Annotated in this window: 49 protein-coding genes and 2 pseudogenes (2 of these 51 only partly in view); 19 read left to right on the forward strand and 32 right to left on the reverse strand. The window is 71.1% G+C overall.

Annotation, left to right across the window (positions count from 1 at the left end; translation table 11 throughout):
- On the reverse strand, positions 1-63 hold the 5' portion of the coding sequence (locus tag JYJ93_RS37140; RefSeq protein WP_206799401.1) for an ATP-binding protein. It extends 1,365 nt beyond the left edge of the window; only the first 63 of its 1,428 coding nucleotides appear in the window; the start codon lies at positions 61-63; its stop codon lies off the left edge, out of view.
- Positions 64-136: 73 nt separating this feature from the next.
- Positions 137-598, reverse strand: coding sequence for a hypothetical protein (locus tag JYJ93_RS37145; RefSeq protein WP_206799402.1), 462 nt, complete (start codon positions 596-598; stop codon positions 137-139).
- Positions 599-934: 336 nt separating this feature from the next.
- Here JYJ93_RS37145 and JYJ93_RS37150 point away from each other — a divergent pair, with 336 nt between their 5' ends.
- The 5 genes from JYJ93_RS37150 to JYJ93_RS37170 all read left to right on the forward strand — a co-directional run bounded on the left by JYJ93_RS37150 (position 935) and on the right by JYJ93_RS37170 (position 8,445).
- Positions 935-1,195 carry a hypothetical protein gene (locus JYJ93_RS37150; RefSeq protein WP_206799403.1) on the forward strand — a complete coding sequence of 87 codons (261 nt, stop codon included), beginning with the start codon at positions 935-937 and terminating at the stop codon, positions 1,193-1,195.
- A gap of 262 nt (positions 1,196-1,457) precedes the next feature.
- On the forward strand, positions 1,458-1,751 hold the full coding sequence (locus JYJ93_RS37155; protein WP_206799404.1) for a hypothetical protein: 294 nt from the start codon (positions 1,458-1,460) through the stop codon (positions 1,749-1,751).
- A 243-nt stretch (positions 1,752-1,994) separates the two neighbouring features.
- On the forward strand, positions 1,995-2,579 hold the full coding sequence (locus tag JYJ93_RS37160; RefSeq protein ID WP_206799405.1) for a GAF domain-containing protein: 585 nt from the start codon (positions 1,995-1,997) through the stop codon (positions 2,577-2,579).
- Positions 2,580-2,708: 129 nt separating this feature from the next.
- Positions 2,709-4,583: a serine/threonine-protein kinase gene (locus JYJ93_RS37165; RefSeq protein WP_206799406.1), complete on the forward strand. Its 1,875-nt coding sequence runs from the start codon at positions 2,709-2,711 to the stop codon at positions 4,581-4,583.
- Between the two features lie 85 nt (positions 4,584-4,668).
- Positions 4,669-8,445, forward strand: a complete 3,777-nt coding sequence (locus JYJ93_RS37170; RefSeq protein WP_206799407.1) for a tetratricopeptide repeat protein — start codon at positions 4,669-4,671, stop codon at positions 8,443-8,445.
- 61 nt (positions 8,446-8,506) lie between these two features.
- On the opposite strand, the gene JYJ93_RS37175 is transcribed toward JYJ93_RS37170, so the two are convergent.
- Positions 8,507-9,634 (reverse strand): isoaspartyl peptidase/L-asparaginase, encoded by a 1,128-nt coding sequence (locus JYJ93_RS37175; RefSeq protein ID WP_206799409.1) that lies wholly within the window; start codon positions 9,632-9,634, stop codon positions 8,507-8,509.
- A 217-nt stretch (positions 9,635-9,851) separates the two neighbouring features.
- On the opposite strand from JYJ93_RS37175, the gene JYJ93_RS37180 reads away from it, so the two are divergent.
- Positions 9,852-10,517, forward strand: coding sequence for a type 1 glutamine amidotransferase domain-containing protein (locus JYJ93_RS37180; protein ID WP_206799411.1), 666 nt, complete (start codon positions 9,852-9,854; stop codon positions 10,515-10,517).
- Here JYJ93_RS37180 and JYJ93_RS37185 read toward each other — a convergent pair.
- From JYJ93_RS37185 to JYJ93_RS37220, 8 genes are read right to left on the reverse strand one after another with little or no spacing between them, the layout of a single operon-like run.
- Entirely contained in the window at positions 10,514-11,434 is a 921-nt protein-coding gene (locus JYJ93_RS37185) for a hypothetical protein (protein WP_206799413.1), read from the reverse strand. The genes JYJ93_RS37180 and JYJ93_RS37185 overlap by 4 nt on opposite strands.
- Positions 11,435-11,467: 33 nt before the next feature.
- Positions 11,468-12,019, reverse strand: a complete 552-nt coding sequence (gene sufT / locus JYJ93_RS37190; RefSeq protein ID WP_206799415.1) for a putative Fe-S cluster assembly protein SufT — start codon at positions 12,017-12,019, stop codon at positions 11,468-11,470.
- A gap of 9 nt (positions 12,020-12,028) precedes the next feature.
- Positions 12,029-12,481 carry a Fe-S cluster assembly sulfur transfer protein SufU gene (gene sufU / locus JYJ93_RS37195; protein ID WP_206799417.1) on the reverse strand — a complete coding sequence of 151 codons (453 nt, stop codon included), beginning with the start codon at positions 12,479-12,481 and terminating at the stop codon, positions 12,029-12,031.
- Positions 12,478-13,707, reverse strand: a complete 1,230-nt coding sequence (locus JYJ93_RS37200) for a cysteine desulfurase (protein ID WP_206799419.1) — start codon at positions 13,705-13,707, stop codon at positions 12,478-12,480. Before JYJ93_RS37200 ends, sufU begins: the two co-directional genes overlap by 4 nt.
- Positions 13,704-15,014: a Fe-S cluster assembly protein SufD gene (gene sufD / locus JYJ93_RS37205; RefSeq protein ID WP_206799421.1), complete on the reverse strand. Its 1,311-nt coding sequence runs from the start codon at positions 15,012-15,014 to the stop codon at positions 13,704-13,706. Before sufD ends, JYJ93_RS37200 begins: the two co-directional genes overlap by 4 nt.
- Positions 15,011-15,793, reverse strand: coding sequence for a Fe-S cluster assembly ATPase SufC (gene sufC / locus JYJ93_RS37210; protein ID WP_206799422.1), 783 nt, complete (start codon positions 15,791-15,793; stop codon positions 15,011-15,013). Before sufC ends, sufD begins: the two co-directional genes overlap by 4 nt.
- Positions 15,793-17,232: a Fe-S cluster assembly protein SufB gene (sufB, locus tag JYJ93_RS37215; protein ID WP_206799423.1), complete on the reverse strand. Its 1,440-nt coding sequence runs from the start codon at positions 17,230-17,232 to the stop codon at positions 15,793-15,795. The genes sufC and sufB overlap by 1 nt, the downstream gene beginning before the upstream one ends.
- Positions 17,229-17,726 carry an SUF system Fe-S cluster assembly regulator gene (locus JYJ93_RS37220; protein WP_206799424.1) on the reverse strand — a complete coding sequence of 166 codons (498 nt, stop codon included), beginning with the start codon at positions 17,724-17,726 and terminating at the stop codon, positions 17,229-17,231. The genes sufB and JYJ93_RS37220 overlap by 4 nt, the downstream gene beginning before the upstream one ends.
- A 157-nt stretch (positions 17,727-17,883) precedes the next feature.
- Here JYJ93_RS37220 and JYJ93_RS37225 point away from each other — a divergent pair, with 157 nt between their 5' ends.
- Entirely contained in the window at positions 17,884-19,083 is a 1,200-nt protein-coding gene (locus JYJ93_RS37225) for an ABC transporter substrate-binding protein (protein ID WP_206799425.1), read from the forward strand.
- A 32-nt stretch (positions 19,084-19,115) separates the two neighbouring features.
- Here JYJ93_RS37225 and JYJ93_RS37230 read toward each other — a convergent pair whose 3' ends face one another.
- The 6 genes from JYJ93_RS37230 to JYJ93_RS37255 are packed head-to-tail and all read right to left on the reverse strand — an operon-like array spanning position 19,116 to position 23,834.
- Positions 19,116-19,301, reverse strand: coding sequence for a hypothetical protein (locus JYJ93_RS37230; RefSeq protein ID WP_206799426.1), 186 nt, complete (start codon positions 19,299-19,301; stop codon positions 19,116-19,118).
- Complete coding sequence (locus tag JYJ93_RS37235; RefSeq protein WP_206799427.1) at positions 19,285-19,566, reverse strand: hypothetical protein; 282 nt, start codon at positions 19,564-19,566, stop codon at positions 19,285-19,287. Before JYJ93_RS37235 ends, JYJ93_RS37230 begins: the two co-directional genes overlap by 17 nt.
- Before the next feature lie 26 nt (positions 19,567-19,592).
- Positions 19,593-20,462, reverse strand: coding sequence for a hypothetical protein (locus JYJ93_RS37240; RefSeq protein WP_206799428.1), 870 nt, complete (start codon positions 20,460-20,462; stop codon positions 19,593-19,595).
- Positions 20,456-21,532 carry a hypothetical protein gene (locus JYJ93_RS37245; RefSeq protein ID WP_206799429.1) on the reverse strand — a complete coding sequence of 359 codons (1,077 nt, stop codon included), beginning with the start codon at positions 21,530-21,532 and terminating at the stop codon, positions 20,456-20,458. The genes JYJ93_RS37240 and JYJ93_RS37245 overlap by 7 nt, the downstream gene beginning before the upstream one ends.
- Positions 21,529-23,067, reverse strand: a complete 1,539-nt coding sequence (locus JYJ93_RS37250; RefSeq protein ID WP_330166772.1) for a hypothetical protein — start codon at positions 23,065-23,067, stop codon at positions 21,529-21,531. Before JYJ93_RS37250 ends, JYJ93_RS37245 begins: the two co-directional genes overlap by 4 nt.
- Positions 23,064-23,834, reverse strand: a complete 771-nt coding sequence (locus JYJ93_RS37255) for a TadE family protein (RefSeq protein ID WP_206799433.1) — start codon at positions 23,832-23,834, stop codon at positions 23,064-23,066. Before JYJ93_RS37255 ends, JYJ93_RS37250 begins: the two co-directional genes overlap by 4 nt.
- Before the next feature lie 228 nt (positions 23,835-24,062).
- Between JYJ93_RS37255 and JYJ93_RS37260 the strand changes: the two genes are divergently transcribed.
- Positions 24,063-24,749: a hypothetical protein gene (locus tag JYJ93_RS37260; protein WP_206799434.1), complete on the forward strand. Its 687-nt coding sequence runs from the start codon at positions 24,063-24,065 to the stop codon at positions 24,747-24,749.
- A 27-nt stretch (positions 24,750-24,776) separates the two neighbouring features.
- Here the strand turns inward: JYJ93_RS37260 and JYJ93_RS37265 are convergent, their stop codons facing one another.
- Genes JYJ93_RS37265 through JYJ93_RS37280 form a run of 4 tightly spaced genes read right to left on the reverse strand, consistent with a single transcriptional unit; the run spans position 24,777 to position 30,727 of the window.
- Entirely contained in the window at positions 24,777-26,324 is a 1,548-nt protein-coding gene (locus JYJ93_RS37265) for a DUF4388 domain-containing protein (protein ID WP_206799436.1), read from the reverse strand.
- A gap of 14 nt (positions 26,325-26,338) precedes the next feature.
- The gene (locus JYJ93_RS37270; RefSeq protein ID WP_206800644.1) at positions 26,339-27,157 is read right to left on the reverse strand and encodes a hypothetical protein; all 819 of its coding nucleotides are present in this window, start codon (positions 27,155-27,157) and stop codon (positions 26,339-26,341) included.
- 29 nt (positions 27,158-27,186) lie between these two features.
- A complete protein-coding gene (gene hemW / locus JYJ93_RS37275; RefSeq protein ID WP_206799439.1) occupies positions 27,187-28,392 on the reverse strand; it encodes a radical SAM family heme chaperone HemW in 1,206 nt (401 codons plus the stop codon).
- 13 nt (positions 28,393-28,405) lie between these two features.
- Positions 28,406-30,727, reverse strand: coding sequence for a plectin 1 isoform 8 (locus tag JYJ93_RS37280; RefSeq protein ID WP_206799440.1), 2,322 nt, complete (start codon positions 30,725-30,727; stop codon positions 28,406-28,408).
- 196 nt (positions 30,728-30,923) lie between these two features.
- On the opposite strand from JYJ93_RS37280, the gene JYJ93_RS37285 reads away from it, so the two are divergent.
- Complete coding sequence (locus tag JYJ93_RS37285) at positions 30,924-33,527, forward strand: pitrilysin family protein (protein WP_206799441.1); 2,604 nt, start codon at positions 30,924-30,926, stop codon at positions 33,525-33,527.
- Between the two features lie 76 nt (positions 33,528-33,603).
- Positions 33,604-34,470 carry a 50S ribosomal protein L11 methyltransferase gene (locus JYJ93_RS37290; protein ID WP_206799442.1) on the forward strand — a complete coding sequence of 289 codons (867 nt, stop codon included), beginning with the start codon at positions 33,604-33,606 and terminating at the stop codon, positions 34,468-34,470.
- Between the two features lie 236 nt (positions 34,471-34,706).
- Here JYJ93_RS37290 and JYJ93_RS37295 read toward each other — a convergent pair whose 3' ends face one another.
- A complete protein-coding gene (locus tag JYJ93_RS37295; protein WP_206799443.1) occupies positions 34,707-35,702 on the reverse strand; it encodes an asparaginase in 996 nt (331 codons plus the stop codon).
- Between the two features lie 65 nt (positions 35,703-35,767).
- Here JYJ93_RS37295 and JYJ93_RS37300 point away from each other — a divergent pair, with 65 nt between their 5' ends.
- The 7 genes from JYJ93_RS37300 to JYJ93_RS37330 all read left to right on the forward strand — a co-directional run bounded on the left by JYJ93_RS37300 (position 35,768) and on the right by JYJ93_RS37330 (position 46,551).
- The gene (locus JYJ93_RS37300; RefSeq protein ID WP_206799444.1) at positions 35,768-36,502 is read left to right on the forward strand and encodes a 16S rRNA (uracil(1498)-N(3))-methyltransferase; all 735 of its coding nucleotides are present in this window, start codon (positions 35,768-35,770) and stop codon (positions 36,500-36,502) included.
- Between the two features lie 109 nt (positions 36,503-36,611).
- A complete protein-coding gene (locus JYJ93_RS37305; protein ID WP_120561959.1) occupies positions 36,612-36,878 on the forward strand; it encodes a GlsB/YeaQ/YmgE family stress response membrane protein in 267 nt (88 codons plus the stop codon).
- A 322-nt stretch (positions 36,879-37,200) separates the two neighbouring features.
- Entirely contained in the window at positions 37,201-39,012 is a 1,812-nt protein-coding gene (locus tag JYJ93_RS40895; RefSeq protein WP_269012996.1) for an RDD family protein, read from the forward strand.
- 50 nt (positions 39,013-39,062) lie between these two features.
- Entirely contained in the window at positions 39,063-42,095 is a 3,033-nt protein-coding gene (locus JYJ93_RS37315; RefSeq protein WP_206799445.1) for a FrgA protein, read from the forward strand.
- Positions 42,096-42,111: 16 nt separating this feature from the next.
- Positions 42,112-43,644: an ATP-binding protein gene (locus JYJ93_RS37320; protein WP_206799446.1), complete on the forward strand. Its 1,533-nt coding sequence runs from the start codon at positions 42,112-42,114 to the stop codon at positions 43,642-43,644.
- Complete coding sequence (locus tag JYJ93_RS37325) at positions 43,641-45,032, forward strand: sigma-54 dependent transcriptional regulator (protein ID WP_206799447.1); 1,392 nt, start codon at positions 43,641-43,643, stop codon at positions 45,030-45,032. Before JYJ93_RS37320 ends, JYJ93_RS37325 begins: the two co-directional genes overlap by 4 nt.
- 181 nt (positions 45,033-45,213) lie before the next feature.
- On the forward strand, positions 45,214-46,551 hold the full coding sequence (locus JYJ93_RS37330) for an FAD-binding oxidoreductase (protein ID WP_206799448.1): 1,338 nt from the start codon (positions 45,214-45,216) through the stop codon (positions 46,549-46,551).
- Between the two features lie 4 nt (positions 46,552-46,555).
- Here JYJ93_RS37330 and JYJ93_RS37335 read toward each other — a convergent pair.
- The 3 genes and pseudogenes from JYJ93_RS37335 to JYJ93_RS37345 all read right to left on the reverse strand — a co-directional run bounded on the left by JYJ93_RS37335 (position 46,556) and on the right by JYJ93_RS37345 (position 49,880).
- Positions 46,556-47,942: pseudogene (locus JYJ93_RS37335) on the reverse strand (wax ester/triacylglycerol synthase family O-acyltransferase).
- Between the two features lie 44 nt (positions 47,943-47,986).
- A complete protein-coding gene (locus tag JYJ93_RS37340; protein WP_206799450.1) occupies positions 47,987-48,790 on the reverse strand; it encodes a hypothetical protein in 804 nt (267 codons plus the stop codon).
- A 94-nt stretch (positions 48,791-48,884) separates the two neighbouring features.
- A complete protein-coding gene (locus JYJ93_RS37345; protein ID WP_206799452.1) occupies positions 48,885-49,880 on the reverse strand; it encodes a class I SAM-dependent methyltransferase in 996 nt (331 codons plus the stop codon).
- A gap of 452 nt (positions 49,881-50,332) precedes the next feature.
- On the opposite strand from JYJ93_RS37345, the gene JYJ93_RS37350 reads away from it, so the two are divergent.
- Both JYJ93_RS37350 and JYJ93_RS37355 read left to right on the forward strand, forming a co-directional pair.
- On the forward strand, positions 50,333-50,725 hold the full coding sequence (locus JYJ93_RS37350) for a hypothetical protein (protein WP_206799453.1): 393 nt from the start codon (positions 50,333-50,335) through the stop codon (positions 50,723-50,725).
- Between the two features lie 89 nt (positions 50,726-50,814).
- The gene (locus tag JYJ93_RS37355; protein WP_206799455.1) at positions 50,815-52,194 is read left to right on the forward strand and encodes a hypothetical protein; all 1,380 of its coding nucleotides are present in this window, start codon (positions 50,815-50,817) and stop codon (positions 52,192-52,194) included.
- 6 nt (positions 52,195-52,200) lie between these two features.
- Here JYJ93_RS37355 and JYJ93_RS37360 read toward each other — a convergent pair whose 3' ends face one another.
- From JYJ93_RS37360 to JYJ93_RS37390, 7 genes and pseudogenes are all read right to left on the reverse strand, one after another.
- A complete protein-coding gene (locus tag JYJ93_RS37360) occupies positions 52,201-52,668 on the reverse strand; it encodes a hypothetical protein (RefSeq protein ID WP_206799457.1) in 468 nt (155 codons plus the stop codon).
- Between the two features lie 63 nt (positions 52,669-52,731).
- A complete protein-coding gene (locus tag JYJ93_RS37365) occupies positions 52,732-52,977 on the reverse strand; it encodes an excinuclease ABC subunit A (protein WP_206800729.1) in 246 nt (81 codons plus the stop codon).
- 225 nt (positions 52,978-53,202) lie between these two features.
- A complete protein-coding gene (locus JYJ93_RS37370; RefSeq protein WP_206800646.1) occupies positions 53,203-53,673 on the reverse strand; it encodes an NUDIX hydrolase in 471 nt (156 codons plus the stop codon).
- A pseudogene (locus JYJ93_RS37375) lies at positions 53,670-53,951 on the reverse strand (DUF2380 domain-containing protein); the annotation flags it as partial. The gene JYJ93_RS37370 and the pseudogene JYJ93_RS37375, both read right to left, overlap by 4 nt.
- Before the next feature lie 213 nt (positions 53,952-54,164).
- Positions 54,165-54,653, reverse strand: coding sequence for a serine/threonine protein kinase (locus tag JYJ93_RS37380; RefSeq protein ID WP_206799462.1), 489 nt, complete (start codon positions 54,651-54,653; stop codon positions 54,165-54,167).
- A 13-nt stretch (positions 54,654-54,666) separates the two neighbouring features.
- Positions 54,667-55,596: a DUF2381 family protein gene (locus tag JYJ93_RS37385; protein WP_206799464.1), complete on the reverse strand. Its 930-nt coding sequence runs from the start codon at positions 55,594-55,596 to the stop codon at positions 54,667-54,669.
- Positions 55,597-55,635: 39 nt separating this feature from the next.
- Positions 55,636-55,828 carry the final stretch of a site-2 protease family protein gene (locus JYJ93_RS37390; RefSeq protein WP_206799465.1) on the reverse strand. Its footprint extends 959 nt past the window's final position, so the window shows 193 of its 1,152 coding nt (coding positions 960-1,152); its start codon lies off the right edge, out of view — the gene reads right to left on this strand; it ends in the stop codon at positions 55,636-55,638.

Here is a 55,828-nt window from a genome sequence, read left to right on the forward strand (position 1 = left end):
CAGGAGCGTCACCACGAAGAAGAAACCCGCGCGGTATCCACGGATGGGGGTCCGCGAGTTCATCGCCACGGGGACGCTCCTTGAATCGACAGATGAAGAACCCGCGGGCGCCCCGTCACGGACGCCCACGCGAAACTCACGGCACCGGCCCGGCCGCCTCGGTGGAGGTGGCGCCCGGCAGCGGCGGCTGGGTGCGCCGCCGCGCGCGCTCCAGCGCGGACTCGTACCAGACGTCCGACAGCTCCTCGTGCAGCGCCGCCAGCTCGCGCTGCCGCGCCAACAGCTGCGCGTTGTGCTCCTCCAGCGTGTGGCGCTCCGCCTCCAGCCGCGCCAGCTCCTCCGTGGCGGTCGCGCGCGCCTGCTCCGCCTCCGCCCGCGCCTGCTCCGCCTCCGCGCGCTCCTGCGCCAGCTCCTCCAGCGCGGACTCCAGCGCCGCCAGCTTCGCCGCCAGCGCCTCGGTGCGCTCGCGCTCGGCCTGGTACTCGCGCTGCCAGCGCTCCGTCTCCGTCACCTGGGCCTGGAGGCGCTCGGGGGGAATGGTCGCGGCGCATCCCACTCCCAGCCACGCCACACTCCATGCCACCAGCAGGTGCCGCATACGCCATCTCTCCCGACACCTGGCCGCGCGACATGCACGACGAGGACGTCCGGGCTTCTTGCTCCACTTCATGTCCCGGCGCGTGGCGCTCGGAACGGAAGGTTGCCGTGCAGCTTGCAGAAGAGCGTCGTTGCCGTCAAAGCAACGTGCGCCTGCCTGGGGAGCTTGCACCCATTGTTGCAATCGCAACTGAGGAGATTCTCCCCATGGCGGATCCGCTCCCACCCGGAGAACCCCGCGAAGTTGCTTGAAACCGGTGCTGGCACGGCGAGTGCTCAAGGGTCATGGCATCAACCGATGCAATTCCGCGTCGGCGTGTCGTCCCCGGAGCCATCCATGAAGACCGTCATCGTCGCCGCCCTCTTCGCCGCCACCACCGCGTTCGCCAACACCCCGGCCCCGGCCGCCGCCCCCGCCGCGCAGCCCGCTCCCGCCGCCGAGGCGAAGACCGAGGCCGCCGCTCCCGCCGCCGAGATGCAGGGCGAGATGAAGACCGAGTCCAAGACCGAGACCAAGCACGAGGGCAAGGCCACCAAGAAGGGCACGAAGACCAAGACCGAGAAGAAGACCTCCACCGAGACGAAGACCGAGGGCTGATCCCTCGCTTCACTCGCGCCCTGTCCGCCTCCAAGGGACGGCGCAGGACGGGGTCCCCGGCAGGGGCGCTCTCCTCACGAGGGCGCCCCTGTTGTCGTTTGCGCGCATGAGCGGAATCGTTGCCACTCCAGCGGCCCGCCGCGAGCGCGCCGCCACGTGACGGAGCGTGAATAAACAATCCGCGGCCTCCATCTAGAGCCGCGATGACGACGCCCGGCGCACTCCAGCGAGGGCAGTCCGTCTCGCATCCGAGCCCATCACCATGAAGACCTTCCTCGTCGCCGCCCTGTTCGCAGCCTCCGCCGCCATCGCTTCCCCGCCGCCCACCAAGGCGCCCACGGATACGCGGGGCCCGGCCAATCCCCCCGCGACCGGCACCCTCGAGACCCCCACCGGCGACAACATCCAGGCCGACCCGCACGCCCCCGCGAAGACCGAGAGCAAGACCGAGGCGGCCACCGAGACCGCGCCCTCCGGCCGCACGGAGACGATGATGCAGGGCACCGGCGGCAAGAAGCCCCTGAAGGCCCCCGCCTCGGCGAAGTCCACGAAGTAGCCCCCTTCACTCCTCCAAGGGATGCGCCGCACGCGGTGCCCGGGCAGGGGCGCTCTCCTCACGAGGGCGCCCCTGTTCGCGTTTCCAGCCCCAGGTCACACCGCACCTCTCTTCTTCTTGGGTTTCCAGTAAAACCACCATTTGACAGGAACAGAGGAATCGCGCATAACAGGACATGTGTGGATGACAGCTCATCCACGACAGGAAGGGGTGTCCCCCTCCCCCCCTTCAAGCGAGACGGTCATGGTGGAAGCGTTCACGAAGGTGTCCGAAGCGTCGCGGTTGCTGCTGGACAAGGGCCTGTGCCCGGCCACCGGTTCGGATGCACTGGGCATGGTGGCCCGGCCGCTGAAGGTGGACCGCGCGTGCCTCTTCGAGAACCGCACCACGAACCTGGCGGGCCGGTTCATGACGGACCTGCGCTACGCCTGGGCGGAGCCGGGGGTGGTGTCCCCGCTGGCGCACCCGGTGCTGCGCGCGCTGCCCATGCGCGACTACGCCATGGCGTGGACGGACATGCTGGAGGCGCAGATGGTGGTCTCCTGCACCACCAAGGAAGCGCCGCCGATGATGCGCGAGCTGCTGGAGCGCCAGGGCGTGCAGTCCGTGCTGCTGTGCCCCATCGTCCCGGCCAAGCAGTGGTGGGGCTTCGTGGCGTTCGAGGACTGCCACCAGGCCCGCCTGTGGCGCCCGGAGGAGATTTCGCTGCTCAAGTCGCTGGCGCGGGCCATTGGCGCGTCGGTGCGGCACGCGAACATGCGCTCCTCGCTGTCCCAGGTGCGCACCAACCTCACCAGCGTGCTGCGCCCCGTCGCCGGGGACACCTGAGCCGACACCGGAGCCGGCCGGGTCATGGCCGCCCGCCCCCCCGGCGGGCGGGAGGGGGCCGGAAGGGCAGCTGGGGAGCGGTAACGCGGCGCCCCGTTTCTGCTACCCTCGCCGCCCTGTTCCCCGCCCATGTCCTCGTTCGAGCCCACCGCCATCAGTCGTTCCCGGCCTCCTGATCTCGTCAGCGGCTACCGCCTGGAGAAGCTCGTCGGCGCTGGCGGCATGGGAGAGGTCCACAAGGCCACCCAGCTGTCGCTCGGCCGCACGGTCGCGGTGAAGCTGCTGAATCCGGATCTGGCCAAGGACCCGTCGTTCATCGCGCGCTTCCAGAAGGAAGCCGCGGCGCTGGCGACGCTGAGCCACCCCCACGTCGTCGCCATCGTCGACAAGGGGAAGACGGACAACACCTATTACCTGGTGATGGAGTTCGTGGACGGGCCGTCCCTGCGCGAGCTCATGCGCAACCCGTCCATGGAGACGCCGGTGCTCCTGCGCCGGATGCTCGAGATCTGCCGGGCCATCGAGTACGCGCACGGCCGGGGCGTCATCCACCGCGACCTGAAGCCGGAGAACATCCTGCTGGATCAGCAGGCCGGCGGCATCGCGAAGGTGTCCGACTTCGGGCTGGCGTCCTTCCTGGATGACGCGTCCGCGGCGTCGCGCTTCGCGCTCACGTCCACGCACGTGTCCATGGGCACCATCTCGTACATGGCGCCCGAGCAGCGCGTGGACGCGAAGAGCGCGGACGCGAGAGCGGACATCTTCTCCCTGGGCGTCATCCTCTACGAGACCTTCACCGGCGAGGTGCCGCTGGGCACCTTCGATCCGCCGTCGCGCAAGCGCCCGGGCCTGGACGCGCGCGTGGACGCCATCGTGATGCGGTGCCTCAAGCCGGATCCGGACGAGCGCTATCCGTCCGTCACGGCGCTCATCGCGGACCTGGAGCCGCTGGTCCCCGGGAGCCTGCTGTCCATGCCGCCCCTGCGGCTGACGCGCTGGCAGCGGGCGAAGGCCTCCATGCGCCGCGCCGCGCGCGTGACGGCGCAGACGGCCGCCGGGGTGACTGTGCTGGCCGCGGTGGGCGTGCTGGGCGTGGCGTACAACCGCAGCGGGCAGGTGCGCGTCCAGCCGCCGCTCCCCGGCAAGGCCATCATGGACCAGGCGCTGCGGGACACGCCGCGCAACGGCCCGGGCCGGGTGGAGGACGTCACCCCGGACAAGCGCCGCGTCACCATGGGAGATGGCCCGGACCTGCCGCAGATGCTGGTGGCCGGCCGGACGCTGAACTTCGAGAACAAGGCCCTCGTCTTCCCGCCCGTGGATGACGACGCGGCGTCGCGCGTGGGCCGCGCGCGCGTGGATGTCCTGGGGATGGTGGGCGGTGTGGCCCGGCTGACCGCGCGCGTGCGCGCCGAAGCGCCGCCGGCCACGTGGAAGCGCCGCCTGAAGGAGCTCTGGGACGGTCCGCCGCCGGAGCCGGTGGCCTCGCTGGGGCTGATGGGCCGGGACGGCCGCTACGTCACGCTCGTGCACCACGGCGCGGGCGCGCCGCTGACCCTGGAGTGGTCCCTGGGCGAGCGCGGCGGCGCCATGCTGGGCCTCGTGTCCCCGGAGGGCGACGTGCGGCTGGAGCTGTTCGTCACCGAGGACGGCGTGATGCAGGCCTTCGTCGGCCAGGGCAAGGACCAGCGCCCCATCGCGGAGCCGCTGAACCTGGGCCCGGACTGGCAGGCCCACTTCGGCGAGCCCCCCGTGCCGGCCATCGGCTGCATCGAGGGCACCTGCACCGTCGAGGGGCTCACCTACACGGTGGACAAGCCGGCGCCCGCGACGGAAACCCCGGCCACGCCGGTGGTCATGGTCCCGCAGGCGCCGCCCCGCACGGTGGCCGCCAACACGGTGCCGGCGAAGGCGGTGGTGGCCAAGAAGCCCGCCCCGCCGCCGCCCGCGCCCAAGCGCCCGGCCGCCAAGGCCCCCGCCAAGCCCGCCCCGAAGCGCCGCTAGGGGACAAAGCCGGGCCGGTCCCGGACATGTGCCTCAAGGGGAATATGGCCTCTCCGGGGGGATTGCATTATCCCTCGGCTCCCCTATGCGCACCTTCCGCAGCGGCCTGACCGCGCTCGCCCTCGTCGCCGGCCTCACCGGCTGCCCCCGGCCCTCCTCCGTCGTCGCGCCCCACGTGCTCGAAACCGCCGCAGAGCGGGCCGGCCAGGGTGACGCGGAGGCGCGCACGCTCGCGTTCGCGGGCTTCCACGCGTACCTCGTCGCGGGCGACGTGAAGCTCGCGCAGGAGCGCTTCGACGCCGCCGTGAAGAAGGACCCGGGCGACCCGTACGCCCTGCAGGGGCAGGCGCTGCTGGCCCGGCGCAATGGCCAGTCCGACCGCGCGCTCGCCGCGTCGCTGGAGCTGGTGAAGCGCGCGCCCCGCCACCCGGTGGCCGTCATCGCCGCGCGCTACGTGCTGGACCGCGTGGGCACCTCGCGCGCGGAGGACGACACCATCCTCAAGGGCGTGGACGCGGGGCTCGCCGCGGGCGCCCGGGGTGAGACGGCCTACCTGCTGCGCGCCGCGCGCCTGTCCGTGGCGAGCCTGCGCGCGGACACGGCCACCCAGGCCCAGACGCTCAAGGACCTGGGCGGCGCGGGCGAGGCCACGCTGGTGGGCCCCTTCTCCCCCTTCCACGTGCTGGCCATCGACGAGCCCATCGCGCCGGAGAAGGACGGCTCCTTCGCGGGCCCCTTCACGGGCGCGTACGGCCCGCTGTCGGTGCGCACGCTGCGCTCGCCGGACGGCCGGCTGGACCTGGGCGGCGAGCCCGGCCACGGGGACATGTACGCGCTGGGCATCGACGCGGAGGTGGCGCAAGCCGGCGTGTACGTGCTGCGCACGGTGAGCCAGACGTCGCACCGCGTGCTGATGGACGGCGCCCCCGTGCTGGAGCGCCGCGACTGGGCGCGCACCGCGTCCACGGTGAGCGTGCGCGCGATGGAGCTGCCCGCCGGCAAGCACCGCTTCGTGGTGAAGATGTCCCGCGACAACACGCAGGGCGGCCTCTCCTTCGCGCTGGTGAAGGCGGACGGGAGTCCCTCCGGCGTGCGCCTCACCGCCGCCACCGGGCCCGCGCCGCGCTGGAACGCGAGCGCCCCGGGCGAGGTGGAGGTCCCGGACATGTACCCGGGCGCGGAGGACGTGGCCCAGGCGCTCCAGGGCGAGGCCGGCGAGACGCTGAGCACCTTCCTCGCGGTGCGCGACGGACTGGCGCGCGACCTGGACGGCACGCACCGGCTGATGGCGAAGCTGGAGGCGACGACGCCCGCGCTGCTCACCCTGCGCGCGGAGCAGGCCGCGCAGGACCGGGGCATCCCGTCCAAGGTGGCGCGAGGCCGGGCCACGCGTGACCTGGAGGCGGCGCTGGCGAAGGACCCGGGCAACGTGGCCGCGCTGCTGTTGCGCGCGGACCTCTTCCTGGATGACGGCCAGCCGGCCACCGCGCTGGACACGCTGAAGACGGCGCGCGACGCGGTGAAGCCCGCGGGCTTCCCGGTGCACATCCTCATGGCCCGCGCCGCGCTGGCGCTGGACGTGGACGCGCAGGCGGAGGTGGCCCTGGCCTCGGCGCTGGAGGCCCAGCCGGGCCTGTGCGAGGCGCTGGGGTTGCAGTACTCGCTGGCGCGCCGGCGCGACGCCGTGGCCCGCACCGACGAGTTGGTGAAGGCCCAGGAGGGCTGCCCCGGCGCGGACGCGCGGCGGGTGGACCACCTGCGCACGCGCGGCGACCTGGACGGCGCGGCGAAGGGCTACACGCAGCTGCTGTCGCAGGACCCGGACAACCTCACCACCGCGGCGGCGCTCTCTGGCGTCTACGTGAGCCAGCGCCGCTACGACGACGCGGCGAAGGTGCTCCAGACGCTGGCCACCGTGTGGCCGCGCAACGCTGAAATCCTCAAGCGGCTGGCGGACGTGCGCGAGTACGCGGGACAGGGACAGGAGGCGCTGAAGCTGCGCGAGCAGGCGCTGAAGCTGGACGGCACGGACCTGCCGCTGCGCCGCGCGGTGGAGCGAGCGAAGACGGGCAAGGAGCTGCTGGCCGCCTACGCCATCGACGGCAAGGAGGCGCTGAAGGCCTACGAGGCGGCGCCCGTGACGGGCGGCAGCGCGGCGGCGTTCGTGCTGGACGCGGCGGCGGTGCAGGTCTACCCGGACGGCTCGCTCGTCAACCGCATCCACACCATCCAGAAGGCGCTGGAGCAGTCCGGCGTGCAGGAGATCGCGGAGGTGAACATCCCCCGCGGCGCCCAGGTGCTGGCGCTGCGCACGCTCAAGGCCGACGGCCGCGTGCTGGAGCCGGAGAACATCGAGGGCAAGGACACCATGAGCCTGCCCGGCGTGCAGGTCGGTGACTCCGTGGAGGTGGAGTACCTCTTGCCCGAAAGCGACCGCGGCCCCGCGCAGCCGGGCTTCACCGCGTCCGCGTTCTATTTTCAAATCGCCAATCAGCCGAACGCGTGGAGCACGTACACCGTCGTCGCCCCCAAGGGCAGCGGCATGAAGGTGGACGCGCACGGCATGAAGGCGCCGCCGCCGGAGGTGAAGGGCGACGTGGAGGTGTTCCACTACGACGCGCGCCGCGTGCCGCCGTTCATCCCGGAGCCGGACGCGCCGCCCTCCGGTAACGAGTACCTGCCCTTCGTGATGGTGGGCGCGGGCGAGACGGGCAACGACGGGCTGGCGCGCGTGTACGGCGACGCGTTCCAGGACCGGTGGATCCGCACCTCGGAGGTGGAGGCGTTCGCGCGCCAGGCCACGGAGGGCAAGAAGGGCCTGGACGCGGTGAAGGCGCTGCACGCGGCGGTGATGAAGCGCTTCTCCGGCCGCGACGCGAGCCTGGCGCAGTCCGCGGCATCCACAGTGGCGCAGGACCGCGGCAGCCGGCTCACCGTGATGAAGGCGGGCCTGGAGACGCTGGGCATCCCGTCGCGCGTCGCGGCCATCCGCACCTTCAACACCGACCCCGCGCCGTACCTCTTCCCGGCGGACGCGCTCCTGCCCTACGCGGCGCTGCGCGTGGAGGTCCCGGGGGAAGAGCCGGTGTGGATTGACACGTCCGTGCGCTACGGCCCCTTCGGCGAGCTGCCGGAGACCGCCATGGGCGAGCGCGAGGCGTACCTGCTGCCGGAGCCCGGCAAGCCCCTGCAGAAGGTGAAGACGCCGCCGCTCAAGCCGCGCGCGGGCAAGGACGTGAAGCTCACGCTGGAGCTGGGCGCGGACGGCAGCCTCAAGGGCCAGGGCGAGGAGGTCTACTCCGGCTTCGAGGCCGCGCAAATCGCGGAGGCCTTCGAGCAGCTCTCCGCGGAGAGCCGCAACCAGGCGCTGCAGGGCGCGGTGGCGCGCTACTTCGGCGGCGCGGAGCTGTCGTCCGTGAAGCTGGAGCGCCAGGAGGTGGTGGGCGCGCCCTTCGTGCTGCGCTACGCGTTCACCGTGCCGCGCTTCGGGCGCATGGAGGGCGACGGCCGCATGGCGCTGGGCCCCGTCACCTTCCCCGCGCTGCTGGGCCGGCGCTACGTGCAGCTGTCCACGCGCACCACGCCGCTCTACATCGACGACACGGAGGCCAGCCGCACCAACGTCGCGCTCACCCTGCCCCAGGGCTGGAAGCTCAGCGACCCGCAGACGGGCCTGAAGGTGGACAGTCAGTTCGGCCACTTCACCCGGTCGGAGAAGCAGGACGGGCGGACGCTGAGCATCTCGGAGTCGTTCAACATGCCCCGCGCCCGCGTCACGCCGGCGGAGTACGAGAAGTTCTCGGGCTTCGCCGGTGACGTGGACCTGCTCCAGGTGCGCGAGCTGTTCCTCGTGAAGCAGTAGTCCTGGAGCCGGTTTCCGCGCACCCGCTCAGTGGTGCGCGGAAGTCGGCCCGGTTGCCCGCCTAGGGCTGCTGGAAGATGGCGACGGTGGGCGTGCCGTCCTCGCCGATGTAGCCGCGGTACATGCCGCTGGAGTTGAAGGGCATGGCCACGTGGCCCTGGCGGTCCATGGCGATGACGCCGCCCTCGCCGCCGGCCTTCACCAGCACGTCGTGGATGACGTGGTTGGCGGCCTCCGGGAGCGGCAGGTCCTGGTACTCGACGCGGGCGCAGATGTCGCGCGCCACCGTGTAGCGGATGAAGAACTCACCGTGGCCCGTGGCGGACACGGCGCAGTGTTCATCCGCGTAGGTGCCCGCGCCGATGATGGGCGCGTCCCCCACCCGGCCGAAGCGCTTGTTGGTCATGCCGCCCGTGGACGTGCCCGCCGCGAGGTTGCCGTCCATGTCCAACGCCACCGCGCCCACCGTGCCGAACTTGTGGTCCCCCGTGATGGGGTCCACGCCCGGCGTCAGCGATGAGCCGGGCTGCCCCTGTTCCGCGGGCGGAGCTTCCTTCGCCTTCTCCTGCTCCAGCGCGCGCTGGAGGCCCTGCCAGCGCTCCTCCGTGTAGAAGTACTTCGCGTCCACCAGGGGCATGCCCTGCGACTTCGCGAAGGCCTCCGCCCCGTCACCCACCATCATCACGTGCGGCGACTTCTCCATCACCCTCCGCGCCAGGTCGATGGGGTTCTGGATGTGATGGACACCGGCCACCGCGCCGGCCATGCGCGTCTTGCCGTCCATCACCGCCGCGTCCAGTTCGTTCACGCCGTCGTGGTTGAACACCGCGCCCTTGCCGGCGTTGAAGTACGGCGAGTCCTCCATCACGCGGATGGCCGCCGTCACCGCGTCCATGCTGCGGCCGCCCTTCGCCAGCACCGCGTGCCCTGCCTGGAGCGCCTCGGTGAGCACGGCGCGCATCGCGGCCTCGCGCTCCGGGGTCAGGTTCTCGCGTGAAATCACTCCCGCGCCGCCGTGGATGACCAGCCCCCACTTCGGCTTCACGCGCGGCGGCGCGTCCGTGCGCAGGGCCGCCTCGTCACGCGCGGCGCCCACCTGCGATGACGTGGCGCAGCCCAGCGGCGCCAGGAGCAGCGCCGTGCTGGCGAGCAGGCCGCGGTGCATCCGGGAAGGGAACGAGGGGGACATGCCGTGCGCCTCCAGAAGAGAACCCAGGTCGTAAAGCTGTTCCCCCAAGGCGTCCAGCGCCGCCGTGTGCCGCGCCGCGGCAGCCCGCGAGAAGGCATCACCCCGAGCCCCTGCCTGCCCGCCTGCCCTCCGCTTCCCCTCCCGAAAGGGCATGTGCACCGTGCAGGTTCGGGTTGTAGGGCAGGCCCGGACATCAGGACATCGGGAGGACGGGGCAATGAAGAAGCTGAAGGGGATGAAGGTGGCCGTGCTGGCGGCGGATGGCTTCGAGCAGGTGGAGCTGACGCGGCCGGTGAAGCGCCTGGAGCGAGAGGGCGCGCACGTCACCATTGTCTCCCTCCACAAGGGCCGCATCCGGGGCATGAACCTGCTGGTGCCCGGCCGCAAGGTGCGCGTGGACGCGACGCTGCGCGACGTGAAGGCCGCGGACTTCGACGCGCTGCTGCTGCCCGGCGGCTTCATGAACCCGGACTTCCTGCGGCAAAGCGCCCTGGCGCTGGACTTCGTGAAGGACGCGGACCTCCTGGACCAGCCCATCGCGGTCATCTGCCACGGGCCGTGGCTGCTCGCGTCGGCGGGGCTGCTGGAGGGCCGCCATCTGACGTCCTGGCCGGGCATCCGCAACGACATGGAGAACGCGGGCGCGCACTGGACGGACGAGCCCGTGGTGCGCGACGGCAACTGGGTGTCCAGCCGTGGGCCCCACGACCTGCTCGCCTTCGAGCACGCCATGGTGGAACTCTTCGCGGAGCGCATGTCGCCCGCCATCGCCCGCCGCTCCACGGCGGAAGCCGCGCCGCGCTGGCCCCGGTGGCTCGCGGGTGGGCTCGCCGCCGCGGCCACGCTGGGCCTGGTCGCTCGCGGGCGCAAGGCCCTGATCTAGGGGACCTGGAGCTCCCGGACGACTTCGTCCGAGCAGCGGTAGCCCACGCGGCCCTGGCATGGGTCCACGACGATGAGCGTGCAGGCGCGGCCCTGGCGGTGGCTCTCCGCGCAGGCGCGGATGTCCGACTCCAGCCACAGCGCCAACTCCGCGTCGAGCGCGTCGGTGCCCCGCGCGAGGGAATCATCGGACACCTTCTTCAGGCACGCCTGATAGCGGCTGCACCGAGGGCTGTCCGCCAGCGCGCACGGATCCTGCCCGGGGCCGACCTTGTCCTTCGTGGGAAGACACTGCTTCAGCCGCGCGGTGAGGGTGTTCGATGCCGAGGCACGGTGTTGCTCGCGGGCCTGATTCATTGCATCGAGGGTCTTCTCGGAGCAGTCCATGTCCTGCGTCCAGCCCTCACCGAGGCAGCCCTGCATCCCCGCGCAACACGCCTGGAGTGCCTTGCGCACGGCGGGGTGCCGTTCGAAGCCCTTGCTGTTCGGATCCGCGAAACCTCCGACGTCGCAGTGCCGCCTGGTCTCCCAGCCTGTCTCACTCAGGAGGACGGCGGGAACATGGGGAGGCAGGTCCAGCACCTCCTCCGCTGGAGGCAGCGAGTCCCTGGCCCGCGCGAACGCCACGACCGCCCGTTCGGTGCTCCCGCCGTTGCCTTCATCGACGCGCCGGGTGAGCCGGGCCCAGAGCGGGCTTGGACAGGCGAGAGCTCCGGGCCCCTGCAAAGCGAAAGGCTCCGAGGCGGCACGCGGAATCGACACGCGCACGCCTCGCTTCCACAGCGTGGCGTAGGCGTCCTTGCGCGCATTCTCGTCGCCCGTCTTCACGGCCTCCAGGGCCGCCTCCCTCTCCCCCTGCGGCTTCGCGACGGGAGTGGCCGCGAGCACCCACAGGAGGCCCCCCAGGACGGTCATCATGGGCGGGTACCCTAGAGCACCCGCCCGGGGATTTCACATCCAGCCCAGCTGGAGCCGCGCGACGTCCGTCATGCGGCTCTGGTCCCACTGCGGCTCCCAGACGAGCTCCACGTTCGCCTCCTTCACGCCGGGCAGCGCGGAAACCTTGGAGCGCACGTCCTCCACCAGCACCTGGCCCATGCCGCAGCCGGGCGCCGTGAGGGTCATCTCGATGTCCACGCGCTGGCCGCCCTCGTCCAGCGGCGTGGCCTTGCACGTGTACACCAGCCCCAGCTCCACGATGTTCACCGGGATCTCCGGGTCGTAGACCGTGCGGAGCTGCTCCCAGACCTGCTCCTCGTGAAACTCACCGGGCGTGACGCCCTCATCCGGCGTCTTCGCCTTGGCGGCGTACTCCTCGCCCAGCACGTCCGCGTTCTTCTCGTCGATGCGGAACAGCTGGCCGTACGGGTCCTGCACCGTGACGTTGCCGCCCAGCGTCTGCACCACCGTCAACTCCGAGCCCGCCGGCAGCAACACCTTGTCCCCGCTGGGGATGAGCATCGCGTCCACGTCGCGCTCGATGACCGTCATCGCGCCTCGCATGACCCCTCCCTACTCCGTCGACACCGACGTGGAGCGGCCGTCCAGCGCCGCGTTCAGCGTGTGCCACGCCAGGCTCGCGCACTTCACCCGGGCCGGGAACTCGCTCACGCCCGACAGCACCGCGAGCTTGCCCAGCGACTCCACGTCCACCTTGTCCGGCCCTTCGGTCACCAGCGTGTGCACGCGCTCGAAGAGCGCCTGCGCCTCTTCCCGGGTCTTGTCCTTCACCGCGCCCGTCATCAGCGACGCGGACGCCTTGGAGATGGCGCACCCCTGGCCCTGGAAGCCGATGTCGCGGATGACGCCGTCCTCCAGCTTGAGCGTCACGGAGAGCTGGTCGCCGCACAGCGGGTTGTGGCCCTCCGCCGCGCAGGTGGCGCCCTCCACCACCCGGAAGTTGCGCGGGCGCTTGGAGTGCTCCAGCACGACCTCCTGGTACAGGTCCTTGAGGTCCGAGCTCACGCGAACACCTCCTTCACCTTGTGCAGGCCCTTCACCAGCGCGTCCACGTCCTCACGCGTGTTGTAGAGCGCCAGCGACGCCCTGGCCGTGGCCGCCACCCCGAAGCGCTGCATCAGCGGCTGGGCGCAGTGGTGCCCGGTGCGGATGCAGACGCCCTCCTGGTCCAGGATGGTGCCCACGTCGTGCGGGTGGACGTCCTCCAGCGTGAAGGACAGCACACCCGTCTTCCGCGGCGCCGTGCCCACCAGCTTGAGCCCCGGCACGGACTGGAGCGCGTCCGTCGCGTACGCGAGCAGCCACTGGTCGTGCTGGGACACGTTCTGCATGCCCACCGCTTCCAGGTACCGGATGGCCGCGGCCAGCCCCACCGCGCCCGCCATGTCCGGCGTGCCCGCCTCGAAGCGGTGCGGCACGCGGTTGTAGACGGTCTTCTCCATCGTCACGGAGAGGATCATGTCCCCGCCGCCCTGGTACGGCGGCAGCGACTCCAGCATGGCCAGCTTGCCGTACAGCACGCCGATGCCCGTGGGCCCGAAGAGCTTGTGCCCGCTGAAGGCGTAGAAGTCACAGCCCAGGTCCTGCACGTCCACCGGGAAGTGCGTCACCGACTGCGCCCCGTCCACCAGCACCGGGATGTTCTTCGCGTGCGCCTTCGCCACCAGCTCCTTGATGGGGTTCACGGAGCCCAGCGCGTTGGACACGTGCGTAATCGCCAGCAGGCGCGTCTTCTCCGTGAGCAGCGCGTCCACGGTATCCATGCGCAGCTCGCCGCGCTCGTCCACGGGAATCACGCGCAGCTTCGCGCCCGCCGCGTCGCACACCATCTGCCAGGGCACGATGTTGGAGTGGTGCTCCATGGCGGAGATGAGCACCTCGTCGCCCGGGCCCACGTGCTTGCGGCCGTAGGTGGCGGCCACCAGGTTGATGGCCTCCGTGGTGCCGCGCACGAAGATGACCTCGCGCACGTCCTTGGCGTGGATGAAGCGGCGCACCGTTTCGCGCGCGTCCTCGAAGGCCTGCGTGGCGCGCTCGGAGAGGATGTGCACGCCGCGGTGCACGTTGGCGTTGTCGTGCGTGTAGTAGCGCGTGATGGCGTCCAGCACCGCCTGCGGCTTCTGCCCGGTGGCGGCGCTGTCCAGGTACACCAGCGGCCGGCCCCGCACCTCCTGCCGGAGGATGGGGAAATCCGCGCGAACCCGCGCGAGGTCGAATCCAGGACCGCTCATCCCATCACCTCCGCCGTCCCCGGCAGCTTCTCCGCGAGCAACGCCTCCACCCGCGCGCGCACCGGCCCCTCCGGCACCGCGCGCACCAGCTCACTGGCGAAGGCCTGCGTCAGCATCCGCTCCGCATCCACCTTGGGGATGCCGCGCGAGCGCAGGTAGAACAGCGCGTTGTCATCCAACCGGCCCACCGCCGTGCCGTGGGCGCACTTCACGTCGTCCGCGAAGATTTCCAACTGCGGCCGGGCGTCCACCTGCGCGCCCTCGGAGAGCAGCAGGTTGCGGCTCTGCTGGCTGGCGTCCGTCTTCTGCGCGTCCTCGCGCACGCGGATCTTCCCGTGGAAGGTGCCGCGCGCGCGGTCGTCCAGCACGCCCTTGTAGAGCTCGCGGCTGGAGCAGTGCGGCACCGCGTGGTCCAGGTCCGTGCGGTTGTCCAGGTGCTGCGTGCCCCGGCCCACGAACAGGCCGTTGAGCACGCACTCGCCGCCCTCGCCCGCGAAGGCCGCGTGCACTTCATTGCGAGAGAGCAGCCCACCGAAGGAGAACGCGTGCGACTGGAAGCGGCTGTCACGCCCCTGCCGCGAATACAGCCCGCCCAGGTGCAGCGCGGTGTCACCCTCCGCCTGGAGCTTGAAGTGGCGCAGGCTGGCGTTGTCCCCCAGCTGCACCTCCGTCACCGCGTTGGTGAACGTCGCGCCCGAGCCCAGGCCCGCGTACGTCTCCACCAGCGTGGCCTCGCTGCCCTCGCCCGCCACCACGACGATGCGCGGGCTGGCCAGCACCGGCCCGTCGCCGCCGCGCGCGAGGAACAGCAACTGCACCGGCACCTCACTCAAGGCCCGGGGCGCGAGCGTGAGCAGCGCGCCTTCCTCCAGCAGCGCCGCGTTGAGCGACGTGAAGGCATGCGCGGACGGCCGGGAGAACTGGCCCAGCGTCTCCTGGAGCAGCGCCCCGTCCTCGCGCAGCGCCTGCGACAGCGGCTTGAGCACCACGCCGCGCGGCAGGCCCGCGAGCACCGACAGCGCCGGCACGAATCGCCCGTCCACGAACACGAGCCGGGGGCCGGGCAGCGCCAGCCGCGCCACCGCCTGGGCCACGTCCTCGCCCATGGGCACGTCCCGCACGGGCTGGAACGGATGCGACGACAGCGTGGAGACGGGCGTGTACTTCCACTCCTCGTCCTTGGACGTGGGCAGGCCGCGCGCCTGGAACTGGCTCAGGCCCTCCTCACGCAGCGCCTGGAGCCACGCGGGGGCGTCTCCGCGCGCCTGGAAGGCCCGGGCCACCTCCACGTAGTGGGACGCGCTCATGGCCGGGCCTCCTTCGCCTTGCCGGCGCCCTCCGCGCCAATCCAGCCGTAGCCCTTCTCCTCCAGCTCCAGCGCCAGCTCGCGTCCGCCCGAGCGCACGATGCGGCCCGCCGACATCACGTGCACGTGGTCCGGCACGATGTAGTCCAGGAGCCGCTGGTAGTGGGTGATCACCACCATGGCGCGGTCCTTCGCGCGCAGCGCGTTCACCCCGCCCGCCACGATGCGCAGCGCATCGATGTCCAGGCCCGAGTCCGTCTCGTCCAGCAGCGCCAGCCGGGGCTGGAGCACCGCCATCTGGAAGATCTCGTTGCGCTTCTTCTCTCCGCCGGAGAAGCCCTCGTTCACGGAGCGGTTCATGAACGCCGCGTCCAGTTGCACGAGCTTCGCCTTCTCCTTGGCCAGGGAGAGGAAGTCCATCGCGTCCAGCTCTTCCTCACCCTTGGCGCGGCGCTGCGCGTTGAGCGCCGTGCGCAGGAAGTGCAGGTTGCCCACGCCGGGAATCTCCACCGGGTACTGGAACCCCAGGAACACGCCCGCCTTGGCGCGCTCCTCCGGCGGCGTGCCCAGCAGGTCCTTGCCGTCGAACAGGACGGTGCCCTTCGTCACCTCGTACGTCTCACGCCCCGCCAGCACGCCCGCGAGCGTGCTCTTGCCGGAGCCGTTGGGCCCCATGATGGCGTGCACTTCACCGGCACCGACCTCCAGGTTGATGCCCTTCAGGATGTCCTTGCCGCCCACGCGGGCATGCAGGTCCTGGATGCTCAACAGCGACGCCATCACCCCACGCTCCCTTCCAGGCTCACGCCCAAGAGCTTCTGCGCCTCCACGGCGAACTCCATGGGCAGCTCCTTGAAGACCTGCCGGCAGAAGCCGTTCACGATCATCGACACCGCGTCCTCCTGCGAGATGCCGCGCTGCCGGCAGTAGAAGAGTTGGTCCTCGCCAATCTTCGACGTGGACGCCTCGTGCTCCACCTGCGCGGTCGCGTTCTTCACCTCGATGTACGGCAGCGTGTGGGCGCCGCACTTGTCGCCCAGCAGGAGCGAATCGCACTGCGTGTAGTTGCGTGCGTTCGCCGCGCTCTTGAGCACCTTCACCAGGCCCCGGTACGTGTTCTGCCCGCGGCCGGCGGAGATGCCCTTGGACACGATGGTGGACCGGGTGTTCTTCCCGATGTGCACCATCTTCGTGCCCGTGTCCGCCTGCTGCCGGTGGTTGGTGAGCGCCACCGAGTAGAACTCGCCCACCGAGTCATCCCCCTTGAGGATGACGCTGGGGTACTTCCACGTAATCGCCGAACCCGTCTCCACCTGGGTCCACGAAATCTTGGCGCGCTGGTGCGCGATGCCGCGCTTGGTGACGAAGTTGTAGATGCCGCCGCGTCCTTCCGCGTCGCCCGGGTACCAGTTCTGCACCGTGCTGTACTTGATGGACGCGCCGTCCAGCGCCACCAGCTCCACCACCGCCGCGTGCAGCTGGTTGGTGTCGCGCATGGGCGCGGTGCACCCCTCCAGGTAGCTCACGGAGGCGCCTTCATCCGCGATGAGCAGCGTGCGCTCGAACTGGCCCGTGTCCGCCGCGTTGATGCGGAAGTACGTGGACAGCTCCATGGGGCACTTCACGCCCTTGGGCACGTAGCAGAACGAGCCGTCGCTGAAGACCGCGGAGTTGAGCGCCGCGAAGAAGTTGTCGGAGAAGGGCACCACCGTGCCCAGGTAGCGCTCCACCAGCTCCGGGTGCTCGCGCACCGCTTCGGAGAACGAGCAGAAGATGACGCCCGCCTTGTAGAGCTTCTCCCGGAACGTGGTGGCCACCGACACGGAGTCGAAGACGGCGTCCACCGCGACGTTCTGCAGGCGCTTCTGCTCCTCCAGCGGGATGCCCAGCTTCTCGTAGGTGCGGAGGATCTCGGGGTCCACCTCCGACAGGCTGTCCTTCTTCGGCTTCTGCTTCGGCGCCGAGTAGTAGCGGATGGCCTGGTAGTCGATGGGGTGGTACTTCACCGCCTGCCACGAGGGCTCCTTCAGCGTGAGCCAGTGGCGGTATGCCTTCAGGCGCCACTCCAGCATGAAGGCCGGCTCGTTCTTCTTCGCGGACAGGACGCGGATGACGTCCTCGTCCAGGCCGGGCGGCAGCGTGTCCGCCTCCACCTGGGTGACGAACCCCGCCTGGTAGCCCTTGCGGGTGAGCTCCTGGATGGTTTCGGTGGTGCTCATGAGCGGACTCCCGTGACGGAAGCAGGCGCGCTGACGGACGTTGGCAGGCCCAGGCCCACCAGCCGCTCCGGCATGCGAGGCGCGGGCGCGCGCAGGTCCGCGAGCGTCAGCTTCCCCAGCGCTTCCTGGATGGCTTGATTGATCAGGCGCCAGTGGCCCCGCACCTGGCAGACGGACTCCAACTCACAGGGCCCGGCGGGCTTGCCCTGGTGCTGGCCACACTCCGTGAGGGACACCGGCCCCTCCAGCGCGGACACCAGCTCCGCCAGCGAGATGGCCTCCGCCGGACGCGCCAGGCCATAGCCGCCGCTCGCGCCCCGGTGCGATACCACCAGCCCCGCCTGCAACAGGCCCTTCAGGACCTTGCTCGCGGATGGAAGGGCGACATGCGTGCGCGCCGCCAGCTCTCGCGTGGTGCGGGTTTCCCCGTTCGCGCGCGCCAGCTCGGTCATCAGCACGATGCCGTAGTCGGTCATCTTGCTCATCCGGAGCATGAGTGGGTGTCTCCTCGGGGCTGTCCGCGGGCCCGATGCCCGCGACGGCCTCTTATGTAATGTGGACCTGTTCAGTCCACATTCAAATCAGGCCACAACGAGCTAGGGTGGGGCCGTCCGCTTTTCGTGTCCGTCTCCCCCTCGAGGAGCCTTACCGATGCGCCGTTCCCTCCCCCTCCTGCTCACCACGCTGGCCCTGGCCCTGGCGGGTTGTGAGAAGAAGTCCGCCCCGGCCCCCGCGCCCGCGCCCGCCACGCAGGGGGGCAGCGCCACCGCCGCGCCTCCAGGGCCTCCGCCGGCGGGCAGCATCCTCATTGGCGAGGTGGGCAGCCTCACCGGCTCCGAGGCCACCTTCGGCATCTCCGCGCGCAACGGCATCGACCTGGCGCTCCAGGAGGCCAACGCCTCGGGCGGCGTGCGCGGCCAGAAGCTGGTGGTGCGCGTCTACGACAGCCAGGGGCGCCCGGAGGAAGGCGCCCAGGCCGCGACAAGGCTCATCGCGCAGGACAAGGTGGTGGCGCTGTTGGGTGAGGCCGCGTCGTCCGTGTCCATGGCCATGGCGGACAAGGCGCAGGCGGCGAAGGTGCCCATGATCACCCCCACCTCCACCAGCCCGGAGGTGACGAAGAAGGGCGACTACATCTTCCGCGTCTGCTTCATCGACCCGTTCCAGGGCCTGGTGATGGCGAAGTTCGCGCGGGAGAACCTGAAGCTGTCCAAGGTGGCGGTGCTCACGGACAACAAGAGCGCCTTCTCCGTGGGGCTGGCGGACGTCTTCAACCAGAAGTTCAAGGAGTTCGGCGGCACCATCGTCGGCAACGAGAGCTACTCCAAGGGCGACACGGACTTCCGCGCGCAGCTGACGTCCATCAAGAACATGAAGCCGGAGGCGGTGTTCGTCCCGGGCTACTACACGGACGTGGGCATCATCGCGAGGCAGGCGCGCGAGGTGGGCCTGCGCGTGCCGCTGCTGGGCGGTGACGGCTGGGACTCCGACAAGCTGTACGAATTGGGCGGCTCCGCGCTGGAGGGCAGCTACTTCTCCAACCACTACTCGCCGGACAACCCGGACCCCGTCGTGCAGAACTTCCTCACGAAGTACAGGTCCGCCTACGGCAGCGTGCCGGACAGCGTGGCGGTGCTGGCGTACGACGCCGCGCGCCTGCTGGTGGATGCGATGAAGCGCGCGCCGGACACGTCAGGCCCCGCGCTGCGTGACGCCATCGCGGCCACGAAGGACTTCCCGGGCGTGGCGGGCACCATCAACCTGGACGCCAACCGCGACGCGGTGAAGCAGGCCGTGGTGATGAAGGTGGAGGGCGGCAAGGCGGTGTTCGTCACCACCGTGAAGCCGTAGGCCGCGCCGTCCGGCCGCCCGTCCCCGGGACGTCAGGGGATGGGCGACTGGATGATGTAGTAGATGGACTGGAAGTAGGTGCTGAGCGCGCGCAGCAGCTGGACGAGGAACGGCCAGCTCATCACGGTAAAGCCGAAGAACGCCGCCGTGATGACGCCGTACTCCGACATGGCCTGGCCCCGCTGGAGGGCCTTCTTCAGGCTAGTGCGCGTGTTCATCCGCGGGCGCCTCCATCGTCGTGTCACCACCGCCGCCCTTCTTGCCGTTGCGGCACTGGTTCATGCACTTGTCGCGCGCCTGGCCGGCGACCTTCAGGCAGTAGGGGACCGCGTTCTTCGCCTTCTCCTTGCAGACCTTCTCGAACTTCGCCTTGTCGTCCGCGCAGCGGCGCTCGCAGCTGGCGCCGGCGAAGGCCTGCGGGGCCCACAGCAGCGCGCCCACGCTCAGGGACAGGGCCAGGACCGGGTTCTTGAAACGCTTCATCGCTCGTCACTCTCTCCGCGCCGGGTTCACGGCGCGGCCTGGGCCCGCATCAGGGACAGGTGGAAGTCCACCGACCGCTGCGCGGAAGGTTGCCTCAAGGTGGCCTGTCCGCGCAGCCCCGGGCGCGTCAGGTTCAGCTGGGTCTCCTGGAAGCCCTCCTGGGAGGCCTCCGTCACGCTCCAGCCCTGGTCGCGCAGCAGCACGCGGTAGGCCTGCTCTGATTCGGAGAGCGTGGTGTCCGGCACCCGGCCCGACACGGTGATGTTGGTGGCGCCCTCCATCCGCAGGGACAGGGATGCCACGTCCTGAAGCCCCCGGGGCACCGGGATGCCCGCGGGCACCCGGCCGGCGCGCTCCAGGTAGTTGCGCATGCGCGCCGAGGAGACGAAGACAATCGTTTCGTCCCCCTGGTGCAGCGTGGACATCAGCCGCACCTCGTCATCCTTGGGGACCCAGTAGCCCACGTAGCCGGCGTTGTCGTTGAAGCGCACGCCCACGACGGGCAGGCCTTCATCCAGGATGACCTGGCGGTAGTGCTGCAGCACCTGGTCCGACGAGTCCTGCGTGGAGAACCACGCCACCGCGATGGGCGTGTCCGGCCCCAGGTAGTCCGCGGCCAGCGCCTCCGGACGGCCGCCCCGGGGATAGGGCGGGAAGTACGTCAGCGTGCGCGCCAGGATGGCCTCGTCCCGCTTGGAGCGCGTGGGGCCGCTCTGCGCCGCCGTCGCCTCCTGGTCCAGCTCGTCCGCGGCGGCCTCCGCCCGCTCCAGCTCCGTGCGGGCGCTCCCGTAGCGCGCCTCCTCCAGCCCCATGCCCATGACGATGCCCGCCACCGCCACCGACACCAGCACCGCCGCGGTGCGGAAGGCGGGGTGCGCGGCCAGCTTCTTCAGCACGACTCCGGATCCTTGCACCCCATGTACCACTCGCCCCGCTGCCCGTGCTTGTACGTGTTCTGGTTCTTGTCGTTGTCCCAGTCACGCCACTCCTGGTTGAAGTAGCGGGTGCTGCCCTCCTGGTCCACGGTGTTGGCCGGGGTCTGCATGTTGGCCAGGTGCGGGTGGATGGAGACGTACGGGTTGTTGGGCGAGTCCTCGAACATGTACAGCATGGTGCCGTCCAGCAGCTCGTCCGTCAGCGCGCTGCGGAAGTCCATCATGTGCTGCTTCATGCTCAAGGCGTTGAAGGTGTTCGAGTACACGTAGTCCACGCGCTCGTAGAACTCACCGCTGGAGTCCGACGGGGAGATGTCCGCATCCTCCGTGAGCGCCCAGGTGTCGGTGATGATGCTCATGCGCTGTTCCTTGAGGAAGTACGCATTGCCGCCGCTGCCCTCCGTTCCCTGCTGGGCGTTCGAGTGGATGTCGCCCTCGCCCTTCCAGTTCTTCTTGGTCAGCGCCTGGTTCTTGCTGAACTCCGGGAGGAACTGCTCGGGCAGCAGGTAGTTCTCCACCACCGCGCGGGCGGAGCACTCGATGTAGCCGCCGTTGGTGAACTGGCCCTGGTACTGGCCGGCCAGGCCGCCCAGCGACGCCGCGCCGGTGTCCGGCGCCTCGCACGTCACCTGCTTGGCCTTGTCGTTCATCCAGCACACGTGGGCGACGACGGCCAGGTGGTGGTCCAGGTCCTCGCAGTCCGCGTAGTTGCTGCCGGACATCGCGTCCGGCCGGTCGATGCCGGACTCGTGGTCGCAGTAGGTGAGGCGGGCGTTGTGCTGCACGTTGGAGCTGCCGCCCTGGGGGCCGGTGCCGCCGCCGCCGCTCTGCTTGAGCGCCTTGGTGTAGTCCTGCGTGGTGAAGTCCCAGATGGTCGTCACCGCGGCCTCCTGGGCATCCAGCGAGTAGCGCAGGAGGTCGTCCAGGAAGAGCGCGTACATGAAGATGGGGATGAGGACGATCATGGAGAGCGCCATCTCCACGGAGGCGGCGCCCCGGACGCGGCGGCCCTGCGGGTGCGCGGCGCTCATAGGGCCAGGTCCTTGGCGCCGGCGAGGTCCGCCGCGTCGCCGTTGCCGGCGCGGTTGAGCACCTTCGACGCCTCCTGGGCGTTGAACGGGTGCAGCTTCACGCGCCAGTAGGGGTTGAAGAGGCCCGGGGCCTCCTTCCAGCCGTTGGGGCCCAGGCGGTGGTAGTAGACGAGCGCCTTGGAGAGCGCCGCGCCCTCGCCGGGCGCGAGCTGCAGCTTGCCGTCGCCCTGGGCGCCGTGCGTGAGCGTGAAGGAGCCGCTGTTGTTGAGCTCCCAGGGCGCCTTCCTCGGGTCCCCCACGAAGAACTGCTTGGTGACGTAGCTGTAGACGTGCGGCTGGCCCCAGTCCGTGTCGGGGTTGTCGTCCGCGCGGAACTTCATGAAGCAGTTGCCGCTGCCCGAGCAGGACATCAGGTCCTTGGTGTTGATGCCCTTGAACTCGTCGTGCTGGCCGCTGTGGGCGCCGGAGGGCTCGTGGCTGCCGCCGTTCTCGCTGCTCTCCACCACGGCCTTGTAGGTGCCCACGCCGAAGCCGTGGCGCCACTGCGACAGGAGGGTGCCGTGCTCGTCCGCGACCACGACCTTGCCCTCGTTGCCGGTGACCTGGCCGGGGCCGTGGATGTTGCTCTTGGTCTGCGCGACCTTGGCCGTGCCCTGGTGCCCCATGATGACGTGGGTGCCTTCCTGGGGGATGTCCTTGAGCAGGTCCTTGATGAAGTCGCTTTTGAAGTAGGTGGGCAGCCCGTTCATGATGACGGGCAGGCTGCGGTTGGCGGCCCAGCCGGGGCGCGAGGCGTTGGAGATCTCCGTCATCACCTGGGCGCGGGCCTTGTTGCTGGAGCCGGCGCGCGAGCAGTTCATGCCATCCACCGCGCAGTCGAACTCCTCCGCGTTGAGCCCGCCCACGGACGAGTCGAGCGAGTTGGCGCCGGGGACGTTCCAGTCCGTCAGCTTCGACAGGTCCGCGGACTGTCCGCTGCGCACGGCGTTGCGCGCCTTGCTGTGGGCGGACTTCTGCGATTCATGGATGTCGTTCGACATCTTGTTCAGGTCCTGGATGACCTTGTTGAACTTCTCCTCCACGTCCTTGACCTTGGAGTCGTAGTCGCTGGCCTTGGAGCTGTAGTCCATGGCGATCATCAGCGCTTCAATCGCGTCGAAGCAGTGCTGGAAGTTGTAGGGCGGGCACTGCGCCACCTCCAGGGCCGCGACGATGAAGAAGCTCATCTGCCCGGCGCGCATCATGTCGCCGGTGGCGCTGGCGGCGGCCATGTAGCCGTGCGCGGACGTCATGCCCACGTAGGCGGACGCGATGGCCCGGTTGCTGGCCGCGTAGTAGTTGAGCGCGCGCGCCTCCACGACGCCCATGGAGTAGGCGAGCGCGTCGCTGTGCTGCTGCAGGCTCATCTTCTCCCGCAGGGCGTGGCTCAGGTTGAAGCTCAGCGTCGTCATCAGCGCGAGCAGGAGGAACGACAGACACGCGAGCACCAGGGCCTGGCCCCGGTGGCGGCGCTTGGGCCGGGAGGCGGACCTCACGGTTCGAACGGGAAGATGCATTCGTTCTCCTCCGGAAGTTCCTTCTGGGTGAGGTAGATGTTGGAGTGCATCCGCATGATGTACGTGGCGCGGATGGGCAGGATGTAGAGCTTGTTGTCCGCCGCGGAGTCGTACTTGGACATCTTCTTGACGATGAACTCGTCGCGGTCCGAGTCCTTGCCCAGGCGCAGGACGTACGGCAGGTCCCGGCCGCGCGCGATGTTGTAGATGACGACGTCCGCGAACGGGATGGGCAGGCGGTAGTTGAACGTCACCTGCACGCTCAGCTTGGTGCGCAGGCTGTCCGCCCAGCCGCCGTCTCCGGAGGCGACCTTCGGATCATCGAAGTCCATCTCCTTGTTGCCGTGGGAGCCGGAGCCCATGTTCCCCTTGAGGGGGCCGCAGATGGTGACCTCCGCGAACTTCAGGCCGGAGGCGTCGTTCATCTTGTTCTTGGAGATGTCCCCGGATTCGAACTTGGACTTGAAGTCACCGGCGCTGGTGATGGGCTTGATGATCTCCGCGCCCCCGCTGGCGGCCGTGCTCACCATGGGCAGCAGCACCGCGAGGGCGGCCTTCTCCATGGTGGGGATGTCCGCGTTGTGCAGGGAGCCGGCGCGCACGGCCTTGTAGGCCGCGTACTTCGTGAGCAGCCGGGCCTGGTGCATCAACCCCAGTTGCAGGATGCCCAGCAGCATGAACACGAACAGGGGCAAGACGATGGCCGTCTCCACCGCCGCCTGGCCTGATTCGTTGCCGCGCTTCATGCTTCGCCCCTGTACTGAAGATACCCCAGGGTGGGAGCCTTCCCGACCCATTGTGCCGCTACCATACCGCCCGTAGGTTCGGCGGGAATCGGCCAAGTGGCCGGGAATGCAGGCCCGGCCACCGGGCTTGCGGACATTATCGGGCAGGCCGGGGCCCGGGGTGCTTGACGCTGTGCGCATGCCATGGTTGGCACGGGCATTCGCGCTGAGCGCAGGGAGACGAATCGCATGAACTGGCACGTGGCGAAGCGAATGGGCGTGGTGCTGGCGGTGGCGTTGCTGGCGGCCTGCAGCGACGACGGCGACGGGGACGGCAAGACGGACGGCGGCACCTCCTCCGACGGAGGGACGAACACCCGCAAGTCCGTGGGGCCGGGCCTGGGCTTTTCGAAGGAGGCCCCGACGGGGCAGGCCTTCACGCTGCCGGCGGGGTTGACGCTGGAGAACCCCATCGTCGCCTACTCGCCGGAGAACCCGGTGGACTGCGACGACAAGTTCAAGGAGGAGGCCTACGGCAGCGGCGAGGAGGTGCGGGTGTGCCTCATCTTCAACAACACCACGAACGCGCCCATCACCGTGACGCTGCCGCCGGGGTTCATCCTGGTGTCGACCAACGACGACGTGCAGAACGGCATCATCGTGCAGACGGTCAGCATCGTGGTGCCCCCGGGTGAGCGCTACTTCGCCCCGATGTTCGCCTACTGCGCCAACCAGGACCGCTCCACGACGGGCCTGGACGACCGGTACGAGCTGGGGCCCGTCGCCCAGCACAAGGACCTCCAGGAGGTGTTCTCGCTGCTGGCGGGCAAGCAGCTCACGCGGGAAGGCGCCGCTCGCGTCCAGGTCGTCATCGACCACGTGACCCAGGGCGAGGGCCTGTCCGCCGCAGACCGCGCCACCCTGCAGGGCCTGTAGCGTCGCGGTCCCTCGTCCGGCGGGCCCTCAGCGCCGCCGGGCGATCTCCTGGATGAGCGTCACGTAGCGGCGCTGCTGGGGGTTGAGCTTGAAGGCCTTGCGCAGGGCGTCCTCCGCCAGCGCCCACTGGCCCTCGCCCCGGGCCACGTCGCCCAGGAAGGCCCAGCCCTCTTCCAGACCGGGCTCCTGGCGCACCAGCTCCTGGAGCTCCTGGAGCGCCAGCCGGCCGTGCGCCTCCGGCTTCATGAGGTAGCGCGCCCAGGCGCGGTGGGCCTGGTACAGCGGCCTTGGGTCGATGTCGCAGGCGTATTCGAAGTACTCGAAGGCGCCCGCGAAGTTGCGCGCCTCCAGGCGGCGTTTGGCTTCATCGAACTGGGTGGTGGCGTCCAGCAGGTCCGTGCGGATGCGGAACTGCTCCGCGGTGGAGGGCCGGCCGGTGTTCTGGCGCGCCTTCTCCCGGTGCGCCTGCCGGCGCTTCTTCCACAGCGCGTTCTGCTCCGGCTCCGACAGCGAGCCGTAGGCGCGCGCGTACGCGGCGAGCATCCCTTCCGCCTTGTCCTTCAGCTCAGCGGTCTGGAAGCGCAGCGGGGAGAAGCGGTCCGCGGCGGCGAGGAACGCCTTGCGCAGCGCCACCGGCTGCACGTCCTCCGGCACGTCCAGCAGCGCGAACGGATCCATGCCGCGGTGGTTGAGGAACGCGCCCACGAGCGCGTTGCGCGCGGCCTCGTCTTCATCCGCGAAGGGCGTGCCGGACGGGGCCTGCTGGGCCGGCACGGGCACCGGCGTGGGGACGGGCTCCGGCGCGGGGGTGGCGGGGGCCCTGCGGGCCAGGTCCTCGGCCCTCGCGTCCACGTCCTCCACGAAGCCCGCCACGCCCAGCAGGCACAGCGCGTAGAGCCGGCGCAGCACGGAGTCCATGTCGAAGCCGGTGCGCTCCAAGAGCTCGTTGAAGGTGGGCCGCTGGCGCAGTGCCTGGAACAGGCGCGCGTCCTTGGAGGACAGCTTGGGGGCGGACTCCACGCCGGGCATCTGTCCGAAGCGGCGGTCGTCCGTGAAGGTGAAGTGCGTGGCGACGGTGTCGAAGGGCAGCTGGGTGGAGACGCCGGTGAGGATGAGCTGCGCGGTGTTGGCGCGCACGCTGGCATCCGGGTTCTCCACGTCCGCGATGAGGCGGTACTTCGCCTCCGTCCAGCGGAAGCAGTCCAGCAGCTTGTGCGCCAGGTTCGCCTGGAGCTGCTTGTAGAGGTCGAAGGGGCTGATGAGCCCCTTCTGCACGAGCAGCCCGCCCAGTTGCATACCCGAGGACACGCTCTCCGCCAGGGACTTCTGGTAGTCCGCCTCCGACAGGCGGCCCTTCTCCACCAGGTACTTGCCCAGCGTCTCGTGCAGGAGGTTGGAGTGGCACGCCACCGGCGCGCCGTCCTCGAAGGTGATGCGCTTCTCGCGCTGGCGCACCTTGAGCTCCAGCGTGCAGGTGCGCTCCTCCACCATCAGCGCGTGCAACAGCAGCGGGAAGGGCGTGTCCGCCAGCAGGCCCTCGCGCTGGCGCAGCACCTGGGACGGCGGGGGGAACATGCGCGGGAAGCCTACTACTCCGCGTCGTCGCCGCCCATGTCGTCCGCGGCGTAGGGCGCATCCTCGTAGCGGCCGTAGGGGGCGTACGTGTCGTGCGTGGGCAGGTAGCGGGTCAGGTACGCCCCCACGCCCATCAGCACCAGGGCCACGGCGGCGTACGTCAGCGGGCGGGACGGACGGGCGCGCCAGGCCCACCAGCGGTCGCGGCGCTTCTGGAAGCGCGGGGCGACGGAGTACTCGCGCCAGGCGGCGTCGCGGGCGTCCTTCGCCTCCACGTCCAGGCCCTCCTTGTCCAGCGCGCGCGACAGGAGCACGCGCCCCTCCACGGAGCCCTGACGCACCTGGAGGAAGCGCTCCAGGGCCTCGCGCGCGCCCTTGAAGTCGCCGCGCTGGAGGCGGAAGCGGCCGCGCTCCAGGTCGATGGCGCCCTGGCGGTAGTCGGCGTCCAGGCGCTCGGCCTCGGTGAGCAGCAGCTCGCCCCGGGGAGCATCGCCCGCGCCCAGGTAGGCCACGCCCAGGAGGTAGAGGGTGTCCACGTCGTCGTCGCCCGCATCCAGGTTGGGGCGCAGCAGGTCCACCGCCTCCTGGTAGCGCTTCTGGCCCAGGCGGATGTCCGCCAGCTCCGCGCGGGCGCGGCGGTCGTGGGTGTTGGTGAGGATGGTGCCCGCGAGCTCCCCCGCGCGCTGCCAGCGCTTGAAGATGCGCATGGGGCTGGGCAGCACCTGCAACGTGAACCGGTCCGCCGCGAACAGCAGCACGGCCAGCAGCCCCAGGGACAGCAGCGGGCTGCCCGTCAGCATCGTGAGGCCCATCCACAAGAACCACTTGGTCAGCACGGTCGAATCGTCCTTCCTGGAACCGCCTACAACAGCCGCGCGCAGACGGCGCTGTGCACGTCCGCCCCCCGCTCCGTCAGGGCCAGCCTGCGGCCGTGACGCGTGGCGAAGCCGTGGGCCACCAGCCGCTCCACCTCCGCGCGCCGGGGCTCCACGGGCTGGCCGTATCGCTCACAGACGGCCTCCCAGTCCACCCCCGACACCAGGCGCAGGCCCATGCTCAGCCGCTCGGCGAAGAGCTCCTCGGGGCCCAGGTCCTCGCGGCTCGCCTCCGGCAGCCTCCCCTCCTCCACCGTGCGCAGGTAGGCCTCCGGGCTCCGCAGGTTCACGTAGCGGTGGGCCGTGGGGGACAGCAGCATGCCGGTGGCGCCCACGCCCAGCGCCAGGTACTCGCCGCCGGTCCAGTAGAGCGCGTTGTGCCGGGAGCTGAAGCCTTCGCGCGCGTGGTTGGAGACCTCGTAGCGGGTGAGGCCGTGCGCGCCGTACACGTCGCGCACCGTGCGGGCCATGGCCACCACCTCGTCGTCCTCCGGCAGGAAGAGCTCGCCCCGGTCCAGCTGCTTGGACAGCGGCGTGGACTCCGCCAGCACCTCGCGCTCCACCGTCAGCGCGTAGGTGGACAGGTGCTCCGGCGAGAGCGCCACCGCGCGGCGTGCGTCCGCCTCCACCTGCGCCACCGTCTGGCCGTGCACGCCGTAGATGAAGTCCAGCGCCACCACGGGGAAGTCCGCCTGGCGCGCCGCCGCCACCGCGCCCTCCACCATGGCCGCGTCGTGCGCGCGGCCCAGCGCCTTCAGCGTCTGCGGCTGGAAGGACTGCACGCCCAGGGACAGCCGGTTGATGCCCGCGGCGCGGTAGCCGGCGAAGCGCTCCGCGTCCGCGCGCTCCGGGTTGCCCTCCAGGGAGATTTCCAGGCCGGGGGCGAGCGACATGCGCGCGGCGATGCCCTCCAGCACGCGCGCCACGTAGCGGGGGTGCCACAGGGACGGCGTGCCGCCGCCCAGGAAGAGGGACTCCAGCGGCTTCGTGCGCAGCGACGGGTCGGCGGACAGGCGCGCGTCCAGCTCCGCCAGCACCGCGTTCGCGTAGCGCTCCTCCGGCACCTGGCGCGCCACCGCCACCGCGAAGTCGCAGTAGGGGCACTTGGCCAGGCAGTACGGGAAGTGCAGATACAGCCCAAAGCGGGCTGCCTGCATGCCCGTCAACGGGTCGGTGGGCGCGGCGAAGGACATGAAGGTCCAACCTCTACTTCAGGGCCTTCAATTGCGCTTCCAGCCGCGCCACCTTCGCCTTGGTGCTGGCAGCCGACTCGAGCGCTGCCTCGGCCGCCATCAGCTTGCGCTTCATGGAGGCCACGTCCGCCTTGAGCTGCTCGCGCTCCGCCGCCCAGTCCGCGGGCACGTCCGCGACAGCAGCGGGCGCCGCCGCGAGCTTCGCCTCGAGCGCCTGACGGGCCGCCTGCTCCGCTTCGAGCGCGGCGCGAGCCTCCTCCAGTCGCGACTCCAGCGCCGCCTTCACGCCCTGCTCCTCCAGGAGCGTGACGTCGGACTGCGCGAGCTTCGCCTCCAGCAGCGCCTTCGCGCCCTGCTCCGACGCGAGCTTCGCTTCGAAGTCCTTCACGCGGGCCGCCTGCGCTTCGGCGACGCGACGCTTGGACTCGGAGGCCTCCAGCGCGCCCTCCACCATCTTCACGCGCTGCTGGAGCCGGTCCACCTTGTCCGCTTCCGCGCGGGCCGCCTCCAGTTGCTCGCTGAGGGAGGCCAGCTCCTCGCGCTGGCCGTCATGTCCGGCGCTCAGCGCCTCGGCGCGGCCCTCGGCCTCGGCGGCCTGCACCCGGGCGTCCGCGATCTCCGCTTCCACCGCCTCGCGGCGGGCGCGCTCCAGCGCCAGCTCCTCCTGGGCCTTGGCGACCAGGGCCTGCTGGCGCTGCACCTCCGCCTCGCGCTGGCCCGCGGCCGTCTCCAGCATGGACGCGCGCGCGGAGAAGCCCACGCGCTCCGCCTGCGTGGTGGCCAGCTTGCGCTCCACGGCGGCGAGCTGCTCCTGGTGCGCTTCGCGCTCGGCCTGCGTGGCCTCGACCCGGGCGGTGAGCTCCGCCAGCTGGGCCTCCAGCGCGGCGGCCCTGGCTTCCGCCTCGTGCACCCGGCCCTCGGCCTCGTGCACCGCCTCGCCGAGCGCCGCCGCGTCCGACTCCATCCGGTCGCGCAGCGAGACCTGCTCGACCTCCGCGGCCTCCAGGACCTCGCGCAGCGAGGCCAGCTCCGACTCGGCCATGCGCGCGCGGACCTCCGCGGCCTCCACCTCGGCGCGCGCGGCTTCACGCGCCTGGGCGAGCTCCGCCTCCAGCTCGCGCACGCGCGCCTGGACCCGGGCGGCCTCCGCGGCGCGGCCCTCCAGGGCGCTCCTGAGCGAGGGGAGCTCCGCGGCCTCGGCCGTGCGCGCGGTGAGCGCGGCGCGCAGCCCCACCGCGTCCGCGTCCTTCAGCGCGAGCGCGCGCTCCAGCTCCGTCACCTGCGTCTGGAGCGTCTTGAGCCCGTCCTCCACCACCGCGAGCTGCCGGCGCGCGGCGTCCCGCTCGCCCTCCATCCCCTTCGCGTGGGCGTGCGCCTCCTCCAGCGAGCTGCGCGACCAGTCGCTCTCGCTCTCCAGGGCGCCCATGGCGCCCTTCGCCTCCGCGAGCGCCGTCTCCAGCTGGCTGATGGCCAGGGCCTGCGCGTCGCGCTCGGCGGTCAGCCGCTCCACGTCCGCGAGGGTGGACTGGTACTGCTCCTGGACCGCCTCCAGCGCGCCCTGCGCCTCGGACTTGCCGGAGGCCAGCTCCGCCACGCGGTCCTGCGCGAGCCCCAGCGCCTCCTTCGCGCCGACCAGCTCCTCCGCCATCGCCCCGCGCGACTCGCGCTCCGCCTGGAGCTCCTCCGTCAGCCGGGGGATCTCCGACTCCACCTCCGCCAGCGCGCGCGTGAGGTCCTTGCGGTCCGCCTCCGACGCGGCGAGCTCCGCCTCCAGCGAGGCGAGCTTCACCTGGGCCAGCTTCAGTCGCTGCTCGTCCTGCGCGGACGGGACCGGAGCACCGCCGCCGCCTTCCCTGCGCGCCTTCTCCAGCGCGGCCTTGAGCTGCGTCACTTCGCCCTCGCGCTCGGCGTACAGCGCGCGCGCCCGGGCCAGGGTCTCCGTCTTCTGCTTCAGGATGCCCCGGAAGAACTCCAGCTTGTCCTCCGGCGAGCCGCCCATGGGCAGCCGGGGCTCGGCGGGCTCCGCGAAGGGATCCCCCTTGCCGGGGCTGCGCGCCGCGGCCGCCGGGGACGGAGGCGTGGTCGTGGGCAACCCTCCACCGCCGATGGGCGCGGGGGTCGTGGGCACCCGGGCGGCGGGCGCGGCGGCCGGAGACGCGGGCAGGCCTGCGGCGGGCCGCCGGGGCGGCAGGGGAGGAGGCGCGGAGGGGGGAGGCTTGGGAACCGAGAGCGGCCTGGTGGGGGCCGGAGCGGGCGCCGCCACGGGGGCGTCGCCTTCATCCAGCAGTTCCTTCAGGTCCGCGAGCGGATCCGCCTCGTCCGGGGGAGACGGCATGTGCGCGTCCCAGGTTACCGGCCACGGGGGGTTTCCACCAGTTACGCGATGGACACCGCGCCGCTTCGCCTGCCTGGTGGGAGGCGGACGGCACGGTCCGCTCGACGTGGAGGGGGCGGGACGTTAGCCAATGGAGCAAACATCACACCTCGCCTTGCCTCCCCTTGGGAGGGGATGACAGCTTCGGACCACTCCTATGGCCATCCGCTACACCCTGCCCAACGGGCTCACCGTCGTCTTCGAGGAGCAGCACGCCGCCAAGGTCGCGGCCTTCCAGGTCTGGGTCAAGGCCGGCAGCGCTGACGAAAGGCCGGACCAGGCCGGGCTCGCCCACCTGCACGAGCACATGCTCTTCAAGGGCACGGAGCGCCGGGGGCCCGGTGAGATTGCCCGGGACATCGAGGCGCACGGCGGCGAAATCAACGCCTGGACGTCCTTCGACCAGACCGTCTACCACATCGTCATCGCCAGCCAGTTCGCCCGCACGGGCCTGGACATCCTGGGGGATGCCGTCCGCCGCTCCGCGTTCGACAAGGACGAGCTGGCGCGCGAAATCGAGGTCGTGTGCGAGGAGATCAAGCGCAGCTACGACTCTCCGTCGCGCCGCGCGTCCCGGGGGCTCTTCACCGCCGCGTTCCAGACGCACCCCTACCGGCTGCCCGTCATCGGCACCGAGGAGAGCGTGCGCAGCTTCACCCGCGAGAAGGTGCTGGAGTTCTACCACCGGCACTACACGCCGAAGAACCTGGTGCTGTCCGTCGCGGGCGACCTGAACGAGGCGGAGCTGCGCCAGTGGGTGGACGAAATCTTCGGCGGTGACTGGGGCCGGCCCTACGCGGGCCCGGTGGAGCGTCCGCGCGACGCGGCCCCCACGGGCCGCCGCGTGCTCATCCAGACGGAGGACGTGAAGGAGGCCTACCTGCACCTGTCCTTCGCCATCCCGGACCTGGAGCACCCGGACGTGCCCGCGCTGGACGTGCTGGCGATGATCGCCGGCCAGGGCAATTCGTCATGGCTGGTGCGCGAGGTGAAGCGCCGCCAGCACCTGGTCAACGACGTGCACGCGTCCGCGTACACGCCCAAGGACCCGGGCATCTTCTCCGTGTCGCTGACGCTGCCGCCCGCGCAGTCGCAGAAGGCGCTCACGCAGACGGCGCGCGTGCTGGAGGCGCTGCGCACCACCCCCGTGCCCCTGGACGAGCTGCGCGCGGTGCAGGCGGTGGTGGAGGCGGAGTCCGTCTACCGCAAGGAGACGGTGCAGGGCACCGCGCGGAACCTGGGCTCGTACCAGACGTCCCCCGGCGGCCTGGAGTCGGAGGCGCGCTACCTGGAGGACATCCGCAACCTGAAGCCGGAGGACCTGCGCCGCGTGGCCCAGAAGTACCTGCGGCTGGAGCACGCCGTCGTCACCGCGCTGGTGCCGCCCGCCGCGGAGCTGACGGAGGCCCACGTGCACGCCGCGCTGGATGAGGCGGCGAAGGGCCCCGGCCTCACGCCGCCGGAGCGCTCCGCGAAGCAGCCTCCCCCGGAGGCTCCGCCGCGTCCAGCCCGCGGCGCCGTGGCGTCCGCGCGTTCGGAGGTCGTGAAGGAGAAGCTGCCCTCCGGCGCCACGCTCCTCATCCGCGTGGAGCCACACGTGCCGCTGTTCTCCATGCGCGCGGCCTTCATCGGCGGCTCGCGCTACGAGACGCCCGAGAACAACGGCATCACCACGCTGCTCAGCCGCACCCTCACCAAGGGCACCACCACGCTCAGCGCGGATGACATCAGCCAGTTGGGCGACCTGTACGCGGGCAACGTCACCGGTCAGGGCGGCCGCAACTCCGTGAGCCTGAAGGCGGACTTCCTGTCGCGCTACTTCGAGCCCGGCTTCCGGCTGTTCGCGGACGTGCTGGTGAACCCCGCCTTCCGCGAGGAGGAGGTGGCGCGGGAGCGCGCGCTGCTGCTCCAGGACATCCTCACCCGCGAGGACAAGCCGTCGAGCCTGGCGTTCGAGCTGTTCTCGCGCACGCTCTACCAGGAGCACCCGTACCGGCTGTCGATGCTGGGTGAGAAGGCCTCCGTGGAGGCGCTGGGGCCCGAGCAGCTGCGCGCCTACCACCGCGCGCACATGGACCCGTCGCAGATGACGCTCAGCGTGGTGGGCGACGTGGACGTGGACCAGGTGCGGGCGCTGGCGAACGAGTACTTCGGCAAGTCGCGCGGCGGCGCGGTGGCCCCGAAGCAGGTGCGGCCGGAGGCGCCTCCGTCCGCGCCGCGCACGGAGAAGAAGGTGCTCGCGCGTGCGCAGACGCACCTGGTGATGGGCTTCCAGGCGGCGCGGATGACCGACCCGTGGCGCGTGGTGCTGGACGTGCTGTCCACGGTGCTGTCCGGCCAGGGCGGGCGGCTCTTCATCGAGCTGCGCGACAAGCGCTCCATGGCCTACAGCGTGAGCAGCTTCTCCATGGATGGGTTGGACCCCGGCTACTTCGCCGTCTACATGGGCACGAGCCCGGAGAAGGTGGAGGCGGCGGTGGAGGGCATGCGCCGCGAACTGCAGCGCATCCGCGACGAGCCCATTCCGGCCGCGGAGCTGGAGCGCGCCAAGCAGCACATCATCGGGGCGTATGAAATCGACCTGCAGCGCAACAGCGCCCGCGCGACGCTGCTGGCGCTGGACACCTGCTACGGCATCGGGCTGGACAACTTCCTGCACTACTCCGAGCGCGTGGCGAAGGTGACGGCGGCGGACGTGCAGGAGGTGGCCCGCCGGGTCATCGACTTCGACCGCATGGCCATGTCCATCGTCGGTCCGTAATTCCCTGCCTCGCGAGCGTGGAAGCGTCACGACGACGGCGCTTCCACGCCGCACCGGGTGCGGTAGAAGGGGCGCCATGTCCCAGACCTACCTGTCACTCACCGTCGATATCGCGGAGGAGGCCTCCGAAATCCTCCAGGACCTGCTCCATGAGGCCGGCGCCCTGGGCCTGGAGGTCCGCGACACGGAGACGCCCACCATGCCGGGCGTGCGCGCCCCCGTGAAGGGCCAGTCCATCGTCGTGGCCTACTTCGAGGACCGCGAGAGCGCGGAGGAGGCCCGCGACGCCGTGGCGGAGAGCCACCCCACCGCGCGCCTGTCCCTGGACGAGCAGCCCCAGCAGGACTGGAGCAACGAGTGGAAGTCGCTCATCAAGTCCGTGCAGGTGGGCCGCCTGTGGGTGGGCCCGCCCTGGGACGTGGCGAACGCGCCCGCGGACAAGGTGAAGCTCGTCATCGAGCCGAAGATGGCCTTCGGCACGGGGGACCACCCCACCACCTCGCTGTGCCTGGCGGCGGTGGATGACTTCATGTCCACGCACCCGGGCGCGAGCGTGCTGGACGTGGGCACCGGCACGGGCGTGCTCGCCATCGCGGCGAAGAAGCTGGGCGCGGGCCACGTGGTGGGCACCGACAACGACCCCACCTCCGTGGAGCTGGCCCAGGAGAACTGCACGGACAACCAGACGCCCGACCTGGACATCTCCGGGCGCGAGCTGACGGAGGTTGCCGGCACCTTCGACCTGGTGCTCGCGAACATCCTGGCCAACACGCTTATCGAGCTGGCGCCCCTCATCGTGCCCAAGGCGAAGGACCGGCTGGTGCTGGCCGGCGTGCTCGCGCACCAGCGCGCGGACGTGGAGGCCGCGTACCGCAAGCTGGGGTGCACCGTGCTGGAGGGTGCGCAGCAGGGCGAGTGGGTGCGCATCGACTTGAAGCGCTAGAAATGAGAGGGGGTCGGGCAGCGAACGCGAAGGCTCGCCCACCCGACCCCATCTGGACTCGCGAGGCTTTCCCCCTTGGCGTCAGGACCTCGCGAGTCCCGCCGTGTGCTTGGCGGACATTGCAGTCCGCGTGCCCGCCGCAGGGACCTTGGAGATCCAAGGGGACGCGGGCGCGGCTGTAGCGGGGCGGGTTACAGGGCGCCCGGCGCGTGTGACCTTCCGCGCTACAGCGGACCTCAGGTGAACGCGAGCGTCCCGGCCGCGCGCAGGGAGCCCACGACTTCGTTCCGGGTGTTGAGGATGCGCGGCTCCGCGTGGTGCTCCAGGCCCGTCATGGGCAGGACCAGGCCCTGTGCTTCCGCGACGAGGCGCAGGACGGCGAGGAGCGCGGGCGCGGCGCAGCGGGCGTCGCCGTCCTCGACCTTGACGGCCACGCCCAGCCGGGCCCGGGGCAGCGCGGCGCAGTAGACGCCCTCCGCGCCAATCTTCACCACGGCCTCGCCCCCGAAGGCGGTCATCAGGTCCGTGCACGCGCGGCCCCTTCCCGCGACCAATTCCGGGTGCGCGAGCATCGCTTCGCGCAGGCGCTGGGCCGCGGGCGCCTCCGACACGCCGAAGCGGGCCCACGCGGTGGCCATGGCGCTGAGCGGCAGGCCAAAGCAGACGGCGAGGCAGCCATCCACGGCCTTCACCAGCGCGTCACGCGGCAGGCCCGTCCACTTCGCGATTTCGTCCTGGATGCGCTCCTGCACCGGGTGGCCGTCGCTGGCGTAGCCGTGGACGTCCCAGCCGTGGTGCCTCGCCAGCGCGAGCATCCCCGCGTGCTTGCCGGAGCAGTTGTTCCAGCGGGGCGTGAGTACCACGCCCGCCTTGAGGGCTTCTTCCGCGACCGCGGGCGACAGCGGCGGGTGCGGGCCACACGCGAGGTGGCGCTCCTCGCAGCCCGAGGCGCTCAGCATCCGCATGGCGAGCGCGCGGTGCACGGGCTCGCTGGAGTGGGACGCGCAGGAGAGCGCCAGCTCGCGCGAGCCGAAGCCGTAGCGGTCCGCCGCGCCGTCCTGGACCATGGGCAGGGACTGGAAGGGCTTCGCCGCCGAGCGCCAGAAGGTGACGCGCTCCGGGTCGCCCGCGTACGCGACGCGCGTGCCCTCCGCGCTCACCACCGCGACGGACACGGTGTGGAGGGATTCGACGAAGCCGGAGCGGGTGGACTCGATGACGAGGGTGGCCATGGGCGTTTCGCGCGCCATAGCATGGAGGACTATCCTGCGGGCGCCCTCCCCTCAAGGAAGCCGCCGTGGTCCGCCTCTTCGTCCCCCTGCCCGACCCCGCCCCCGTTGACGTGACGCTCACGGGCGAGCGCCGCCACTACCTCGTCCACGTGCTGCGGCTGGAGGACGGCGACGCTTTGGAGGTCTTCGACGGCAAGGGCCGCGCCTTCGAGGCGCGCGTCACCGGGCTGGACGCGGAGTCCGTGCGGCTGGTGCTGGGGGCCGTGCGGGTGACGCCGCCCGCGCGCGAGATGCACGTGCTCCAGGGGCTGCCCAAGGGGGACAAGCTGGAGCTGGTGCTGCAGAAGGGCACGGAGCTGGGCGCCACCGCGTTCCATCCGGTGGCCACGGCGCGCAGCGTGGTGAAGCTGGAGCCGAAGCGCGCCGAGGAGCGCACCCAGCGGTGGGCGAAGATTGTCGAGGAGGCCGCGCGCCAGTGCCGGCGCGACGACGTGCCGGTGGTGCACCCGCCCCGGCCGCTCCTGGACGCGGCGCGCGCGCTGACGCCGGGCACGCTGCTGCTGGTGCTGGATGAAGAGGAGTCCGCGGTGCCGCTGGGCGAGGCGTTCCGGAGCGTGGCCGCGGGGACTCCGGTGGCGCTGGTGATTGGCCCCGAGGGCGGGCTCGCTCGCGAGGAGGTGGACGGGCTGCGCGGGTTGGGAGCGCGGCCGGTGACGCTGGGCTCGCGCATCCTGCGCACGGAGACGGCGGCGCTCGCGGCGCTCGCGGTGATGCAGCACCTGGATGGGTCGCTCGGTTAGCAGGCGGGCGGGCAGCCCCTCCCTGCATCCCGGGTCACGGATCCGTGTGGTGATTCCTACGTTTCTGCCATTCGGGACCTCGCGGGTCCCTCACACGGGAGAGACTCTCATGGGGATCATCGCATTCATCATCATCGGCCTCATCGCGGGCCTCATTGCTCGAGCCATCCTGCCGGGCAAGCAGAGCATGGGGCTGGTGGCCACGACCCTGTTGGGCATGGTGGGTTCGCTGGTGGGCGGCCTCATCGGCTCGCTCTTCGAGCGCAACGGACGGCTGTTCGACCTGCATGCCTCGGGCATCATCATGTCCGTCGTGGGATCCATCATCGTGCTTCTCCTGGTGGGAGCAGCGGGACGGCGCCGCGTCCACGCCTAGCGTGAGGCGCCCCACACGCACCGTCCCCCGAGGACGATGGTGATGGCGCGAACGAGCCCCTGACGGTTCCTCGGCCGAGGGACCGGCGGGGGCTTGTCCTTTTCTTGCTACAGGCCTGAATGCGGCCTTTCATGGCGACGGTTGTCCGCGTCACCGGGAGGATCCGTTGTCCAAGTGCCTGAAGTGCGGCGCCTCGCTGCCGCCGGTCGGAGATTGCCCCGCTTGCGCCGCGAATGCCGCGCGCCCACCCGCGGTGGCCCCCGTCCCGAGCCTGCTCGACCGCGACATCCACATTGATCGCCGAAGCAGGTCCGGAGACCGTGTGGCCCAGGGTGCCGGCGGCGAAGACCCCATCACGTTGAACAGCGAACCGATGGAGCCGGAGACGCTGCGCGGCACCCCGGCCTTCGCGCTGGAGCCGCCTCGCGGTCCCGTGACCCCGCCGGGCATGACGCCGACGGTCCGTCCGGGAATGGCCCCCGCCGCGCCCCGGCCGCCCGCGCAGGCTCCGGCCGCCGCGCCTCGCGCCGCCATGCCTCCGACGGATGGGCCCACCGTGCGCGCGCCCACTCCGGGTGCCGTGGCTCGCCCCGCGCCGGCCTCCGCGCCTCAGGCGGATGCGACGATTCGCGCGGCGGCGCCTGCGGCGCGTCCCCCGTCGCCCCAGGCAGCGCGTCCCGCGCCCCAGGCGGATGCACCCCAAGCGGATGCGACGATTCGCGCGGCGGCCCCGGCGGCGCGCCCTGCCGCACCGCAGGCGGATGCGACGATTCGCGCGGCGGCTCCTGCCGCACCGCAGGCGGATGCGACGATTCGCGCGGCGGCCCCGGCGGCGCGTCCTGCTCAGGCCGAGCGCGCTCCCGTGCCGCCCGCGGAGGGTCAGGCGGTCCGGGCTCCCGTGCAGCAGGCGCCCCGGGCAGCGGCGCCCATGCCTCCCCGAGCCACGCCTCCCGCGGGGAACGCACCTGCTGGCGCCGTGCAGCCTCCGCGTCCCGCCGCGCCGCCTCCGGGCGTAGCACCGGTGGCCGCCGTGCCCCCGCGCGCCGCGCCCACCGCGGCCCTGTCGGAGCTGGGCTTCCAGAACCCTGGCGTCGCCGCGCCTCGCGCCACGCAGCCTCCGGCGTCCCCCATGGAGCCCCGCCCGGGCGCCGCGCCCACTCCGGCCTACGGCACGGAGCCGCACGTTCCGCGCCCCCAGGCCGCCTCGGGTCAGCCTCGTGGCAACGCCGTCCAGGGGTCTCCCGGACTTCCTCGCATGGACGCGCCGGCCCAGGCCGCCTCGGGCCAGCCGCGTGGCAACGCGCAGGGTTCGCCCGGACTGCCCCGCATGGACGCGCCCGCGCAGGCCCAGGCGTCCGGTCTTCCCCACCCCGCCTCCGGACCGTCGTCCGCCGAGCACTGGGATGCCTCGCAGGCGTCTTCCGGCCTTCCCTTGATGGATGCTCCCGCGCAGGCCTCCGGTCCGTCTCGCCGGGACGCCACTCCGGGCCTTCCCGTCATGGAGGACCCGGCCATCCTGCCCCCGCTGGAGACGCCGGCCTTCGCGACGTCCTCCGCGCCCGCTCCGGGAGTGTCCCGAATGGAAGCCTCGCCCGCCCCTGTCCCCGCCCCAGCCCCCGCGAAGTCGAAGGCCCCTGCGCCCTCGGCGGTCCCGGCCGCTGGCGAGGTCCACGCGCGCCCCGCCTCGCTGTGGCGCCGGCTGCTGTCCTTCACCGTCGACACCGCGGCCATCGGCGCCGTGGCGGCGGCCTACATCACCCTCGCCTCGTCCATCGCGGGCGTGAAGGGGCCGCAGGCGGGGCTGACCGGGCTGGACGCGTTCGTCGCCTGGCTGCGCGCGCTGCACTCCGTGCTGCTGCCGGGCGTGGTCCTGGTGGTGGTGCTCGCCACCGTGTACTGCGCGGTCGCCGCCTTCCTGTGGAATGGACGCACCCTGGGACGGTTGCTCCTGGGCCTGCGGTTGGTGGACACCCATGGCATGGCGCCCACCCCGGGCCGGGCCATCTTCCGGGCGCTGCTCGCCGGGCTTTCCTTTGTTCTCTTCCTGGGCGGCTTCTGGATGGCGCTGTTCGACCGCCGCGGACAGACGCTCCATGACAAGCTGACGTCCACCTTCGTCGTCCAACCGAGCTGAAACCGGCTCATTGTGCCTTGCGGCTGCGGCCGTAAGATGCCGCGGCCTTCATGCCTTCGCGTCTTGCCCAGCACCTCGTCTCGCGCGCCCTCCTGTCCCAGGAGCAGGCCGGGGAGTTGTTGCGTCAGCATCAGGCCCAGGGTGGCCATCTGGACACCGCGCTCCTGGAGCGCGGCATCCCCGAAGCGGACGTCCTCGCGATGTTGGGCGAGGTCTCCGGCTTCCGGCCCGTGAACCTGGTGGACTTCGAGCCCAACCTCGAGGTCGCCAGCTTCATCCCCCCGAAAATCGCCGAGCGCCTGAGCGTCGTCCCCCTGTCCCTGGACGGGAACACGCTGCACGTGGCGTGCGCCTATCCGGTCCCCAAGAAGGAGCTGGACGAGGTCGGCTTCCTCCTGGGCAGGCCGCTGGAGCTGTGGGTCGCCATCGAGCTGCGGGTGCGCGAGTGGATCGCCATCATCTACCGCCAGCCGCTGCCGCCCCGCTTCGTGCAACTGGCCGACGCCTTGGCCCAGCAGGCCGGAGCGCTCACGCCGCCTCCTCCTCCGCCTCCCGACGACGAGTCGATGACGGTGGACATGGTGGAGCAGCTGGCGCGCAACGTGGCCCAGGAGCCCGTGCCCGCGCAGGCCCGTCCCACCGCCTCGCGTGAGCCCGAGCCCGCGGACATCCCGCCCCCCGCGTACGTGCGCGAGCCGCTGCGCCTGAACACCTCCGCGGGCCCGGTGACGACGGCCCGCGCGGTCCAGCGCCCCACTCCGCCGCCGACGCCCACCGACATTCCGCCCCCCGCGTACACGCGCGAGCCCCTGCGGCTGAACATGCCGGGCACGCCCGCGCGCGCCGCGCCGCCCGCGCAGGCCCCGAACCGGGGCGCGCCGGGGAACGCCGCGCCGCCGACGCTGTACCCGCCGGGAGAGCGTCCCCCCCCGCCGCCGCAGCCCGTGCCGGTGCTGTTGCCCGTGGGGCCGGCCGGCACGCCCGCGACGCAGGGCTCCGCCCAGGGCGGCCGACCCGCCGCGCCCGGTGCGTTCGCCACGCCGCCGCAGACCGCGAGCCGTCCCGCCACCACCGTGCAGCAGGGGCCCGCGACGCAGGGCTTCGGAGGACCGGGCACCGCGCAGGGCATCTCCGCGACGCAGGGCTTCGGAGGACCGGGCACCCCCGTGCAGCAGGGCGGCACCACCCCGGCCGCGCAGCCGGCACAGGTCCCCGCCCGACCGGGGACCACCGTCCAGGGCGCGCAGGGCACCTCCCCCGCCGCGCCTCCGTCCGCGAACCGCGCCGTCGCCCCCGCCCAGCCCCCGGGAGCCCGCCCCGCGGTGTGGCCTCCCGCGCCCGAGCAGCAGGCCCGCGCGGCCCAGCCGTCCGCCACGCCGACCCAGCCGCCCGTTCCCCCGGCGCCGCCCCGGAGCGAGCCGTCGTTCATCATCTTCAGCAACCCCGGGTCCACGCAGGGCCCGAACCGTCCTCGCGCGGCGGAGCCCGCCTCCGTCCCGGGTGCCTCCAGCGCGCCGGATGCCGCCGTGCCGGAGTGGACGCTGCCCCAGGCCCGCTCCGCGCTGCGCGAGTCGACGCGGGACCTGGACCGCCTGCTGGACGTGGCGCTGCGCTTCGGCCGCCGCACGTTCGACTACGTGGCCGCCTTCGCCGTCGTGCGCGGCGCCGCCGGTGGCTGGGACTCGCGCGGCGACGGCTGGGACGCGAACGCCCTCGCCCAGGTCTCCATCCCCCTGGACGCGAGCAGCGTCTTCCGCACCGTCGCCGTCACGCGCGGCAGCTACGCGGGCCCGCTGCCGCCGGACGCGCTCACGCGGCACTACCTGGAGCTCTTCGGCCGCCAGGCTCCGCGCACCGTCTTCCTGTACCCGGTGGAGGTGAAGGGCCGCCTCGTGGCCATCCTCTACGGCGACTGCGGCCAGAAGCCGATGAGCCAGCGCCGGCTGAGCGACTACATCCTGTTCTGCCAGGACCTGCCGGCCGCGTTCCAGGAGCTCATCCTCTTCCGCAAGCAGCGCGTCTCCGAGCTGCGCGCGCCGGAAGAGGACATCACCATCGACGTGGACGTGCCCGGCTTCCCGGCCCCGGTCCAGCCCGCTCCCGCGCCCGCCGTGGTCGCGGGGCTCGGGTGGAACCCCGTCTTCGGCCGGGGAGGCGTGGCGAACCTGGGCCGCGCCGCCGCCCTGCCCCCGCGCGTGCTATCGCCGGAGGAGCTGCCGCCGCCGGACTTCACGCCGCTCCTGCGCCGGCTCACCGGCCCGGACGCGTCCCAGCGCTCCAGCGCCATCGCGGAGCTGGCGCGCTCGCCGGAAGCCAGCGCCCGGGTGCTCGCGCAGCACTTCCCTGGCCCCACGGCCTGGAGCCGCCTGCCCGTCGTGGAGCTGCCGGAAGCGGACGAACTGGGCCCCATCCCGGCGGCCCTGTCGCGCCTGGGCCGGCCCGCGGCCGTCGCGCTGGCGCCGCTGTTGGATTCGAACGACGCGGACACGCGCTACCTGGCGCTGCTCACCGCGGGCAACCTGCCCTACGCGGAGCTGGTGGACGGCGTGCTGCGCGGCTTGTTCGACATGGAGCCGGACATCTCCAGCGCCGCGCGAGTCGCCGCCGCCGCGCTCAAGCACCTGCCGCGCCTGGACGCGTCCCTGCGCGATCTGCGCCAGGAACTGGCCAGCCGGGACGCGCTGCGCCGCTCGCTGGCGGCCCGTGCCCTGGGCACGCTGCACGACCGCGACGCCATCGAGGGCCTCATCAACCTCACCGGCAGCGACGACGCCATGTGCGCGCAGGCCGCGGCGGAAGCGCTGCGCGAAGTCACCCGCGCCACGCTGGGGCTCCAGCCGCGCCAGTGGTCGGCGTGGTGGGCGGAGAACCGCAGCCGCCGTCGCGCGGACTGGCTGGTGGCCGCGCTGCGCCACCGTGAGTTGGACGTGCGGCTCGCCGCCATCGAGGAGCTGAGCCGCGCCCTGCACGACACGCTGGGCTACTACGCGGACGCGCCCGACGCGGAGCGCGAGGCCGCGGTGCGGCGCTGGGAGTCCGCGGCGGTCGACCCCGCCAACGCCCGCCGGCTGGGCATGCTCTGAGCCACGGAGGCGCGCGATGACGGGCGCCATGTGGCTCAGCCTGCTCGCGTGCGCGGGGCAGCTCGCGCTCGCCGGCATCGCGCTCGCCCGCGTGGGAAGAAGTCCCCTCGCGCTGCCGCTGTCGCTCTTGTCCATCGCACTGTCCACCTGGAACTTCTCCGCCTTCGGGCTGGCGCGTTCGGGGGACACCGGCTGGCGGTTGATGGGCTTCGCCGCGGCGCTGATGACGCTGCCGTGCGCGGTGCACTTCATCCTCGCGTTCGTGGGCCGCCGTCGCCGCTCCGCCCGCGTGCTTTACGGCACCTACGCGGTGATGGGCGCGCTCGCGCTGACGATGCTCATCGCCATGGGCGTGCCCGCGCTGGAAGAGCGCATCAACACCTTCGCCTTCGGGCTCGCGGTCTCCGTGGGCGTCATCCCCATCCTCACCACCGGCTTCGTGCTGCTCACGCGCCACCTGCGCCACGCGGGCTCGCAAGACGAACGGGCGCGAGCAGGCTTGATGCTGCTGGGGCTCACGCTGCTCGTCGCGCTGCTGCTCACGGACCTGGCGGCGGACATGGCCTTGCCCGTGCCGAAGCTGGGCAACGTGGGCACGCTGCTGGGCCTGCCTGTGATGGCCACCGCGTCCCTGCGCTTCCAGCTCTTCGGCAAGGACGCGCGCGCCACGAACTCGGCGATGCACGCCGTCGTGCTCGCGCTGGTGGGCGTGCTCGCCTACCTCACGCTCTTCCGCGCCTTCGCCGCTGAGTCCGGAGCGCTGGTCGTGGGCACCACCGCCATCACCTTCGCGCTGCTCGCGGCGGCGCGGCGGGGCGTCACCGCCTTCGTCACCCAGCGCGAGCGCCTGGAGCAACTGGCCACGCTGGGCCGCTTCTCCGCGCAGATGGCGCACGACCTGAAGAACCCCATCGCCGCGCTCAAGGGCGCCGCGCAGTACCTCAAGGAGGAGCACGCGCGCGGCCACTCCTGGGACGCGCACGGGGACTTCCTGGACCTGCTGCTGGAGCAGGTGGAGCGCCTGGACCGGGTGGCGGGCACGTACCAGCGCCTCGCGCGGGTCGAACCGCTGCGCCGGCCGCTGGATGTGAACCGGCTGGTGGAGGGCGTGCTGTCGCTCCAGGCCTTCGCGACACCGGGCGCGGTGGAATTGAAGAAGGAGCTCGCCCCCGACCTGCCCGAGTACGCGGGAGACGAGGACCTGCTCGCCAACGCGCTGGAGAACCTGGTGCGCAACGCGTTCGAGGCCATGCCCGAGGGAGGCACCCTCACCGTGCGCACGCAGCGGGACGGCGGCGCGGTGGTGGTGGAGGTGCAGGACACCGGCAGCGGCATGGACGCGCGCACGCGCGAGCGGGCCTTCGACGACTTCTTCACCACCAAGGCGACAGGCAGCGGGCTGGGGCTGGCCTTCGTGCGGCGCGTGGCGGAAGCACACGGAGGCACCGCGTCCCTGACGAGCGGCGAGGGCCATGGCACCATCCTCCGCCTGCGCCTGCCGGCGGCCCCCGTTTCCCAGCCCCCGGCAGCCGAGGGAGAAGCCGCGTGAGTGACGCACTGAAGGGCCACGTCCTGGTGGTCGACGATGATCCCGCGCTGCTCAAGGTGCTGGGCGCGCTGCTCACCCAGGCGGGCCTCACCCCGCATCCCGCGTCCAACGCGAAGGACGCCCTGGCCCAGCTCGCGCGCCGCCCCATCGACGTGGTGCTGAGCGACGTGCGCATGCCGGGCATGAGCGGCATGGAGCTGCTCGCGGAGGTGGGGCGCGGCTGGCCGGACGTGCCCGTGCTGCTGATGACCGCGCACGGCACGGTGCCGCTCGCGGTGGAGGCGATGAAGGCGGGCGCGGCGGACTTCGTGCTCAAGCCCTTCGACCGCGAGGAGCTCCTCTTCTCGCTGAAGAAGGCCCTGCTCCACGCGAGCCAGGATCCGGAGCCCACGCGCGGCACCGGCAAGGCGCCGGACGGACTGGACAGCCTGCTCATGGGCCAGAGCCGCGCGATGAAGGACGTGAAGGCCCTGCTGGTGAAGGCCGCCCAGGGCACCGCCACGGTGCTGCTGAGAGGCGAGTCCGGCACGGGCAAGGAGCTGGCCGCGCGGGCCCTGCATGAGAACAGCCCCCGGCGCTCGGGCCCGTTCGTGAAGCTGCACTGCGCGGCGCTCCCGGACACGCTCCTGGAGAGCGAGCTGTTCGGCTACGAGAAGGGCGCCTTCACCGGCGCGGCGACGCGCAAGCCCGGACGCGTGGAGCTGGCGCACGGCGGCACGCTGTTCCTCGACGAGATTGGCGACGTGTCCCCCGCCGTGCAGGTGAAGCTCCTGCGCGTGCTCCAGGAGCGCGAGTTCGAACGGCTGGGCGGAACCCAGACGGTGAAGGTGGACGTGCGCTTCGTCGCGGCCACGCACCAGGCGCTGGAGGACGGCGTGCGCCGGGGCACCTTCCGCGAGGACCTCTTCTACCGGCTCAACGTGGTGCCCCTCTGGCTGCCCACGCTGCGCGAGCGGCCGGAGGACATCGCGCCGCTCGCCCGCCACTTCCTGGACGTGCACGCGAAGACCAACGGCCGCCCTCCGTTCACCCTGAGCGAGGACGGCCTGCGCGCGCTCCAGGCCCAGCCGTGGCCCGGCAACGTGCGCCAGTTGCAGAACTTCCTGGAGCGGCTGGTGGTGCTCTCCGACGGGCCCATGCTCACCGGCGAGGACGTGGCGCGCGAGCTCTCCCGCCAGCCGGGACTCGCGCCAGCGCCCGTCGCCGCGCCCCTGCCTCCTTCGACGTCCGACTCCGTCACGCTGGAGTCACGGCGCAAGGACGTGGAGAAGGAGGCGCTGGTGGACGCGCTGAAGCGCTCGGGGGACAACCGCACGCTGGCGGCGCGGCTGCTCGGGGTGAGCCGGCGCACGCTCTACAACAAGCTGGAGGAGCACGGCCTGCTGTAGGGGGACCGGGAGACCGGCCCGCTGGAACCCGGGCCGTATTTTCGCGCGGCGCTTCCGTGTACGGACCTGACTTCCAGGTTTATGCTGCTTCGCGCTCGTACTCCCTGGACGCGGCACCGCAGCGCACCCGAGTCCCCCTCCCGGCCCGAAAGGGCTGGCTGACACGAAGGAGCAACGCCCCATGACCCAGTCCCTCGCCGGCCGCGTGAGCGGTCCCGTCTACACCCCCAACGACGCGGGCTATGCCCCGGAGACCGCCGGCTTCAACGTGCTGGTCCAGCACACGCCGCAGTACGTGGTGGCGGTGAAGTCCACGCAGGACGTGGCGGAGGCCATCCGCTTCGCCCGGGAGAACCAGCTGCCCGTGTCGGTGCAGGCCACGGGGCACGGGACGTACGCGCCCATCACCTCCGGCGTGCTCATCTCCACGAAGGCGCTGAACCACGTGAGCATCGACCCGGCGACGCGCATCGCCACCGTCGGCGCGGGCGCGCGCTGGGAGCCCGTCATCGCGGAGGCCGCGAAGCACGGCCTGGCGCCCATCGCCGGCTCGTCCACGAACGTGGGCGTGGTGGGCTATCTGCTGGGCGGCGGCCTGGGGCCGCTGGTGCGCAGCCACGGCGTCAGCTCCGACTACGTGGTGGGCTACACGCTGGTCACCTGCGACGGTGAGACGGTGGAGGCGAGCGCGGAGAAGCACCCGGACCTGTTCTGGGGCCTGCGCGGCGGCAAGGGCGGCTTCGGCATCGTGACGGAGGTGAAGGTCAAGCTGGTGGAGATGCGCTCGCTCTACGCGGGCAGCCTCTTCTTCGAGGAGCAGCACATCGAGGCCGTGCTGCGCGGCTGGGTGAAGTGGACGTCGGAGGCGGACGCGCGCGTGTCCACGAGCCTCGCCGTGATGCGCTTCCCGCCGTTCGACTTCATCCCGCCCCCGCTGCGCGGCCGCACGGTCATCAACCTGCGCTTCGCCTATCCGGGCTCCGTCGAGGAGGGCACGAAGCTGGCGGCGCCCCTGCGCGCCCTGGCGCCCCTCTACCTGGACATGCTGGGCGAGCTGCCCGCGTCCCAGATGGCCCGCATCCACAATGATCCGGATCAGCCCAGCCCCGTGTGGACGAACGGCATGATGCTGACCCACGTGGACCAGGACTTCGCGACCACGGTGCTGCGCCACGTGGGCGCGGGCGTGCAGACGCCGTACTTCATGCTGGAGCTGCGGCACCTGGGCGGCGCGAGTCAGAAGGACGTGGACGGCGGCTCCGCTGTGGGCGGCCGCACCGGCAACTTCATCATCGGCCTGGTGGGCATGCACCCGCCGCTCTTCGAGACGGTGCTGCCCGGCGCCACCGAGGGCCTGCGCGCGGAGCTGAAGCCGTGGCTGTCGCCGGACATGACCATCAACTTCATGGGCAAGGTCCGTGACGCAGCGCACTTCGACAGCGCCTGGCCGGACGCCATCCGCGCGAAGCTCAAGGAAGTGCGCGGCAAGTACGACCCGCACAAGCTCTTCGCGAAGTAGTGCTTCAGGGGGCCAGCGTCGCCAGCGCGTCCAGCTCCGCATGGAACGCGGCGACGAGGGCCCCCGGGTCGGGCACCCGTGACGCATCCGAGGCCACGCCCACGGTCACCTGTCCCGAGTAGCTGAAGAGGCTGACCCCCAGGCCCACGTGGCCGGCCTGGGGGACCCAGAACGTGAGCCCCTGAAGCCTGCTGCCCGCGAGCGACACCGGCTGGCGCGGCCCGGGCACGTTGGTGGCGACGAGCGACGCCTTGGTGCCCATCACGTCCACGACGGCGCGCTCCAGCGCCGCGGGCGTGCGCCCCAGCAGCTCCAGCACGCCGGACGTCACCACGGCCTCCGGCGAGCGCTTGAGGTGCTCCATCCGCTTCATCACCTCGCGCAGGCGGCGGCGCGGCTCGGCCAGGTGAACAGGAAGCCGCAGGAACACCACGCCGAAGCGGTTGCCCAGCTCGCGAGGCACCGGCACGTCCAGGGGCCGCAGGTTCACCGGCACCCAGCGCGTGCACGTCCTCCAGCGGTGCCTCCCGCGAGCCCAGGTAGCGCCGCAGCGCGCCCGTCACCGCCGTGAGCAGCACGTCGTTCACCGTGCCGCCCAGGGCCCGGCCCGCGGCCTTCACCCGCTCCAACTCAATGGGCTCCGACGACCACGCGGCGACCTTCCGGGGGCCCAGAGGCCCACGCAAAGGAGAGCGGGGGTCGGGAGGCAGCACCAGTAACTTGCCCAAAGCCGCCGCGCCCTTCGCGCCCTCGCGAACGAGGTCCCCCGCGAGGATGGGCTCGCGCACCATCTCCGCTCCCTTGCGCAGCGCGGAGCGGGCCCCCCGCGCCATCCGCAACCAGCCTGGAGCTTGAGGTCTCCGCTCCACTTCGGAGGGCATCACCGCTTCCGGGCTCTCATCCCAGGTCTCCGGAACGGTGCCCGCGTCCACCGGATCCGTGAGGGACAGCAACACCCGCGCGAGCGCGATGCCATCCGCGATGCAGTGGTGCAGCCGCGCGAGCACCACATCCCCACCCGGCGCGCCGCGCACCAGGTGGAAGTGCCAGAGCGGGCGGGAGCGGTCCAACGGCACGCCCAGCCAGTCCCCGACGAGCGCCTCCAGCCCCGCGTGGTCCGCGAACTCCGGCACGCGCAACGTGGACAGGTGCTCGTCCGGGTCGAAGTCTGGCGCGTCCTCCCAGTGCGGCCCGCCCAGCGGTCCGGGGACCACGCGCTGCCGGAAGCGCGGGTAGCGCTCCACCAGCCGCTCGCGCACCACCGCGCGCAGGCGCTCCAGGTCCACGGCGCCGTCGAACCACAGCACCGCGGTGATCATCATCAGGTTCGCGGGCTCCTCCATCTGGAGCCACGCCGCGTCCATGCTCGCCATCCGCTCGCGACCCGCCATGGCGTCCTTCTCACCCGTGCGCCCCGGTGGGGGCAAGGTCCTCCTCAAGGCTTGGGCTGCGGCTCCGGCGCCTCCTGCTTCTCCCGCTCGAACTGGAACGTCTGCCGCGTGGCGCCCGGCACCGTGAGGACGAGCGAGTCCTTCTCTTCAATGACGTACGTGAACTCCCCGCCCTTGAACTTGCCCTTCGTCAGGGGGACCACGCGCTGCTTGCCGCACACCGGGCCCACCGCCTGACCGTCCTGCGTGCGCAGCGCCAGGTGCTTCTTGTCCTTCACCTCCACCCGGCCCCACGCGCGCACATCCAGCGTGCTGCCGCGTCCCAGCGTCGCGTCATCCAGCTTCGTCCGCAGCACGAAGCACCCGCCCGGCGTCACCTGCAACGCCCGCGCGTAGTCGGACCGGGGCTGCACGTCGATGCGCTCCTCGCGCCCCTGCTCCGTGTCCGGGATGCTCGCCGCGGACAGCACCCACGTGCCCACCAGCTCCTCCGGGACGGCCGTGCCCTTGGGGGCCTTGTCGCCCTCGCACGGGTTCTCCGCCAGCTTCTCCGGGCTCTTGGGCGCGGGCTCGAAGGACCTCTCACAGGTGAGCCCGCACGACTTCGCCGCGCACGCCGAGTCATCCGGCGCGCAGGCCGCCTTGCTGGTACAGGCCTTCAGCCGCTTGAGCGCGTCCTCGCACCCCTCGCGCATGCACTTGTCGACGCACTCCGCGTCGATGCACTCCGACACGCAGACCCAGTTGGTGCGGCCACACACGCCCGCCACCGTGCGGGGAGCCTGGGCCGCCGCGGGCAGCGCCGCGGCGGAGACGAGAAGCAGGACGAGGAGTCGGAACGGTCGCATGCGGAGTGGAAGCTAGGCAGTGCGACCACCTCCGGCGACACCCGGCGACAGCATGGCTGTCCACCGGGCATCACTCCGGGCTCCGGCACTGCCGTCAGGTGAACTGCCACCGCCAGGTGCGCGGGTCGGACGGATTGGGCAGCTCCAGCTCGAAGTCCAGCGTGTCGTAGCGGCTGAACTCGCGAGGCTCCACGCGCAGGAGCGTCATCGCCGTGGTGTTGCGCTCGCGCATGGGGGACACGTCGAAGGCCAGCTCCGCGTCGAAGGCGACCTTGTAGAAGAGGCAGAAGCCGTCCACCCGCCCGTCCTCCTCCACCGGTCGCTGGATGCGCACGCGCGAGGGCAGCCCCTCCGCGCGCATCGTCTCCAGGTCGAACCCGAACGCGGGCTCCGGCTCGCACAAGAGGTGGTCCACCTCATACGAGCGCACCAGCCGCGTGAAGTACGACGGGCTCATCGCCTCGCGCAGCGACTGGAGGCAGCGGAAGTCCACGTGGGGCAGGTGCTGCGTCCAGATGAACGGGACGCACGCCTCCTCGCGCAGTTGCACGGGCTCCACGTAGACCTCGAAGCGGTTGGGGAGGATGCGGCCGCCGGGCTTGAGCAGGCGCGAGCGCAAGTCCAGCATCCGGGGCACGAGCCCCGCGTCGAGCAGCGCATCTCCCAGCAGCTCATGCAGCAGCACGTCCGCCTTCTCCTGCGGCTGGAAGTGCCAGGTGGGCTCGCGCACGAAGTCGATGCGGTCCAGGCCGTTGCGGCGGGCCACCCACTGCGTGGTGTCCAACAGCCGCGAGTCATCCACCGCGTACAGCCTGCGCGGGTTCTGGTGCGCGGCCAGGAAGGTGCGCAGGCCGGTGCCGGCCTTCACGTCCACCACCACCTGGTTGGGGCGCACGTAGCGCTCCACCGCGCGGCGCCACATCTCCACGCGCTGCGGATCCGCGAGCACGGAGTCCTGCGGCGACGGACTGGAGAGGGCCAAGCTGTTGGGCGCGTGCCGGCGGTGCAAATGGGACACGAGCGGCAGGTGGCTGAGACGCGAGCGCAGGTCCATCAACGCCTGACGCGGCAGGTCGAGCAGGTTCGACATGGTGGCTTCCCCCCGGAACGCCGTGACGGTCCCGACAAAGACGCGATCGACCACCCCGTCCCCCGGAACCGGACTCCAGAGGATGCTGCAAATCCAGTTTTTCCCCCAATCCGTCCGGAGGGCCGCTCACTGTCCCCGCGTGAACATCCGCCCCCGCACCGGAGGCTCAATCCACGCGCACCGCCTCGCGACAATCCCTCAAAGCAGGAAGACACCGGTCCCCACCGGTGACCTCTCGCCGGCGGCCTGGAGACGACGTCGGCGAGAGGCTTTCCCCTGCAAGGGAGCGTCCGCGAATGACAGTCCAAGCATCCCTCCGGGCGGGCAAGAAAACGGGCGGAATGCGTCTATTCTGGAAAGCCGCTCATTCTCGACCCCTGCTCGTGGACGGGAAGAAGGCTGCCGGTCACGCCCGTGGATGGACCCAGGTCTTGAAGCAAGAGGGGGCACGGATGATGCGAGCGATGGAATCGCGGACGCAAGGCGGGCGGGAGCGGGTGGAGAGCGTCGAAGGCGCGGCGCGTTGGGAAGCGCAGCCGTGGCGGCTCCAGTTGCAGGACGCGAGGGCGCACGAGCAGCGGGTGGCGCGGCCGGTGCTCGTCGCGGCGCTGCTGGCGGAGGGCTGCACGGCGGAGGCGGAGGTGGCGGGGTTCGCGGGGGCGCTGGAGGACCGGGCGTCGCTGAGCATCGGGCAGGTGCTGCGGTTCGTGGACAGCCTGCGGGTGCGCATGTCGCTGGCGCGCACGGATGACGAGGTGTTGCAGTTGGCCTACCTGCGCCGCAACGCGGAGGAGCTGGCGGAGCGGATGATTGACTGGGCCAACACGGGGCGGCTGCCGGCGTAGGGCAGGCGGGGCGCCGCGCGGACGTTGGTGGTGGGCGTCCCGGGTGGGAGTGCCTTGACAGGGGCGGTGGGTCGCTTTCAGGTGGGGGCATGCTCGCCCTCGCACTCGCCGCCACGCTGGCGGCCGCACCCGCGCCTCGCGTCGCCGCCTCCACGGTGACGGTCCTCCACGCTCCGCAGTTGGATCAGCTCCAGGGGTTGAACGCGTTCCTGACGCGGGCCGGGGCGTCCTCGCAGATGCTGAACCCGGAGGCGTGGCGCGGCGAGCTGCACCCCATCCTTCAGCTCGACCTGGGGAAGCCGGAGGTGATGGAGGCGCAGGGCATCGACGTGACGGGGCCGCTGACGGTGTCCATGCGGCGGGACGGCCGCATCGCGTGCACGCGGGTGAAGGACGCGAAGGTGTTCCAGGAAGCCACGGCGAACGTGCTCGCGCGCAACGGCGACGTGAAGGCGGGCACGGTGAAGGGCGTGACGACGCTGCGGGCCCCCAGCGCCACGGGCGGCTTCGGCGGCTACGTCATCAAGGGCCAGGAGGCCTGCGCCTTTTTGAGCACGGATTCGGACGACGCGCTCCGCAAGGAGGCCGCGAAGCTGGTGGCGCAGAAGGCGCCGGCCGCGGACGCGAGGATGGCCGCGGTGCCGGGCGTGCTGTTCGTGTCCACGAAGGACGGCGTGGTGGCGCTGGATGGCACGGCGACGGGGCTGAAGGTGGAGGGCACGGCGACGAAGCTGCCGCTGCCGCCCTTCCAGACGAAGGGCACGAGCCCCTACGGCGCCATGTCCCCCGCGGGCCTGCTCTTCGCACGCGCGCAGGTGGCGCCGACGGGCGTGGCGCAGGCGGTGGAGTCCGTAGCGGACGCGGTGCGGACGGTGTGTCCCGCGTGCCCGGCGGCGGACGTGAAGGCGGTGACGGACGCGCTGGCGAAGCAGCTGACGGGGCAGGTGTTGTTCGGGGTGGACTCGGTGGCGGTGCGCGGTTCGTTGCGCAAGCCGGAGGTGCGCTTCTTCGCGGCGAAGCAGGCGCTGGCGGCGGAGGTGACGGACGCGGCGGCGGTGAAGGCGGCGCTGGCCCCGCTGGCGAAGTTCCCGGGAGCCAAGACGCTGGAGGACGGCTACGCGATGGAGGCCAAGGGCGGCAGCGTCTACGTGCGGCTCAAGGGCAAGCAGCTGGTGTTCGGCAATGACTCCACGGTGACGCAGACGATGCTCGCGGCGCTGCCGGAGAAGGGCGGGCCGCTGAAGCGCGCGGTGGAGTTCACGCTGGATCCGAAGAAGCTGGCGCGGGGCCTGTCCCAGGTGTCGCTGATGGACGTGATGGGCGACGAGCGCCTGGCCGCGTTCTTCGGAGCGAGCACGGAACTGGGTCCCCTGCTCGCGAAGAGCGACAGCATCACCGGTTGGCTGGACAGCGCGCCCAACGGAGCGCACCGGTTCCAGATGAACTGGTCGCTGCCGGAGAAGAACTGAACGCGGCTACTTGCGCACCAGTTCCACCTGCATGCCCAGCAGCTTGCGGCCCTCGCCCGTGGTGCCGCACATCGCGCCGTCCGTGAGCGGACCCATGGGGCGCGCCATGCCCTCCACCTTGCACCAGTAGCGCACGGTGTACAGGTGCGCCCCTTCGCCGCGCAGCCGGATGCCGAAGGCCTCCAGCCTGCGTGACTCGCCCTGTGTTCCGCAGGGCGTGCCCTCGGGCAGCCATCCTGAGTCACCCAGGTCCTGCAGGTGGCACTGGTACTCCAACTGCACGGCCTTCATGGGGCGCTTCAGGTGGAACTCGAACTGCTCGATGCGTTTGGGCTGATTGGGCAGCCACGTCGCCCGGCTGGAGCTCTGGTTGCCGATGTCCTCGCTGTGCACCGTGCCCACCAGGTCCACCGTCTTCGAAGGCGCGGCACCCAGCGTCGACGCCAACATCATTCCAACCAGCAGGCTCTTCATCGGAGTTCCTTGTGGGAGACCTCCGTGCTGACGCGCCAGTGAAGGACCTATTCACCCAGAGCGCTAACGGGACTTGCGGCTCGCACGCTTCCGGGCCGGGCTCTTGCGCGCGGTCTTCTTCGCCGCCGTCTTCTTCGTCGCGGTCTTCTTGCGCGCTGTCTTGCCCCAGCCGCGCTCCATGTTCTTGTAGGACTTGCTGGACACCTTGGAGCGGCTCTTCGGCCGCGACGTCCCCGCCTTCTTGCGCCGGTTGATGTTCGCCACGAGGCTGTTCTTCTTCTGGGCCATGCGCTCCCCTTTGGCACGCAAGGTCTTCACTCCTCGCCCAGTGGGCAACGCCTCCTCGCCTGGGCCGTGAAGCCAACAGCACTCAGGCCATCCGCTACCGGAATGAATCAACGATGTAGGCCGCCGCAGTGGAGCCTCGTAGTGCCGGATGACGACCTGCGGGCCGCTCGTCCAGACCAGCCCATAGGCCAGATCCGGTGAACGGGTACAACGGCACTTGTTGGATCGGCCGGTCGCCGCTTCGGCTCAGACTTCCTCGTCGGGGAGGAGCGTCCGAAGAAGGTCATCGTCGGGGCCGAGCGGGCGCCATCCAGCAGGGGGCGGATTCGCGCGAAGTGCCGCCCTCGCCAATCTGACCCGCTCCTTATGGGTTTCTGGGGTGTAGGCGGACCACGAGCCGAGTGCCTTGGCTACCTTGAATAGATTCTCGTCATCCAGCACGGCGGGCCAACCGTTGGCAAGACTCTGAGACAAGAGACGCACGAGAACATCACGAACGAAGCGCGTGACCTGCTTGCGCTGCTCCGCCTCTGCGAGCAACCCACTCAACACCTGCACCGCAGCGACGTCATCGTCGCCAAGCTCGTCGGCCAGCGCGTACAGCGGGACAGCAGGGCGTGCATCGGCAAAGGCTGTGAGCGAGTCGAAGCCGCGCGCACGGACTCGTTCGTACAGGCGCGCTTTGATATTGCCCCGCCACGCGCCGCCACCGCTCATCGTCTTCTCCAAGGCGTGAAGTTCATCGGGATCCGGTAGTCCTTCATTCGATCCCCAACGATGTCCAGGACTGCATTTCTCGTCAACGTGCGTCCAGCTTCAGCCTCGGCATCGCGCAGTGCCTCCATGATCCGCCGATTCCACTCACCGGGCCATGTACGCCCCAGCTTCCAGTCGCCCCCGCCGTGAATGGCCTCGTGATGGGCCTGCTCCAACCGGACGCAGAACTGGTCGATGTCCATGTCGCCCTTGAAGCCGCGCTGCTCGAACCACTCGCGGTTTCACGCGGCCGCTGGCGGCGCAGGAGCCGTTGCCCCCCCCCGGAGAGGACGCGTGGGGAAGCGCTCCATGCGCGCGAGGGCTCGCCGTTCGGAGCCTCCACCCACGCGAGCGAGGAGTCCTCTCGCGGTGCATGGCTCAAGCTTCGGCCTCGCCCAGTGGGCAACGCCTCCTCGCCTGGGCCGTGAAGCCAACAGCACTCAGGCCATCCGCTACCGGAATGAATCAACGACGTAGGCCGCCGCGGTGGAGCCTTCAAGAATCGCCGTCCCAGGCTTCGAGTCCGGACTCTTCCGCATCTGGTCCTGGCTAAGTCGGGCCACGGCGCAGATGGGGAACTTCTCGCTGTCCGGTGGATGGGCCTCGTAGTACCGGATGACGACCTGCGGTCCGCTCGTCCAGACCTGCCCATACAAACGGGTCGTCGCCTCCAGCGTGCCGAAGTCATCCTCGAGGATGCTTTCAATCGGACCGTCGTAGAGCGTGGGACGCCGTGAACCAATCTGGTTCGCGTCCAGCTCGACCAATTGCGCGTCCCCCACATGCAACCGCAAGGCACGCATCGTCCGCTTGGCTTCCTCCGAGCACTCCTGCGGCCCCGGAGTTCCATCCGGGCGCAGCGACACCCCGCCGCTGGTACATCCAGACGACGCAGCAAGCAGGACGAAAGTTCCGAACAGCAGGGCCTGTGTCGTGGGCATGGAGACGACTTTTCTACTGCCGAACGAGTGCATGTTCCATCGCCACGGCGACCTGGAGGATCCCATCCTCACGGAAGATTTGAAGGGCCAGATCCGCCAACTGACCACCCTCCAGTTCGAAGGAGCTCCTGTCCACGACGACGGCGATCCTTCCTGACTGGCCAGGGACGATGACCGGCCGGTCCATGCGCAACGCGAACGGGCGCTCCGAGGGAGAGCGCTCACGGGTCACGGAGGCCGCTTCGAACCGCCACGCATCCTGGAGCACGGTGTTCCGCAAGGTCACCACCGCGGCTGCCTTCCCAGGTCCCTTGAAGACTTCAACCACCATGTCCATGTCCTCGTGCTTCAAGCGGAAGACCCGCTTGCGCCGGAACGGCGTCTTGCCCACCTCTCCGTTGGAGAGAAGCGTCGCGTAGGCATGGTCGATGGAGTTCTCCTCCTTCTTGAACCGCTCGTTCTCCTCACGCAGCTCACGCTCTCGGTTGAGCGCGTCATACAGCCCTGAAAGCACCGCGTTGTAGCTGCCACGGTCCCCGAACACGTTGACCTGGTAGTCGATCCACCCCCAGTCCTCGCGACGCTTCGGCCTCACGAGGAACGTCAACTCCGTCCCATCCACCAGCGTCACAAGGAGAGGCAGCGCTTCGCCCTCATCCAGATCGCGCAGCGGCTCGACCACCACCTTCTTGCTTCCAACGAGCAGCGGTTCGAACCGCCCCTCCCAGGCCAGGAGCCGTGTCTTCGCGGGCACGACGTCCTGCTCGAAGCGCAGCACGCTCGCCACCTGCGCGGAAACATAGATGGACGGCGCTTCCTGCCCGGGATGGGCCGGAACCTGGAGCGTCCGGATCCTGAGCTTTTCTTCAAACTCCCGGGCCAACGCCGGAAACGCCAACAAGCCGAGCAGCAGGCCGCACTTGAGCGACAGCGAAGAGGACATGGCGCCCCCACTTATCAGGGAGGATGCCTTCCATCCAACCTACGCCGTCCGCTCCCGAGGCCACCCCGTCCGCGACCGGTTCCGCTCCGCCTCCTCCGCCCGCGCCAGCCCACGCTGGATGTCATTCCAATCCAGCGTCCCCGCGAGCAGCCCATCCTCATCCACCACCGCCGCCATGGGCACGCGCGCCTCCGCCATCCTCCGCAGCGCCGTCCACCCGTCCTCGCGCAAA

Origin of the sequence: Corallococcus sp. NCSPR001 (assembly GCF_017309135.1) — a bacterium.
Classification (GTDB): domain Bacteria; phylum Myxococcota; class Myxococcia; order Myxococcales; family Myxococcaceae; genus Corallococcus.

Excerpts from the sequence above, each read along its gene's own strand:
- JYJ93_RS37295 (WP_206799443.1), bottom strand. The coding sequence starts at position 35,702 with ATGGCCACCCTCGTCATCGAGTCCACCCGCTCCGGCTTCGTCGAATCC.
- JYJ93_RS37230 (WP_206799426.1), bottom strand. The coding sequence starts at position 19,301 with ATGAACACGCGCACTAGCCTGAAGAAGGCCCTCCAGCGGGGCCAGGCC.
- JYJ93_RS37145 (WP_206799402.1), bottom strand. The coding sequence starts at position 598 with ATGCGGCACCTGCTGGTGGCATGGAGTGTGGCGTGGCTGGGAGTGGGA.
- JYJ93_RS37175 (WP_206799409.1), bottom strand. The coding sequence starts at position 9,634 with ATGTCCCCCTCGTTCCCTTCCCGGATGCACCGCGGCCTGCTCGCCAGC.
- JYJ93_RS37200 (WP_206799419.1), bottom strand. The coding sequence starts at position 13,707 with ATGAGCGGTCCTGGATTCGACCTCGCGCGGGTTCGCGCGGATTTCCCC.
- JYJ93_RS37285 (WP_206799441.1), top strand. The coding sequence starts at position 30,924 with ATGGCCATCCGCTACACCCTGCCCAACGGGCTCACCGTCGTCTTCGAG.
- JYJ93_RS37260 (WP_206799434.1), top strand. The coding sequence starts at position 24,063 with ATGAACTGGCACGTGGCGAAGCGAATGGGCGTGGTGCTGGCGGTGGCG.
- JYJ93_RS37350 (WP_206799453.1), top strand. The coding sequence starts at position 50,333 with ATGATGCGAGCGATGGAATCGCGGACGCAAGGCGGGCGGGAGCGGGTG.
- JYJ93_RS37320 (WP_206799446.1), top strand. The coding sequence starts at position 42,112 with ATGACGGGCGCCATGTGGCTCAGCCTGCTCGCGTGCGCGGGGCAGCTC.
- JYJ93_RS37360 (WP_206799457.1), bottom strand. The coding sequence starts at position 52,668 with ATGAAGAGCCTGCTGGTTGGAATGATGTTGGCGTCGACGCTGGGTGCC.
- JYJ93_RS37160 (WP_206799405.1), top strand. The coding sequence starts at position 1,995 with ATGGTGGAAGCGTTCACGAAGGTGTCCGAAGCGTCGCGGTTGCTGCTG.
- JYJ93_RS37185 (WP_206799413.1), bottom strand. The coding sequence starts at position 11,434 with ATGATGACCGTCCTGGGGGGCCTCCTGTGGGTGCTCGCGGCCACTCCC.
- JYJ93_RS37255 (WP_206799433.1), bottom strand. The coding sequence starts at position 23,834 with ATGAAGCGCGGCAACGAATCAGGCCAGGCGGCGGTGGAGACGGCCATC.
- sufC (WP_206799422.1), bottom strand. The coding sequence starts at position 15,793 with ATGGCGTCGCTGTTGAGCATCCAGGACCTGCATGCCCGCGTGGGCGGC.
- JYJ93_RS37220 (WP_206799424.1), bottom strand. The coding sequence starts at position 17,726 with ATGCTCCGGATGAGCAAGATGACCGACTACGGCATCGTGCTGATGACC.
- JYJ93_RS37245 (WP_206799429.1), bottom strand. The coding sequence starts at position 21,532 with ATGAGCGCCGCGCACCCGCAGGGCCGCCGCGTCCGGGGCGCCGCCTCC.
- hemW (WP_206799439.1), bottom strand. The coding sequence starts at position 28,392 with ATGTCCTTCGCCGCGCCCACCGACCCGTTGACGGGCATGCAGGCAGCC.
- JYJ93_RS37315 (WP_206799445.1), top strand. The coding sequence starts at position 39,063 with ATGCCTTCGCGTCTTGCCCAGCACCTCGTCTCGCGCGCCCTCCTGTCC.
- JYJ93_RS37280 (WP_206799440.1), bottom strand. The coding sequence starts at position 30,727 with ATGCCGTCTCCCCCGGACGAGGCGGATCCGCTCGCGGACCTGAAGGAA.
- sufT (WP_206799415.1), bottom strand. The coding sequence starts at position 12,019 with ATGCGAGGCGCGATGACGGTCATCGAGCGCGACGTGGACGCGATGCTC.
- JYJ93_RS37290 (WP_206799442.1), top strand. The coding sequence starts at position 33,604 with ATGTCCCAGACCTACCTGTCACTCACCGTCGATATCGCGGAGGAGGCC.
- sufD (WP_206799421.1), bottom strand. The coding sequence starts at position 15,014 with ATGAGCGCGTCCCACTACGTGGAGGTGGCCCGGGCCTTCCAGGCGCGC.
- JYJ93_RS37330 (WP_206799448.1), top strand. The coding sequence starts at position 45,214 with ATGACCCAGTCCCTCGCCGGCCGCGTGAGCGGTCCCGTCTACACCCCC.
- JYJ93_RS37155 (WP_206799404.1), top strand. The coding sequence starts at position 1,458 with ATGAAGACCTTCCTCGTCGCCGCCCTGTTCGCAGCCTCCGCCGCCATC.
- JYJ93_RS37170 (WP_206799407.1), top strand. The coding sequence starts at position 4,669 with ATGCGCACCTTCCGCAGCGGCCTGACCGCGCTCGCCCTCGTCGCCGGC.
- JYJ93_RS37355 (WP_206799455.1), top strand. The coding sequence starts at position 50,815 with ATGCTCGCCCTCGCACTCGCCGCCACGCTGGCGGCCGCACCCGCGCCT.
- JYJ93_RS37150 (WP_206799403.1), top strand. The coding sequence starts at position 935 with ATGAAGACCGTCATCGTCGCCGCCCTCTTCGCCGCCACCACCGCGTTC.
- JYJ93_RS37165 (WP_206799406.1), top strand. The coding sequence starts at position 2,709 with ATGTCCTCGTTCGAGCCCACCGCCATCAGTCGTTCCCGGCCTCCTGAT.
- JYJ93_RS37380 (WP_206799462.1), bottom strand. The coding sequence starts at position 54,653 with ATGCCCACGACACAGGCCCTGCTGTTCGGAACTTTCGTCCTGCTTGCT.
- JYJ93_RS37305 (WP_120561959.1), top strand. The coding sequence starts at position 36,612 with ATGGGGATCATCGCATTCATCATCATCGGCCTCATCGCGGGCCTCATT.
- JYJ93_RS37385 (WP_206799464.1), bottom strand. The coding sequence starts at position 55,596 with ATGTCCTCTTCGCTGTCGCTCAAGTGCGGCCTGCTGCTCGGCTTGTTG.
- JYJ93_RS37265 (WP_206799436.1), bottom strand. The coding sequence starts at position 26,324 with ATGTTCCCCCCGCCGTCCCAGGTGCTGCGCCAGCGCGAGGGCCTGCTG.
- sufB (WP_206799423.1), bottom strand. The coding sequence starts at position 17,232 with ATGAGCACCACCGAAACCATCCAGGAGCTCACCCGCAAGGGCTACCAG.
- JYJ93_RS37370 (WP_206800646.1), bottom strand. The coding sequence starts at position 53,673 with ATGAGCGGTGGCGGCGCGTGGCGGGGCAATATCAAAGCGCGCCTGTAC.
- JYJ93_RS37225 (WP_206799425.1), top strand. The coding sequence starts at position 17,884 with ATGCGCCGTTCCCTCCCCCTCCTGCTCACCACGCTGGCCCTGGCCCTG.
- JYJ93_RS37340 (WP_206799450.1), bottom strand. The coding sequence starts at position 48,790 with ATGCGACCGTTCCGACTCCTCGTCCTGCTTCTCGTCTCCGCCGCGGCG.
- JYJ93_RS37235 (WP_206799427.1), bottom strand. The coding sequence starts at position 19,566 with ATGAAGCGTTTCAAGAACCCGGTCCTGGCCCTGTCCCTGAGCGTGGGC.
- JYJ93_RS37180 (WP_206799411.1), top strand. The coding sequence starts at position 9,852 with ATGAAGAAGCTGAAGGGGATGAAGGTGGCCGTGCTGGCGGCGGATGGC.
- JYJ93_RS37345 (WP_206799452.1), bottom strand. The coding sequence starts at position 49,880 with ATGTCGAACCTGCTCGACCTGCCGCGTCAGGCGTTGATGGACCTGCGC.